General features: G+C 42.8%; 46 protein-coding genes (2 of these 46 cut by a window edge). 1 reads left to right on the top strand and 45 read right to left on the bottom strand.

What is annotated here, in order from left to right; genetic code table 11:
- The 26 genes from pgk to CVV21_07720 all read right to left on the bottom strand — a co-directional run.
- Window positions 1–971 carry the 5' portion of a phosphoglycerate kinase gene (gene pgk / locus CVV21_07845; protein ID PKL91488.1) on the bottom strand. The gene continues 253 nt to the left of window position 1, outside the view, so only the first 971 of its 1224 coding nucleotides appear in the window; the start codon lies at window positions 969–971; its stop codon lies off the left edge, out of view.
- Window positions 972–1055: 84 nt separating this feature from the next.
- On the bottom strand, window positions 1056–2072 hold the full coding sequence (gap, locus tag CVV21_07840; GenBank protein ID PKL91487.1) for a type I glyceraldehyde-3-phosphate dehydrogenase: 1017 nt from the start codon (window positions 2070–2072) through the stop codon (window positions 1056–1058).
- Window positions 2073–2265: 193 nt separating this feature from the next.
- Window positions 2266–3276 carry a hypothetical protein gene (locus CVV21_07835; GenBank protein ID PKL91486.1) on the bottom strand — a complete coding sequence of 337 codons (1011 nt, stop codon included), beginning with the start codon at window positions 3274–3276 and terminating at the stop codon, window positions 2266–2268.
- Window positions 3277–3366: 90 nt separating this feature from the next.
- A complete protein-coding gene (locus tag CVV21_07830; GenBank protein ID PKL91485.1) occupies window positions 3367–4149 on the bottom strand; it encodes a hypothetical protein in 783 nt (260 codons plus the stop codon).
- 135 nt (window positions 4150–4284) lie between these two features.
- Window positions 4285–4503: a DNA-binding protein gene (locus tag CVV21_07825; protein PKL91484.1), complete on the bottom strand. Its 219-nt coding sequence runs from the start codon at window positions 4501–4503 to the stop codon at window positions 4285–4287.
- Window positions 4503–4877 carry a hypothetical protein gene (locus tag CVV21_07820; protein PKL91483.1) on the bottom strand — a complete coding sequence of 125 codons (375 nt, stop codon included), beginning with the start codon at window positions 4875–4877 and terminating at the stop codon, window positions 4503–4505. Before CVV21_07820 ends, CVV21_07825 begins: the two co-directional genes overlap by 1 nt.
- A gap of 107 nt (window positions 4878–4984) precedes the next feature.
- Window positions 4985–6379, bottom strand: a complete 1395-nt coding sequence (locus tag CVV21_07815) for a hypothetical protein (GenBank protein PKL91482.1) — start codon at window positions 6377–6379, stop codon at window positions 4985–4987.
- The gene (locus CVV21_07810; GenBank protein PKL91481.1) at window positions 6376–7266 is read right to left on the bottom strand and encodes a hypothetical protein; all 891 of its coding nucleotides are present in this window, start codon (window positions 7264–7266) and stop codon (window positions 6376–6378) included. The genes CVV21_07815 and CVV21_07810 overlap by 4 nt, the downstream gene beginning before the upstream one ends.
- A 31-nt stretch (window positions 7267–7297) precedes the next feature.
- Entirely contained in the window at window positions 7298–8005 is a 708-nt protein-coding gene (locus tag CVV21_07805) for a pyridoxine 5'-phosphate synthase (GenBank protein PKL91480.1), read from the bottom strand.
- Complete coding sequence (locus tag CVV21_07800) at window positions 7986–8480, bottom strand: hypothetical protein (GenBank protein PKL91479.1); 495 nt, start codon at window positions 8478–8480, stop codon at window positions 7986–7988. Before CVV21_07800 ends, CVV21_07805 begins: the two co-directional genes overlap by 20 nt.
- 4 nt (window positions 8481–8484) lie before the next feature.
- The gene (locus CVV21_07795) at window positions 8485–9261 is read right to left on the bottom strand and encodes a TIGR00159 family protein (protein PKL91478.1); all 777 of its coding nucleotides are present in this window, start codon (window positions 9259–9261) and stop codon (window positions 8485–8487) included.
- A gap of 6 nt (window positions 9262–9267) precedes the next feature.
- Complete coding sequence (folP, locus tag CVV21_07790) at window positions 9268–10113, bottom strand: dihydropteroate synthase (protein PKL91477.1); 846 nt, start codon at window positions 10111–10113, stop codon at window positions 9268–9270.
- Between the two features lie 15 nt (window positions 10114–10128).
- Complete coding sequence (gene folE, locus CVV21_07785; protein PKL91476.1) at window positions 10129–10686, bottom strand: GTP cyclohydrolase I FolE; 558 nt, start codon at window positions 10684–10686, stop codon at window positions 10129–10131.
- Window positions 10679–12523, bottom strand: a complete 1845-nt coding sequence (locus CVV21_07780; protein PKL91538.1) for a cell division protein FtsH — start codon at window positions 12521–12523, stop codon at window positions 10679–10681. The genes folE and CVV21_07780 overlap by 8 nt, the downstream gene beginning before the upstream one ends.
- Window positions 12524–12786: 263 nt before the next feature.
- A complete protein-coding gene (nusB, locus tag CVV21_07775) occupies window positions 12787–13260 on the bottom strand; it encodes a transcription antitermination factor NusB (protein PKL91475.1) in 474 nt (157 codons plus the stop codon).
- Between the two features lie 37 nt (window positions 13261–13297).
- Window positions 13298–13759: a 6,7-dimethyl-8-ribityllumazine synthase gene (locus CVV21_07770; protein PKL91474.1), complete on the bottom strand. Its 462-nt coding sequence runs from the start codon at window positions 13757–13759 to the stop codon at window positions 13298–13300.
- Window positions 13760–15789: 2030 nt separating this feature from the next.
- Window positions 15790–16221, bottom strand: coding sequence for a hypothetical protein (locus CVV21_07765; GenBank protein PKL91473.1), 432 nt, complete (start codon window positions 16219–16221; stop codon window positions 15790–15792).
- A 16-nt stretch (window positions 16222–16237) separates the two neighbouring features.
- Entirely contained in the window at window positions 16238–17272 is a 1035-nt protein-coding gene (locus CVV21_07760) for a hypothetical protein (GenBank protein ID PKL91472.1), read from the bottom strand.
- 1 nt (window position 17273) lies between these two features.
- Window positions 17274–17531 (bottom strand): hypothetical protein, encoded by a 258-nt coding sequence (locus CVV21_07755; GenBank protein ID PKL91471.1) that lies wholly within the window; start codon window positions 17529–17531, stop codon window positions 17274–17276.
- 19 nt (window positions 17532–17550) lie between these two features.
- Complete coding sequence (locus CVV21_07750; protein PKL91470.1) at window positions 17551–20184, bottom strand: DNA mismatch repair protein MutS; 2634 nt, start codon at window positions 20182–20184, stop codon at window positions 17551–17553.
- 99 nt (window positions 20185–20283) lie between these two features.
- The gene (locus CVV21_07745) at window positions 20284–21186 is read right to left on the bottom strand and encodes a hypothetical protein (protein PKL91469.1); all 903 of its coding nucleotides are present in this window, start codon (window positions 21184–21186) and stop codon (window positions 20284–20286) included.
- Window positions 21176–22345: a hypothetical protein gene (locus tag CVV21_07740; GenBank protein ID PKL91468.1), complete on the bottom strand. Its 1170-nt coding sequence runs from the start codon at window positions 22343–22345 to the stop codon at window positions 21176–21178. Before CVV21_07740 ends, CVV21_07745 begins: the two co-directional genes overlap by 11 nt.
- Window positions 22346–22610: 265 nt before the next feature.
- Window positions 22611–23771, bottom strand: a complete 1161-nt coding sequence (locus CVV21_07735) for a hypothetical protein (GenBank protein PKL91467.1) — start codon at window positions 23769–23771, stop codon at window positions 22611–22613.
- A gap of 10 nt (window positions 23772–23781) precedes the next feature.
- On the bottom strand, window positions 23782–24825 hold the full coding sequence (locus tag CVV21_07730) for a hypothetical protein (GenBank protein ID PKL91466.1): 1044 nt from the start codon (window positions 24823–24825) through the stop codon (window positions 23782–23784).
- 16 nt (window positions 24826–24841) lie between these two features.
- A complete protein-coding gene (locus tag CVV21_07725) occupies window positions 24842–26317 on the bottom strand; it encodes a hypothetical protein (GenBank protein PKL91465.1) in 1476 nt (491 codons plus the stop codon).
- 197 nt (window positions 26318–26514) lie between these two features.
- Window positions 26515–27300 (bottom strand): isomerase, encoded by a 786-nt coding sequence (locus CVV21_07720; protein ID PKL91464.1) that lies wholly within the window; start codon window positions 27298–27300, stop codon window positions 26515–26517.
- A gap of 435 nt (window positions 27301–27735) precedes the next feature.
- Here CVV21_07720 and CVV21_07715 point away from each other — a divergent pair, with 435 nt between their 5' ends.
- Window positions 27736–29967: a hypothetical protein gene (locus tag CVV21_07715; protein PKL91463.1), complete on the top strand. Its 2232-nt coding sequence runs from the start codon at window positions 27736–27738 to the stop codon at window positions 29965–29967.
- Window positions 29968–29970: 3 nt separating this feature from the next.
- Here the strand turns inward: CVV21_07715 and CVV21_07710 are convergent, their stop codons facing one another.
- From CVV21_07710 to CVV21_07620, 19 genes are all read right to left on the bottom strand, one after another.
- Window positions 29971–31290 carry a hypothetical protein gene (locus CVV21_07710; protein PKL91462.1) on the bottom strand — a complete coding sequence of 440 codons (1320 nt, stop codon included), beginning with the start codon at window positions 31288–31290 and terminating at the stop codon, window positions 29971–29973.
- An 84-nt stretch (window positions 31291–31374) separates the two neighbouring features.
- Window positions 31375–33390, bottom strand: coding sequence for a hypothetical protein (locus tag CVV21_07705; protein ID PKL91461.1), 2016 nt, complete (start codon window positions 33388–33390; stop codon window positions 31375–31377).
- A 12-nt stretch (window positions 33391–33402) separates the two neighbouring features.
- The gene (gene recN / locus CVV21_07700) at window positions 33403–35148 is read right to left on the bottom strand and encodes a DNA repair protein RecN (GenBank protein ID PKL91460.1); all 1746 of its coding nucleotides are present in this window, start codon (window positions 35146–35148) and stop codon (window positions 33403–33405) included.
- Between the two features lie 15 nt (window positions 35149–35163).
- The gene (gene dxs / locus CVV21_07695; GenBank protein PKL91459.1) at window positions 35164–37056 is read right to left on the bottom strand and encodes a 1-deoxy-D-xylulose-5-phosphate synthase; all 1893 of its coding nucleotides are present in this window, start codon (window positions 37054–37056) and stop codon (window positions 35164–35166) included.
- A gap of 2 nt (window positions 37057–37058) precedes the next feature.
- Window positions 37059–37538, bottom strand: coding sequence for a hypothetical protein (locus CVV21_07690; protein PKL91458.1), 480 nt, complete (start codon window positions 37536–37538; stop codon window positions 37059–37061).
- Window positions 37539–37550: 12 nt separating this feature from the next.
- On the bottom strand, window positions 37551–38432 hold the full coding sequence (locus CVV21_07685; protein ID PKL91457.1) for a polyprenyl synthetase: 882 nt from the start codon (window positions 38430–38432) through the stop codon (window positions 37551–37553).
- Window positions 38433–38450: 18 nt separating this feature from the next.
- Window positions 38451–38774, bottom strand: coding sequence for an exodeoxyribonuclease VII small subunit (gene xseB, locus CVV21_07680; protein PKL91456.1), 324 nt, complete (start codon window positions 38772–38774; stop codon window positions 38451–38453).
- Window positions 38775–38801: 27 nt separating this feature from the next.
- On the bottom strand, window positions 38802–40022 hold the full coding sequence (gene xseA / locus CVV21_07675; protein ID PKL91455.1) for an exodeoxyribonuclease VII large subunit: 1221 nt from the start codon (window positions 40020–40022) through the stop codon (window positions 38802–38804).
- Window positions 40022–41005 (bottom strand): galactose-1-phosphate uridylyltransferase, encoded by a 984-nt coding sequence (galT, locus tag CVV21_07670; GenBank protein PKL91454.1) that lies wholly within the window; start codon window positions 41003–41005, stop codon window positions 40022–40024. The genes xseA and galT overlap by 1 nt, the downstream gene beginning before the upstream one ends.
- Complete coding sequence (gene yajC / locus CVV21_07665) at window positions 41005–41406, bottom strand: preprotein translocase subunit YajC (GenBank protein ID PKL91453.1); 402 nt, start codon at window positions 41404–41406, stop codon at window positions 41005–41007. The genes galT and yajC overlap by 1 nt, the downstream gene beginning before the upstream one ends.
- Before the next feature lie 27 nt (window positions 41407–41433).
- The gene (locus tag CVV21_07660) at window positions 41434–42540 is read right to left on the bottom strand and encodes a tRNA guanosine(34) transglycosylase Tgt (protein PKL91452.1); all 1107 of its coding nucleotides are present in this window, start codon (window positions 42538–42540) and stop codon (window positions 41434–41436) included.
- Complete coding sequence (locus tag CVV21_07655) at window positions 42527–43609, bottom strand: hypothetical protein (GenBank protein ID PKL91451.1); 1083 nt, start codon at window positions 43607–43609, stop codon at window positions 42527–42529. The genes CVV21_07660 and CVV21_07655 overlap by 14 nt, the downstream gene beginning before the upstream one ends.
- Before the next feature lie 297 nt (window positions 43610–43906).
- Entirely contained in the window at window positions 43907–44686 is a 780-nt protein-coding gene (locus CVV21_07650) for an IclR family transcriptional regulator (protein PKL91450.1), read from the bottom strand.
- 35 nt (window positions 44687–44721) lie between these two features.
- Window positions 44722–46665, bottom strand: a complete 1944-nt coding sequence (locus CVV21_07645) for a hypothetical protein (protein PKL91449.1) — start codon at window positions 46663–46665, stop codon at window positions 44722–44724.
- 440 nt (window positions 46666–47105) lie between these two features.
- On the bottom strand, window positions 47106–49571 hold the full coding sequence (locus CVV21_07640; GenBank protein PKL91448.1) for a hypothetical protein: 2466 nt from the start codon (window positions 49569–49571) through the stop codon (window positions 47106–47108).
- 21 nt (window positions 49572–49592) lie between these two features.
- On the bottom strand, window positions 49593–50537 hold the full coding sequence (gene sppA / locus CVV21_07635) for a signal peptide peptidase SppA (protein ID PKL91447.1): 945 nt from the start codon (window positions 50535–50537) through the stop codon (window positions 49593–49595).
- A 306-nt stretch (window positions 50538–50843) separates the two neighbouring features.
- Complete coding sequence (locus CVV21_07630; GenBank protein PKL91446.1) at window positions 50844–51275, bottom strand: hypothetical protein; 432 nt, start codon at window positions 51273–51275, stop codon at window positions 50844–50846.
- Window positions 51276–51489: 214 nt separating this feature from the next.
- Window positions 51490–53079, bottom strand: coding sequence for a murein biosynthesis integral membrane protein MurJ (mviN, locus tag CVV21_07625; GenBank protein PKL91445.1), 1590 nt, complete (start codon window positions 53077–53079; stop codon window positions 51490–51492).
- A gap of 627 nt (window positions 53080–53706) precedes the next feature.
- Window positions 53707–57671 carry the 3' portion of a hypothetical protein gene (locus CVV21_07620; GenBank protein ID PKL91444.1) on the bottom strand. Its footprint extends 886 nt past the window's final position, so 3965 of the gene's 4851 nt are visible here — the last part of the coding sequence; its start codon lies off the right edge, out of view; it ends in the stop codon at window positions 53707–53709.

Below are 57671 nucleotides of genomic sequence, written 5' to 3'. Positions count from 1 at the left end.
GATTTAGATATGATATTTCTGAATTTTTCTATTGTGTTCTTTCCGATGTCAACGCCTTCCCAGCCGTCGTCAATTGAGTCCCTTAATACTTCTTTGTACTCGGCTGTTTTCAACGCGGTCATAAAATCCTCGCCCGACTGCGGTGTCTTTGCCACAATGTGGTCAATGGGAAGATAGATAGCCACATTTTTATCCAGCGCGGTCTTCATTATTTCTTTTGCCGTGTTAACCTTATCTTTTTCGCATAAAGAATCGCCGATTTCACGCCCTTTAGCCCTTAAGAATGTATATGCCATTCCTCCGCCGATTATAAGCCCGTCCACTTTGCTTAAAAGGTTTTCAATTACCATTATTTTGTCGCTTACTTTGGCGCCGCCAAGTATTGCAATAAAGGGTTTTTTAGGGTTTTCAAGCATTTCGCCCAGGAATTTAAGTTCTTTTTCCATTAAAAATCCTGCTGCTGATTTTTTTACAAATTTAGTCATGCCCTCTGTGGAAGCGTGCGCCCTGTGTGCGGTTCCGAATGCGTCATTAACGTAAATGTCCGCGTTTTCCGCAAGCTGTTTTGAAAATTCAGCGTCGTTCTTTTCTTCCTGTTTGTAAAACCGCAGATTTTCAAGAAGTATTACATCCCCTTCTTTCATTGAATCCACGGCTGTTTTTACCTGCGGCCCGACGCAGTCATTTACAAATGTAACGTCTTTTCCTATGAGTTCAGCTAATTTTTTCGCGCAGACATCAAGCGAGAATTCAGGTTTCTTTTCGCCTTTTGGCCTGCCAAGGTGTGATGCAAGGATAAGTTTTCCGCCCTTTTCTATAATATATTTAATTGAAGGTATGGCGGCTTTTATTCTGTTGTCAGATGTGATCTTTCTGTCAGTATCAAGCGGGACGTTAAAGTCCACCCTCATGAAAACCCTTTTTCCTTTAAGATCCGTTTCGTTAAGGTCTGCCAGTGAAAGTTTTGCCATTAATCCTGCACCTCTTTTTCAGTTTAAAAGCCGGCAGTGAAACCTTTTGGGCTTCACTGCCGGCCTGTTTAATTTATATTGATATTACTTAAGGCCTTTTGCAACCATGTAATCTGCAAGGTCAATTACCCTGTTTGAATAACCCCATTCATTGTCGTACCATGAAAGGATTTTAACCATGTTGCCTACAACGTATGTGCAGTCTCCGTCTACTGTGGAAGAATGCGGATCGTTTAAGAAATCGTGTGATACAAGCGGAAGGTCTGTGTAAGCCAGAATTCCCTTCATGGAGCCTTCTGATGCTTCTTTTAACATCGCGTTTACTTCTTCTTTTGTAACGTCCCTTTTCATTTCAAAGGTCACGTCAACAACTGATACGTTAGGCGTGGGAACGCGCATTGCGTAGCCGTTAAGTTTGCCTTTAAGTTCCGGCATAACCAGCGCTATTGCTTTTGCAGCGCCTGTGGATGTGGGAATCATTGAAACTGCGGCTGCTCTTGCCCTTCTTAAGTCTTTATGGGGTGCGTCAAGAATCTTCTGGTCATTGGTGTAGCTGTGGATTGTGGTCATTAAGCCTTTTACGATTCCAATCTTGTCCTGAAGTACTTTTGTGAAAGGTGCAAGGCAGTTTGTCGTGCAGGAAGCGTTTGACACAACATTGTGTGCTTTTGCGTCATATTCATTTTCGTTAACACCCATTACTATTGTCTTGTCTTCGCCTTTTGCGGGAGCCGATATAATAACTTTTTTAGCGCCGCCGTTTGTGATGTGAACCTGTGCTTTTTCTTTGTCTGTGAAGAAGCCTGTTGATTCAATAACCAGGTCAATGCCAAGAGTGTTCCATTTGATTGCTGCCGGGTCTTTTTCTTTGAAAACTTTGATCTTTTTGCCGTTGATTACAAGGTCTTCTCCGTCTGCTTTGACGTCCCCTTCAAAAATTCCCTGAACTGAATCATACTTGAAAAGGTGAGCAAGTGTCTTTGCGTCTGTTAAGTCATTTACCGCAACAACTTCAAGCTGGGAGTTCTTCTTAAGCAAAAGCGCCTTAAGAACATTTCTACCGATACGTCCAAAACCGTTGATACCTACCTGTACAGCCATATCTGTGCCTCCTGGTAAAATAATTTGGTAATACTTTTTTTTAAAATTCAAAAAATATATTCACATAATACCCTTAATTTGTCAACACAATTATATGTGAAATTAATCACGTACATTTATGAATATCTTATATTTATCTGATACTTATGAGGTGATAACTTGGATATTGATGATAATTATGTATAATTCAAAATTATTGAAATTTTGTAAAAATTACTTTTTCTGCAGCTTTAAAGGCTTCATCCACAGTGATTAAATCCATACATTCCCTTGTTCCTTTAGGGCAATCGTTTTTAGCGCAGTTAATGCAGTCAAGGCGGTGCATAAGCGCGATATGTCCGTCTTTTTCTGAATAAGGGTGCCATTCTATGGGGTCTTCCGGGCCAAAAAACGTTACTGTGCCTATTCCAAGCGCTGCTGCCATGTGCCGTAATCCGGAGTCGTTTCCTACAAATGCCTGCAGCTGTTTTAAGAGAAAGGCAAGTTTAAGAAAGTCAAGGCCGCAATATAATTTCGCGTTTTCTCCTATTTTGTCAGTTATTTCCTCTGCAAGCGTTCTTTCGGATTCAGAGGCAAAGACGGCTATGTGTTTTCCGTTTAATGCTAATTTCTTTCCCAGTTCAATAAAGTTCTCTTTTTTCCACATCTTGGCAGGCCTTTTGGCGCCCACGCCAAGGCCTATTGTTTCATGTTCAATGGTTTCATCAATGTATTTAACGTCTTTTTCTTTTAATGCCAGTTTGGTATTTATGTCTTTTTTACCGGGTATTTTTATGTCAAGCGGGGTTAAGGTTTCCATATCCCTTAAGGTTATTGGTTTTGCTTTTTCTTCTATGCCAAGCGGAACAGATGTGAAATAGTCCCTGCCGCTGTGGTTGTGAACAAGCCTTAATTTTGCGCCTGACAGCCGCGTTATTAAGGCGCTGCGGAATGTAGCGTGAAGGTTTACTGCGATGTCAAAATGATATCTGCGCAGTTTAAAAATAAGTTTTATAAGGCTTAAAAAGGATTTCTTGTCATATGTGATAACTTCTGACACGTTGGGCAGCAGAAATCTGAAGTTTTCGTATTCTTTTTTAAGGACATAAACAATCTTTGGCGAATTGCAGTTATTATACAGTGCCTGAATAACAGGTGTTGACAGTACAATATCGCCTATGTCGCGAAGTTTGATTATAAGAATTTTATTTACATTTTTTAGCACGTTATACCCGCTTTTTGTTTAACTGCTTAAATAAAAAATACCATAGGTTATTACCCTATGGTATTTTTGAAAATATTATGTTCATGTGATTTAAGGCGTGTGAAGTTCTTCGTGTTCTGTTATAAGTTTTTTTATTTTATATTCTTTTTTCTCTGCCATTGCGTTGAATTGACGGACGTAAGAATTAAAAAGGTCCGTAAATTTTACAACTTTTTTCTGCGCGAAAAACATCTCTTTCTTATTTTTATTATATCTGTCCTGTGCTTCGTCAAGTCGCTGTATTTTTTCCGGGTTATCCTTTAAAATCTTTTCTACAATTTTCATGTTATTTTCGATTTCGTAATAATCTTCATGAAATTCTTCCACCTGAAGGCGGGCGTGCTGCAGTGTATATTCGGCTTTATCGGCATATTTTGCCCACTTGGTTTCCACTTTATCCCTTTCGTGAAGCGCGGCATACGTATGAACTGATGCTATAGATTTACCCATGTCAAGCAGAAGCCCGTCCATTTTTGTGCGAAGCTGCGCGTCATATCTTTTGGAATCAGTATTTATTCTCCACAGGTAAGTTTTGGCGTCTGTCAGGCACTGCCAGATATTAACATCTTTATTATGGAAAACAATTATCATAGTTGCCGTGGGAACAGGCGTGGTCACAAGGGTTGCATCATCAAAAAATACAGCTTCTGTGCCGGGGCCTTCGGCGGAACCGCCGATTTTTACTTCGCCGTTTGAAGTGTTTTTAGAACCGCTTTCAGCAAGCTTGGCGTTTTTTTCTTCTGTTTCTTTCTTTTTCTCTGCCGCGCCTGTGACGGGAGCCATAAAAAGGATTATTATAAAAGCAAATGACAGGACTGCCTTTAATGAACGCATTATTTCCTCCTAAGTGGTTATTATTTAATATGAAAACCATTCTAAATTAGCCAAATACAAAAGTCAAGAAATAAAAACAATTTGGCTTATATGCTTATAATTAGACGGGTAGACTTAAGATTTGGTTTACTGAAATTAAACCGGAATAAGTTCTTTATCCCTTTTTTCCGTGCGGGCAACCGGTTTGCGCTCTGTGCTTTCCATCCATTCGTCAATGATGGTTTTCATAAAACGCCAGCTGCCTGCTATTTTTACCCCGGGAATCCTGCCTTTACCGGCAAGCTTATAAATGGTTACGGGTTTAACTTTTAACATCAGTGCAAGGTCTTTTATGGTTAAAATTTCGCTGTTCATTACATAGCCTTCGCTTCGCGTTCGTTTATGAAATTTTCTAATGCTTTTGCATCATCGTCTTTAAGGGCTATAAAACTTAAGCCGGCTTCATATATTCCGTCTTTGTTGGCAAGCCTGCACCACTGCACTTCGCAAAATGCTTTAATTAATAAGGATTCGTTTTCAATTGGAAGTTCAACCCTGATTACATTACCCTCTCCGATTTTGTGGGGTAATATTACACAGACGCCGCCTTTTGAAATGTTTCTGGTTGATGCTTTTTCGTATTTAAACGACGTTAATGTATCTTCTCCGTCACCAAGTACTTTGTATCTTAATATTCCTTCTATGTCAGTGCGGGTTTCCATTCTTTTTTCAAGATAACTGGCGTTCATAAGCCCTCCTAAAATAATCTATATGTTAAGTTAAAGCAAGAATTATGCCAGTATAAAATACATCAATTGCTATGTTTTATTAGGGTTTTTTAGAAAAAATGTGCCTTTCAGGACATTTTTTTACGTTTTGTCCTTACGGGCACAATATCGGCTATCTGATATTTTTCAATTTTGTGCATAAGAATCTTTCTGGTTATGCCAAGGATTTTAGCGGCATGTGTCTGGTTTCCGCGGGTTTTGGATAGCGCGTTTATTATTGAACGTTTTTCAACCTCTGATAGCGGCATATTGGCCGGTATCATGTCATCTGCGGAATCACGCATGGTGTCATTATAAGAAGACATATTAAGGTCGGAAGGCCTGATATAATTGCCGGAAGAAATAACTGCCGCTTCTTCAAGGACGTTTTTTAATTCCCTGATATTGCCGGGCCATCTGTATTCAATCATAAGTTCCAGTGCGTCATCTGAAATGGATTTTTGTTCAAGGCTGTTTCTAAGGCATATTTCTTTTAAAAACTGTACTGCCAGAAGCGGGATATCGCTTTTTCTTTCCCTTAAGGGAGGAAGGTTGATTGTAATTACGTTAAGCCGGTAATAAAGGTCTTCCCTGAAATTGCCTTTATTAACCTCTTCTTTAAGGTCTGAATTTGTGGCGCTTATTATGCGCACATCAACATCTTTTAATTTATTGCTGCCAAGCGGTTCAACCTTGCGTTCTTCAAGTACGCGCAGCAGTTTTACCTGGGCTTTGTGGTTTATGTTCCCTATTTCGTCAAGAAACAGTGTGCCTTTATCAGCCGCTTCAAATTTTCCCGGTTTGGTATTATAGGCGCCTGTAAACGCGCCTTTCTGATATCCGAACAGTTCGGATTCCTGCAGGCCTTCGGGAATGGCGGCCATATTTATTGATATAAGCTTGTATTTTGCGCGCTTTGAAAGGTTGTGTATGGCTTTGGCTACCATTTCCTTGCCCGTCCCGCTTTCACCGGTTATAAACACGGTGGAATCAACCGCAGCAATGCTTGTTATTTTTCTGAAAATATCGCGCATTTTTTTTGATTTGCCTATCATGTTTTCAAAGGTGTTCTTTCCTTCAATCTGCCCTTTTAAAATAGCAAGCTCTTCTTTCATTTCAAGTTTTTCAAATATTTTCTGAAGGGTCATTTTAAGTTCATCAAAATTAAGCGGTTTCTGCAGGTAGTTTTCAATTCCAAGCTTCATCGCTTCCACCGCGGATTCTATATTGCCAAACGCGGTCATTATTATAACCACTACGTCCTTGTCAAGCTGGCGTATTTTTCTGTATAGTTCAAGCCCGTCCATTCCGGGCATTTTAAGGTCTACCAGTGCAACCTGCACGGTTTCGCGTTTTAAAAAAAGCGGCACTTTTTCCGGTTCGGCTTCTGTGTAAACTTCATATCCTGCTTCTTCAAGGATGGCTTTGATAACTTTTAAAGCTGAACGGTTATCATCAACGACAAGGACTTTTCTGGCGCTCATCTTTTTAAGCTCCTTTTTTCCACGGGGATAGAAATGGTAAAGACAGAACCTTTGTTCAGTTTGCTTTCAATTGACAGGTCGCCGCCGTGTTTTTTAACGATAGACCTGCTGATGGCAAGGCCGATACCCATACCCTCTTTTTTTGTGGTGTAAAAAGGGGTGGAAATGCGGGAAAGGTCTTTTTTGGATATGCCGCAGCCGTTGTCCGCCACTTTTATATACACATAATTTTCATCGTTTGACAGTCGTATTTCCACCCTTGGTGAAGACTTGCCTTTGGTGGCATCCTTGGCGTTGTTTAAGAGGTTCACCATTACCTGTTTCATCTGTTCCGCATCCATATACACACCGGGTAATTTTGGTTTTTCGGAAATAATTTTAATGCCATACGGGAAGTTATGTTTTGTAATCATAAGGATACCCGTGGCAAAGCTCTGAATATCATGTTTTTTCATATGGGGTTTTACGCCCCTTGAAAAACTTAAAAATTCATTAAGGTAACGTTCAAGCCTGTTTATTTCTTCAACAACAATTCCGGTGAATTCATAGATATCCTGGGTGCTTTTATATTTGTCGTGAAGGTACTGATTGGCGCCTTTTATGGAATTTAGGGGATTTTTTATTTCGTGGGCAACAGCCGCTATCATTGTTTCTTTAGAGTCTATGTCATTTAAAGGAGATTCAAGTACGATGGATTCCTCTCTTTTAGCAATTATGTAAGAGGCAAACAGTGAAAATGCAAAAAAAAGCACCGAAAGTATTAAAAAAGGAACCGCACTGATTTCATTTTTAAAGAATATCAGGTACCCGGAATAAAACGCCGCTAAAAACGAAAGTGCCGTGACAGCTGCATGCAGCTTTTTGATAGTGTTGTTTGAAATAGACATCTTTTTGTTTTTCCCTCCGTGCTAACCCCGGTTAAAGGAGTTTAAGCATGTCCTTTACCGCGCATTCAAGGCCTGTAAATACAGCCCTTGCTATTATGCTGTGCCCGGTGTTTAAATCTTCAATGCCTTTTATTGCCGCTATCTGTTTTGTGTTTGTATAGTTTAAGCCGTGTCCCGCGTTTACTTTAAGCCCGATTTTAAGGGCAAGTGTTACACCGTTTTTTATTTTCTGAAGTTCTTTTTTCTGATGATTCCCCGTTGTGTTTGAATACCTGCCTGTATGTAATTCCACATAATCCGCGCCTGCTTCTTTGGAAGCTTTTATCTGTTCCGGTTCCGCGTCTATAAAGAGGCTGACTGCGATATTTTTTGCTTTAAGCTTTGATATGGCTTTTTTTAACCTGACCATGTTTGTAATTACGTCAAGCCCGCCTTCGGTGGTAAGTTCCCGCCTTTTTTCCGGGACAAGTGTGGCTTCGTCGGGGCGGATTTTAACCGCAAAATCCACAATTTCATCCGCAAGTGACATTTCAAGGTTAAGTTTGGTTTTTACTGTTTTTCTTAAAAGTTTTACGTCATTGTCCTGTATGTGGCGGCGGTCTTCCCTTAAGTGTACTGTAATTCCGGATGCGCCGGCGCGTTCTGCTATTGCGGCGGCAGCTATAGGATCCGGTTCATTTTCGCCGCGCGCCTGCCTTAATGTGGCTATATGGTCAATATTAACGCACAGTTGAGCCATTTTTTATCACCTGTTTTTTGGATTTTGGAACGGGGGTCTTTTCCGCCGCTGCTTTTTCATCTTTTACTTCGGCGGGTTCCGGAGGCTGTTCTTTTGTAAAATCAATATAAATATACGCAGGAGAGATGTCACGGATAAAAATACCGCGGGGTAAAGATTTAAATCTGCTGCCCAGCACCTGATAGGAATTTTTACCTATAACGGCTTTTTTAAGGTCAATGATAATTTTAAGTGTCTTTTTGTCAATCTGATTAATAATTATTTTTCTTCCTTCAAGCTGTACTTTTACCGAAGACTGTACGTTGCCGGTGACTTTCATGGTCTCCGGATAGTTAATAAATTCAACGGGCACATCAATTGTGACAGTCATTTCCTGTTCGCGGACGACAAACAGCCACATGCCCACAGCCACAAACAGAGCCATTATCTTATACTGCCAGTTTTTCAGAATATAGTTTGCTATGAATTCTTTCATACGGTCACCTTATTTTCGGAGCATAAAGCGACAGGATTTCAAGAAGCGTGTCGCCGTCTATGTCCGGTGTTATTTTTCCGCCGATTGCCAGTGATATTGTGTGCCGTTCTTCGGACACTATGATGGTGATTGCGTCAGTTTCTTCGGATATGCCTATAGCCGCCCTGTGGCGCATGCCGTACATCTGTTCTATGTCTTCTTTTTGAGTAAGGGGAAGAATGCAGCCCGCCGCCGCAATACGGCCTTCGCGGATTATCACAGCGCCGTCGTGCAGGGGCGATTTGGTATTAAAGATGGCGATAAGAAGTTCTGATGTGGTTTCCGCGTCAAGTTTGGTGCCTGTGTCAATAAAGCTTTTAAGGTTAACTTCGCGTTCCAGCACTATAAGAGCGCCAATTTTCTTTTTGGCCAGAATTACGGAAGACTCCCTTATTTCCCTGTACAACTGGCCGTGTTCCTTGAAAATAAACTTAAACAGTTTATTCTGCCCAAGTTCCACAAGCACCCTTCTTAGTTCCGGCTGGAAAACGATTATAAAGGCAATTATCCATATCGTGCTTAAACCCGTAAGAATCCATGTCATGGTGTTAAGTTCAAGGATTCTTGCGATAACCACAAAAAAAAGAATAACCAGAAAACCTTTTAACATCTGTATGGCGCGGGTTTCGTATAAGAGCATAAAGACCTGATAAATTACAAAGGTGACAAGGAGGATATCAATAATATCGTTTACGCGTATGCCGGAAAAAGTATTCAGGATGTTTGTGAAAAATTTCTGCATTTAAATTTAACCCTCCTTCTTTGTTTTTATGAATTCATAAGCTGTTTTTACGCAGTCACGCATTTCAGGGACGTCGTGCACCCTTAAAATATCCGCCCCGAATATTACCGATACCGCGGCGGCTGCCGCGGAGCCAAAAATCCGCTTATCCGGCGGCTTGCCTGTTATATTGCCTATGAATGACTTTCTTGAAGCCCCTATTAACACCGGGAATCCAAGTTTTTTAAATTCAACTGTATTTTTTATAATTTCAATATTGTCCTGCTGCGTTTTGCCAAACCCGATTCCGGGGTCCAGGATAATGTTGTCTTTTTTTATTCCGGCTTTTATGGCCGCGGCAATACGTTCCCTGAAATATTCCAGGATGTCAGAAACCGCGCCTTTGTCCGAATAAGCGGTATCTTTCTGCATTTTATCCGGGGTGTTTTTGGTGTGCATTATTACATAAGGCACATCAAGCTTCCCTGCCGTCTGCATCATTGCGCTGTCAAAAGTGCCGCCTGAAATATCATTTATCATATCCGCGCCGGCTTTTATTGCCTCTGCCGCGGTTTTTGCTTTGTAAGTGTCCGCGGAAACGGGAGTGTTTTTGTTTAACTCCCGAAATGCGCTTATTACCGGTATCAGCCTTGATAATTCTTCCTGTTCTGTTACAGCAGCCGCGCCGGGCCTTGTGGATTCGGCGCCCATATCAATTATATCGGCGCCGTTTTCCGCCATGTAAACAGCGTGCATTACCGCCTTTTCTGTTGAATCAAAAGAACCGCCGTCCGAAAAAGAATCAGGGGTAATGTTCAAAATTCCCATAATACAGGGTTTTGAAAAATCAAATCTAATTCCCCTGACCATCATAAAGTTCCCGCCCTGCTATTTATTTATAAGGCTTAACGCTTCTTTCCTTGCGCTTTCATCATCCTTGAAAATTCCGCGGATAGCGGAAGTAACCATTACAGAACCCGGTTTTTTTACACCGCGCATTGTGGTGCAAAGGTGCTGGGCTTCCACGATTACTATGACGCCAAGCGGGTCCACTGCTTTCATTATGGTGTCAGCCACCTGTGAAGTAAGCCTTTCCTGCAGCTGCAGGCGTTTGGCGTACATTTCAACCATTCTGGCAAGTTTGCTTAACCCCAACAGCCTGTTTTTCTTGGGGATGTAACCTATGTGCGCCTTGCCTAAAAACGGCATCAGGTGGTGTTCGCAAACGGAATAAAACGGGATGTCTTTTAATATGATAAGTTCTTCGTGTTCGTCTTCCTGGAAAATTTTAATGAATTCTTCGGGCTTCTGGTTTATGCCCGCGAATATTTCTTCATACATATCCGCAACGCGTTCAGGTGTCTGCTTTAAGCCTTCGCGGTTTGTGTCTTCTCCGATGGCTTCAAGAATCATAGTAACCGCTTTTTTTATCTTTTCTTTATCCATTCTTTTTTGTCCTTTTTGTGCTTTTTGCTTTTATGCTGTTTTCGTCAAAAAGTTTTATGAATTCCTCGCTGTCCATTACTTCTTTTTCAAGGAGTGTCTCGGCGATTTTTATAAGCAGTTTTTTATTTGAAGTTAAAATAATCTTTGCTTCGTCATACGCGCCGGTGACTATGCTTTTAACCTCTGAATCAATTTTCTGCGCGGTCTCTTCAGAGTAATTCTTTTCTTTCATCAGGTCCTTGCCTATAAAAACTTCCTGATTTGATTTCCCGAAAGTAATGGGGCCCATAACTTTGCTCATGCCATACCTGGTAATCATGTCGTGCGCGGTGGCTGTGGCGCGTTCTATATCATTGCTTGCGCCGGTGGATATGTCATCAAAGATAAGCTCTTCTGCCACGCGGCCGCCCATCATTATCTTTATGGTGTTTATCATTTCATTTTTTGTGGCCAAAAACCGGTCTTCTGTCGGTAATTGAAGCGTATATCCAAGAGCGCCAAAACCGCGCGGTATAATGGATATTTTATGCACGGGATGGGTGTCAGGAAGGGCTTTTGCCACAATGGCATGGCCTGCTTCGTGATACGCGATGCGTTTCTTTTCTTCATCTTTAATTACCCTGCTTTTTCTCTGCGGGCCGGCCATAACGCGGTCAATGGATTCTTCGAGTTCATCCATGGTGACTTCTTTCTTATTTCTTCTTGCCGCAAGAAGCGCCGCTTCGTTTATAAGATTCGCAAGGTCAGCGCCGGAAAAACCGGGCGTCCTGCGCGCAATAACCATAAGGTCTATTTCGGATGCAAGCTTTACGTCTTTTGAATGAACTTTTAAAATTCCTTCCCTGCCGTTTAAATCCGGCCTGTCTACCACAACCTGCCTGTCAAACCTTCCGGGCCTCATAAGCGCCGGGTCTAAAACGTCGGGCCTGTTGGTGGCTGCTATAATAATGACGCCGTTATTTTTTTCAAAACCGTCCATTTCTACAAGCAGGGCGTTTAAGGTTTGCTCCCTTTCGTCGTGTCCGCCGCCTAATCCCGCGCCTCTGTAGCGTCCTACCGCGTCTATTTCATCAATGAATATTATGCACGGAGCGCTTTTCTTTCCCTGTTCAAAAAGGTCGCGCACGCGCGCCGCGCCTACGCCCACAAACATTTCAACAAAGTCAGAGCCGGAGATGGAGAAAAACGGAACCCCTGCTTCGCCTGCTACCGCGCGGGCAAGAAGTGTTTTGCCGGATCCCGGGGGCCCAAGTAAAAGTACGCCTTTGGGAATTTTTCCGCCAAGTTTCTGAAAGCGTTTAGGGTCTTTTAAGAAGTCAATTATCTCTTTAAGTTCCTCTTTTGCTTCGTCAACACCGGACACATCGGCAAAGGTTATTTTTCCGCCAACCACCGCAAGTTTGGCTTTGCTTTTGCCAAAAGACATTGCGCCGCCGGCGCCGCCCTGAGATTTGTTCATCATAAAAACCCAGAAAATTATTAAGATAAGAATAGGGCCAAAATATAAAAAGAAAGAGCCGAACATACGCCCAAAGGTGGAACCGGGAAGTTTGGATGTTATTTTTACTTTATTTTCGTGAAGAGTTTTATACATTAAGTCATCGTTTAAAGGGGCGGAGGATTCAAATTTTACGCTGTCTTTGGTGGCTCCTTTTACAAGGTTAATAGTATCCTGAACCTCTATTGTAACTTCGGTAATATTACCCGAAGATGCAAGAGAAAGCATTTCAGAGTAACTTATTTTTTTAACCGCCTGCTGTTTATTGGAAGAATAATAATTGGCGAAAATTACAACTATAAAGAAAATGAAAAGCCAGAATGAGAGAGATGAAGAAATGTTTCCAAGTTTTTTCAAAGTAAAACCTCCTTGTAAATTACAGGCAGATAGTAATGCCGTATGTCATTTATACTATATTTTATTAGGGTTGTAAAGGCAAATGTCCCGTAAGGGACAATGAGGAAAATATGCGGATTGTATGTTGCGTTCTTGGGTTTGTTTTAGCCGACCATCCAACCATCTAACCGTCCAAGCATCAGCCGTTCTTGGATTTGTTTTTACCGACCATCCAAGCGTCTAACCTTCCAAGCATCAGCCCTTAATTATCTATTCACTTTCTTCTTCAGCACAGGAAAGTTTTCAGCTTCGTTTTTGACAATGTTATCCAGGACACCATTTACAAAACCGCCGGATTTTTCATCCCCAAATTTTTTGGCAAGTTCAATCGCTTCGTTAATTGTGACTTTGTATGGAATGTCTTCTTTAAAGAGGAATTCCCCCGCGCCCATCCTTAAAATGCACCTGTCAATTGACAGAATACGGTCAAACTTCCAGTTTTTAAGGTATTTGGGGACTATGGTGTCTATTTCTTCCTGATGTTCGTCAATGACATTAATAAGGTCAATTGCAAATTCTTTTGATTTTTCAATGAAGTTTTCTTTAGGTTCGTCTTCGGTAAGTTTAAGAGCCGGGTAGTTTTCTATGAAGTCAATTATTTCAAGTTTTGTTTTTTTGGCGATGTCCATCTGGTAAAGGCCCTGCAATGTAATTATTCTTCCTGCGCGTCGTATTCCCATGTCGTATTGTCCTTTAAAGAGCGGATTTTTATTCCTGTTAAAGTTTGTCCATTAAATCCATCATTTCAAGTACCGCGGAAGCTGAATCCCAACCTTTGTTTCCGCTTTTTGCCCCTGCCCTGTCCTGTGCCTGTTCCATTGTGTCGGCTGTGATTACGCCGAAAGCCACCGGAATGCCGGAATTAATACTTGTGTTTGCGATGCCTTTGGAAACTTCTGATGCCACGTAGTCAAAATGAGGTGTTTCGCCCCTGATAACCGCGCCAAGCGCAATAAAACCGTTAAATTTTGCCTTCTTTACAAGCTGCGCCAGTACAACGGGAATTTCAAAAGCGCCCGGTGTCCAGAACACTTCTATCATATCTTCTGCCACGCCGTGCCTTGTAAGGCAGTCAACAGCGCCCTTTAACAGGTTATTGCTGATGGATTCATTGAAACGTGATATTACAATACCGACCTTTTTGCCTTTTCCTGTAAGTGAACCTTTTACTTCTTTCATGTTTACCTCCTGAATATTAAGTAATAAGTGATATATTATCATAAAATTTTCATATGTAAAGAAATAAAAGACGGATGAACAAATACTTATCCCATAAACGGTTATCCCATATCCCATAGATAAAGCAGAAAAACAACAGCGAAGAGACTTAGAGGGACTTTGCTTTGGTAGCCGTGCCTTTTAAGGTGCGTGGTTTTGATTTGATAATATGTTGTGGTTAGAGTGAGCCTGCGAAGCGGAAATCCCGGCAATGAAGCGAGCTTGCTATCGGAAACAGGCAGGATAGACGCGGGTATTCAGCCCGATAAATTTTGGTTTTGTAGGTGTTCCTAAATTATTAATTACAAAAATTAAAAGCGTTTGTTAATTGTTAACTACCGCGGGCTTAAAGACCCGCGTCTACCAGGGCAAAATATATAACATATAGAGACTTTTTTCGCTTAATGTTGTCTAATATAATTATGGGAAAATACATCGGGGTACTAGTTATCACAGCCGCACTTTTTTTAGCAGCAAATTGCGCAAGGCATCAATCCCCTGCGGCGATTACGGAAATTGAATTATATACAGGTTCTGTAACTATTACTCCGACGTTTACATTTACAATAATACCAATCTATACATATACGCATACTTATACATGTACAATAACTTACACAAGAACTCCGGCTAATACACCTACAATTACGCCTACTTTTACTTATACATATACGCATACTCATACAAACACAATTACTGATACAGGAACACCGACTATTACACGCACAATTACTCCCACTTTTACTTACACTTTCACGGCAACATCATCAAATACGCCTTTGCCTACACCTATGCCAACCGCAACAAATATAGGTGCGGTTGAAGGTGGCGCAAATATTTACGGAACGATGGGACATACGGATTCAAATTGTTACAGTTGTAATTTATCTTTAAACTGCATTTCAGTAGAACTTATCCCGTTAGGCTGGATATATTCATCGGAATGTCCGGGAGGGGCCAGCGGTACAAGTTATGGTTTCAGTAATGTTCCGATTGGGACATATATCGTTTTGGGCCATACGATAGTTGTTACTGACGGAGGAAATTATCAAGTTCCACATCATTGTGTAAACTATACAGGCTGTCCAAATTTTTAATTCAGTTTAAACAAACACACTATAAAGTTCACCTCTGCCAAACACTAAAACAAAAACGAGACGAAATGCATTGCGTCTCTTTGGTAAAAAAAACTTAAACAACGCAAGCGGCTACCAAACCGAAATTCAATATTATCAAAAACAAACCGCGGGCTGAAGATCCGCTTCAATAAAAGCGAATCACAAATTAATTATTAAAAAATTATAGAGACATTTTTCGTCTTTTGTTGTCTAATATAATTATGGGAAAATACATCGGGGTACTAGTTATCACAGCCGCACTTTTAATAGCCGTAAACTGCTCAAGGCATCAATCGCCTGCGGCAGTCACGAAATCTGGAGATTTCGATGTATATATAGACACTGCCACTGCCACCGTGACTGACACTAATACTCTAATGCCAACCTTTTCATATACACATACTTACACAAGAACAATAACTTATACACTAACGCCGACAAAAACACCTACAATTACTCCAACATTTACGCCTTCATTTACAGCCACATCAACAAACACTCCATTACCGACTCCTTTACCCACAGCGACAAATATAGGAGCGGTTGAAGGCGGATCAACGATTCACGGGACAATAGGACATACGGATTCAAATTGCACCGGATGTAATATGTCGGTGAACTGTGCATCAATAATACTTGAACCTTTGGGATGGGAATTTCGTACAGGATGCCCTGGTGGCGATCATACAGGTTATGTATTTTTTGACGTTCCGATAGGAACATATACGGTTTTGGGCAATACTATTGTTGTGACTGATGGTGGAGATTACACAGTACCACATCATTGTCTGAACTACGATGGGTGTCCCAATTTTTAATAAACATCAGCAAATCAATTCATAATACCAAAACAAACATAAATAACTTTAACCTTTACGGTAAGGCCAGAAATATTGCTCCGGCGGCGATTAAAGAGCCCCCTATTGCCGCTTTCCATGTAAGGGTTTCTTTTAAAAATATAAATGCCAGTACCATCGCGAAGACCACGCTAAGTTTGTCAATTGGCGCCACGCGTGACGCGGGGCCTATCTGAAGCGCGCGGTAATAACATAACCACGATGCACCTGTGGCAATCGCGGATAAGGCAAGAAAAATAAGTGTATGTGTAGAGATGGTGTTTAAAGGCTGCCACTCTTTTCTCCACGTGACTATAAGTGCAATGATGCCGATAATTATTACCGTGCGGATAAAGGTGGCAAGATTGGAATTAATTCCCGCCACTCCTACTTTTCCAAATATTGCCGTTAATCCCGCAAAAAATGCCGACGCAAAAGCAAGCAATAACCACGAATCCCAGATTTTCATAAAGCCTCCGTTTGTCTTAATCCACTGACTCTGATGTTAAACCGGATTTGATATTATCGTAGTAAACAATTCCCTCTGTTGTTATTGAATTTGACCTGTATAAACCAATTTTAATGTAATTGCCTGCGTTGTTAAAACAATTTCTTGCGGTGTATCTTGTAAGACCGGTACCGCTTTCAATTGCCGTGCCGTCAAGCCACGCTTCAACAAACCCTGTGTTTTCTGTGCTCCAAAACACCCTTGTTTTAATCCTGTGCCAGACTCCTTTGCTTAAAGGCACTGACGCAATATCCATTACACCGTTTATATCCCAGCTGTATACGCTGATTATCAGGTTACCGTTTTTATATTTGTAGGCAAGCGGGGGCGAATGAGCGGGATAATTACTCCATGTTTCTCCAAGCGCGGGGTCGGGCTGGTCGTGAAACTGCCCTATTACCTGCCAGTCATTACTTTCAGTATAAGAAGAATCAATTTTAATGTACCAGGAATAATAAATTTCGGTACCGGCCGGTGCTGTGCGCATTAACTGCAGTTCGCTTCTTGCGGTCTGCGACCCGTTGTTTGGCGATGTCCATAAATCGCCGCCCGCACCTATTTTGAATTTGCCGCAGTAGCTGCCTTCGTATGCGCCGGTGTCAGTATAAGAAAAGTTAACACCATCTGCCGTGTACTGCCCTTCCCACGGAGAGTATGTCTGGGAATTAAAATTAAGATTCAGCAGCGCCAATTCGCCGTAATCATAGGGCTGTGTATTGGGTTCGTTTATATTAACAGACGGGGATTTACATGAAACCATAAATAATATAAGAATCAACGCCAGTATATTTTTCATCAGATAATCCTTTACAGTATCGGTTTTGTTTCCCTGTATCTCTATTGCACCGTTTTTAACAGTTCCGCCGCAGCCGCAGGACTTTTTCAAATCACCTGCTATCTTTTCAAGGCGCGCGCTGCCATAAGTGTGCAGATTGATGATAACAGTTACTTCTTTGCCTCCGCGTTTTTCGACGCGTATTAAAGGTTTTGGAGATTTTGGATTAGCCGGCATGTCAGTTGTTGCGGTACATAATACGCAGTGATAATACCGTTGTGACGCATACAAGTGAAAAAGCGTTGGCCGCGATAAGCGGGGTGTCCTTAATGATGACGCCGTAGATAAGCCATAATGTGATACCTATAAAAGTCAGAATGTACTGCCACAACGCGACATCTTTCATCTTTTTTGTTCTGATACCTTTAACTATCTGTGGAATAAAACCTATTGACGTGAAAAAACCTGCGATTAATCCTAAAACTTTAATGTCCATTGATGCTCCCTGTTTTATGTTATCTGTATTTTTCTTTCATCTGTTTAATTTTTATAAGCGCGTCCAAAGGCGTCATATTGTCCGTTTCAAGCGCGCTTAATTCCGAAAGCACGGCTGATTCTTCTGCCGCGGCAAAAAGGTCCGGCTGAAGCGTTTCTTTTTTTGCGGGCGCGCCGCCAAGTTTTGTGTGGCCGTCTTTTGTGTAATTGGCGTCTTCAAGGCTTTTTAAAACTTTTTTCGCACTGCTTAAAAGTTCGCCCGGAAGCCCTGCCAGCTGCGCCACGTGAATGCCGTAGCTTTTATCCGTGCTGCCTTTTACTATTTTGCGCATAAAGACAATTTTACCGCCGTACTCTTTTACCTGAATATTATAATTCTGTACGCCTGCCAGAATGTCCTGTATCTCTGTAAGTTCATAATAGTGTGTGGCAAAAAGGGTTTTGGCTTTTATGTTATTGTGAATGTATTCCGTAACCGCCCACGCTATTGAAACGCCGTCAAAGGTGGAAGTTCCCCTGCCCACTTCATCAAGAACGATAAGTGATTTGGCTGTGGCGTTATTAAGAATGTTTGCGGTTTCTATCATTTCTACCATAAAGGTGGACTGGCCGCGCGCAAGGTAGTCGGCGGCGCCGATTCTTGTAAAAATTCTGTCTGTTATTCCTATCTTAGCGTATTTGGCGGGGACAAACGACCCTGCCTGAGCCATTATTACTATTACGCACACCTGCCTCATGAACGTTGATTTACCCGCCATGTTTGGGCCTGTTATTACCATTATCATATTATCGGAACAGTCAAGTGCGCAGTCATTGGGAATGAATTCATTTCTGCCCACGCTGTTTTCAACCACGGGGTGCCTGCCTTCTGTAATTATTATTTCATTGCCTGTGGTGATTTCCGGACGGGTAAAACCGTTATTAATGGCGGCTTCGGCAAATGAAATAAGGCAGTCAAGTTCGGCTATCTGCGAAGACAGCGCCTGAAGTTCTTTTATTGAAAGAGAAATCTGCTGCCTTATTCTGCAGAAGATTTCGTATTCAAGTGTTTTTATCCTGTCCTGCGCGCCTAATACCATGCTTTCGTATTCTTTAAGTTCCGGCGTGATAAACCTTTCCGCGTTTACAAGCGTCTGCTTTCTAATGTAATTGGCGGGGATATTTTTTAAATTAGCTTTGCTGATTTCTATATAATAACCAAATACGGATGTGTATCCCACTTTTAAGGAACCGATGCCGGAACTTTTGCGTTCGGTTTCCTGCAGGGCCGCTATCCACCCTTTGCCGTTTGTGCTTATGTCCTTAATTTTTGCCAGTTCCGGGTCATACGCGGGATTTATAACGCCGCCTTCTTTTATGGTTATCGGAGGTTCTTCGGTTATTGCGTCCGAGATGAGTTTAGCTGTCTTTTCAAGGGTGTCATTTGACAGATTAAACCGTTCAAGTTCTTTTGCGCCGGAGCCTTTAATAATTTTATGTATTTTTTCGGCATTAATAATACCGCGTTTTAAGGCGTTTAAATCGCGCCCGTTAACGGCAGATCCGCCAAGCTTGCCTGCTATGCGTTCTATATCGGATATTTCCGCAAGAAGGCTTTTTAAGTTTGTCCTTAACTGGCCGAATTCTATAAATAACGATACCATCGCGTGCCTTTGGGATATGGCATCTGTATTCATAAGGGGTTCTTTAAGCCACTTTTTTAATTCCCTTCCGCCCATTGCTGTTTCTGTATTATCCAGCACGGAATAAAGCGTGGTGTTTTTATCAGAGCGTACCCCGGAATCCATTATGTCAAGGTTCTTTAGCGTCACAGAATCAAGGTACATAAAATTGCCTGTCGTTCTTGTTTTAATAGAATTTATGTGTGAAAGTTCTGTTTTCTGCGTGTCGTGAATGTAAGTTAAAAGCGCGCCTGCGGCTCCGGTTAAGACATTGTTATCTTCTATTCCATATCCTTCAAGGTTGATTACGCCAAAGTGTTCTTTTATTTTATCGTATGATATATCGTGGTTAAAGTTCCAGTCAGGGTACGGGTTTATAAAACTGCGCTTTTCTGACTGCCGCAGGCGCGATACAAGGGCGCGTGAAATGTCCTTGTCTGACGTGCAGCTTTCCGGGATTAAAACTTCTGACGGCGCTATTCTTTCTGTTTCGTCTATCAACCGGTCAAAGCCTGAAGAAATTGAAATTTCCATTACGCAAAACTCCCCTGTGGATACATCTATGTAAGCCAGCCCGGCTGTGTCTTTGACAGGATAAATTGAAAGGATGTAATTGTTTGCCTTTTTTTCAAGCGCCGCGTCTTCCAGCACGGTGCCGGGGGTGATTATTTTTATTATTTCGCGTTTGACTATGCCCTTGGCTTCCTTTGGGTCTTCAACCTGTTCGCATATGGCCACTTTAAGGCCGTGGTTTATAAGTTTTAAAATGTAATTGTTGGCGGCGTGAAAAGGCACACCGCACATTGGCATCTTGTTTTTACGGTCTTCGCCCGACCCGCGTGATGTCAGCGTTATCTGCAGGATACGCGACGCGGTAACGGCGTCTTCGCCGAACATTTCATAAAAATCGCCCAGGCGGAAAAAAAGTATGGCGTCTTTGTTCCTGTTTTTAATCTCCAGGTACTGTTTCATCATGGGAGTAAGCTCGGACATATTTCTCCTGTTTTCTTTATAATAAAATATCACAGCCTTAATTTTCAAAAAAAAACGGCGGCCATGAAAAAAATGGCTGCCGTGCGGTTTAAAACGGAACTATTTTTTCTTCTTTAAAAGTTCTTCTATCTCTGCTATTTTTTTATCCGCGTAAACTTTCCAGACAGAAGCCGGGAAAAGGTCGCCAACGGACTGAAATACTTCTTTTGCAAGCGCGGGTTCCCCGCTTTCCATCTGCGCGCGGCCAAGGCCTATAAGGGCTTCTTCCGTAAAAAGGCTTGTCTGCTTAAGCAGTTTTTGAAAGGTCTCTTCCGCATTATCGTAATCTTTTTTCTCTATAAATGCCTGGCCTTTATGAAGTTCTGAAAGCCCGGCAAGAAAGGCGTTTTCTTTGCTTTTAATGGTTTTGGAATAAGTTTCCACCGCTTTATCATATTCTTTCCGCGCCGCGTAAATGTCGCCCGAATAAATGGCGGCCCAGCTGTGAATCCAGACGTCTTCGGGATAGTTATTAATTATTTCATTATAAACTTTAAGCGCCGCGTTGGGGTTGCCGGACTGCCTGTAAATTGAAGCCATGTTGAAATAAGCCAAAGAGCGCTGTTCACCGCGCGCGAAGCTGTTGTGATATTCTTTATAGAAAGCAAGGGCGCCGTTGTTATCCTTTAATATCGTCTTAATGCGCGCGCATGACAATAACGCGTCTTCCCCTGATTTTGTTTTTGGGTATTTTGAATAGATATCTTTGTATTCGTTACAGGCGGTATCAAGATCGCCTTTTTTTTCATAAGTTTTTGCGATGCCCGCCCTGGCTTTTAATTCCCAGTCAGCGCCCTGATATGTGGCGCGGATTGTGCGGTAAAGTTTTATGGCTTCTTCGTATTTTCCCGCGGAAGAAAGTTTTTCGGCTGTTACAAAAGGGTCTTCGGCCCAAATAAGCACCGCAGAAGATAAAATTACGGCGGTTAAAAGTAAAACAGTCTTAAAAAATTTAGTCCCCATAAACTTTTTGCTCTATTGCTCTGTGATTTTTAAGGGCTTCAATACGCTGTTCTGCCTGGTTAACATACCTTTCGTTGTTGTAATACTCGTAGAGAACGCGCGAATATGCTTCTTTGGCATTTTTTAAATCGCCTGAAAGTTTGTATGTGTCGCCTATGTGCATGGCCGCCATGGGCGCCCAGTCCGTATTTTTAAACTTATAATTGATAAGCTTGTATTCGTTTACCGCGTTTTTATACCTGTGTGTCTGCGATAAAAGCGCGGCAAGGTTAAAGCGCCCCTGAATTTCCGAAGAAGTATTTGGATAATACCTGATAATGTTTCTATAAATAGTTTCCGCCCTTTTAAACTTTCCCTGTTTCATGTAAACAAGAGCCATATTAAAATAAGCCCTTGATGACCTTGCGTTTGACATACCCTGTTTGCGGATTATATCCTTGTAAACTTCCATGGCATACTGCCATTTATCAAGTTTGGCATAGCATCCGCCAAGGCGGTATGCGGCTTCTACGGCAATTTCTTCTTTTGGTTTTTCGGCAAGCACTTTCTGGTACTGCTGTATTGCCTTGTCGTATTGTTTAGAAAACTCATAAGCATTTGCTATTGAATAGCGGATTGTAAACAAACCGCTTGCCGTGGGGTAATTTGTAATAATGCGGCCCCATATTTCCGCCGCGCCGTCGTAATCTTCCACGTCATAATATTTTTTGCCTTCCGCGTAAAGCAGCTCCACGTCTTTTTGAATCTGTTCTTTTGTCATTTCTTTATCTTTCATAACCGCTTCTTCGCTTTTAAACATCTGTTCGGACTGGGAAACCGCGGTTCCTGTCACTTCTTCGGCGGAATCAGCTGTGATACCTTCGCCTGCCTGCTCCTGGGAAACGCCTTCAGCGCTTTCTGTCATGGCGCCCTGAATATCGGGTGTTGTGGCATCAGGCCCTTCTTCGTTTAACATTTCATCCAAAGTGGCGTCATCATCAATACCCGTTGACTGGTCAACAGGCATAGAATCAGGGTCTTCCATTTCATCAAGAAGGTCTGAAGCGCTTACCCTGTTATTGTCAACCGCAAAAGGGTCGGGTTCCTGGGCAAATAAACCCGCCGATAAAAACGACACTATAGTTAATATAAATAATAATAACTTAGAGAATTTTTTCATGTGTTCTCCTTAAAACCGCTTGTTTTTAAAGCTGTTTTAACAGATTAACAGAACAAATTATATTTGTCAATAATTGAAGTAAAGCATGTTTGGAGGCTTAGAGGGTTGGATGCTTAGAGGCTTGGAAAGAGAGGTTAAACCCAATTATCATACTTTGTTTTTATTGCTACTTTAAACAAGTTTTGTCTGGTACGTTGGAATACAAGTCGTAATGAATCCAAGAATTTTTACCGTTTTTTTAACGTCTGATTTTATCTTTATAAAATTATGGGACGTTTTGAGCAACCCTGAAACCAAAGTCACTACTTTCGCCATATTGCGCCCACATTTCTCTGCGTGATATTGTTATGTATTGTGCGATATTAAAAAAAGATCCGCCTTTTGCTACACGTTGATATCCGGTTGTATAGCCTTTATAATCAAACTGAGGAGTTGTTGGATAGTCACCGCTTCTGTCCCATGTCCATTCCTTTGCATTTCCTGACATATCATAAATACCAAGTGCATTCGGCTGTTTCAGACCTACGGGATAAGCATATCCGAACTGAACACCATACCACGCAACCAAAGATGTAGCAGAAGAATTGACATAATCATCTGACGCGCCGCTGGCATAATTACCTGGTGTCCATGACGTACCATCTACATAACTTGCAGCGTACATCCATTCCCCTTCGGTAGGCAGACGGTACCCATTTGCCTGCCAATTCACATATGGGTAAACATCATATGTGCCATTCTTTGTAACATTAGTAAAAGTCGGGTCGTTGTAATAAACAGGTGTTAAACCTTCGTATTCGCTATACGCATTGCACCATACCACTGCATCGTTCCAATTAACAATAATTACAGGTTTTGTGTCAGAGGGTGTAGTAAAACAGTACCCGCCGTTTTCCGTCAGGTATCCCCGATTTGATGCCCAACTGTGAATTTCCCGGAATATTTTATAAGTCATCTCGTATTTTGCTATTTTGAAAGCTGATAATGAATGATTAAAACTATTCCCGGAACTGTCACAACACTGAGTAAAAGTACCTGAAGGCACGTTTATCATAGTGGTAAGTTCTGTCCGCGTAGGAACAAACACAGTAGCAGTCATTGTTGCAATGACAGCTGCTGTTTGAGCCGCTTCCAGAGCAACCTGTGTTCGTGTTTCTTTTACTATCTGAGTTGCGGTTCCGGCAATACAAGTCTGAGTCATCTTCACATCCTGTGTTGCCTTAGCAATAGCTGTTTGCTGTGCTTTCAGCGCATCTGCAACCTCGACAGTCATGGTTAGTCCGAATATTTGTGTAGGATTCATAGTAGGGGTATTTGTAGGGCCTGTATCGGGATTAGAAGGTATGTTTTTATTGCTGCATGATATCTGAACTACAAGAAAAGTAATAAGAAAAATATAAAATAGACAGTAACTTAATCTTTTCATTATCCCTCCCTTATTCCGAAGACCATACTTTGGAAGTTGCCCCAACACCGATTTCGTACCCGCCTATCATCCAAAGTTTGGAATTAAAATATATTATATTACCTCTTGTCATTTCTTGAAACTCGGCATTTTTTGTTGCCGCCTTCCAGTCCACGGCATTATCTGAATACCATACGCTCTTATCTGCGTTTGGCGAAATACACCATATACGTTCATCAATAACAGCCACTGATTTTATTGTACTTCCTGAAAACGGCAAAGTGTCAGTTATCATAACCCAGTCATAACCGTCAACTGTATAACATACGTCGGATAAATTTTTCGCATAATGAATACCTCCGATAATCCACAACTTCCCATTCATAACAAAAGAATCCGCATAAGCTCTTTGCTCAAAGAATAGCCCCCCATCCAAAGTGGTTTTATTCCAAATAATCCAATCATAAGAATTCCACACGTCATTGTACTGCCTTCCCCATGAACCATATCCGGAAAAAGCCCATATCTTGTCCTGATACACTTCATAACAGGAATACACTCTTCCCGGGTATCCGGTATCATCAGTAACCATTGTCCAGTCTACTCCATTTGACGATTTCCATATTTCAAGAGGATAGCCAAAGTTGTAGCTTCTTATCAGCCACATTTCATTGTTATATAACAGAAGCTCCCCGTCAAAAATCCAGTTAAAAGACGGAGACGATGTAGCCAATACCCAATCAATACCATTAATGGAATACCAAACACCGGAATTACTCTCCAACGGAATATACCACATCTTATTGTCATAAACCACTGCCGCACCTGATGATGAAGCGGGAAAACCCGGGTCTGCATTTTCAAGTTTCCATTTTGTAAAACGAGGAGTTTCTGACGGTGTCGGAGTTATTGTTCTGGTATGTGTGGGAGTGTTTGTATATATACCCGTAGCAGTAGGCTGTTTATCTGAAGGGCCCGAAGGATATATGACTTTGCCTTCGCGGCTGCAGGATAGAGTAAAAAGCATAATAACAAAAAATACTGCGGCTGTAATAAAGTGTTTTCTGTGTTTCACAATACTCTCCCGATATTTATCTAAGCAAAACAAATTTGCCCGTAATTTTGTTATTGTTGTTATTATCAAAAATAGCATAAATATAGACTCCCGGAGAAAGAACGGCTTTATCAATATCACGGGAAAAACGCAGTCCCAATACGCCGTCATGTTTAATGAACTCCTGATTATAAACTCGCTCGCCATTAATATTGTATATGATGATATTCCCTTCGTGTGGCAGCCTATAAAATGTAATTTCATCTACGCCCCGCTTTATATCTATTATGGATGGATAACAATATATGTCATTCGTAAAGTCATCGTTTATATTTTGTGCAACAAAAACAGGCGTAATGGTGATAGTCGGCGTTATTGTGGAAGTTGGTGTTATTGTTTGTGTTGCGGTATAAGTGCCGGTGATTGTTGCGGTTTTTGTAATAGACCATGTAGGTGTTATCGTTTCCGTGTAAACGGTGTATACAAGTTTATCAATCCACGCGCAGTCAGACCCGCCAGCAACACTGCTGTTTTTTACATAGTTCCATCCAAACATAAAATACGCTTCTGTGAATTTGTATTCAACTTTTGTCCAGGGAACTGAACCGCTTATCCTTGCAACTTCAGTATTGCCGGCATTGCATACAACATAATCATTTACCGGTTCTGAAGATACCGACCAGTAAAAACTTATTTCGCCGGGTTTGAATACCTCAAAATATAAATATTGGCTGCAATTATTACCTGCAGGCGTGCTTTTTAAAGCATCGCCATCATGATAGAAATAAGCGGTCTGTCCAATCCATCCCGGCAACGTACATCCTCCATGGCTGTAAGAACCAAGTTCGTAATAATCAAGGGCTTCCTGTATATTAACGGTTACGGGTGTGTTAATCGGAGTTACATACGATGTCATAGTAATAGTAGGCGTCGGAAAATATGTCCATGTGCCGGTTATTGTTTTTGTGACGCTAAAAGTAGGCGTTATAGTAATTGTAGGGGTTACTGTCGGAGTGATTGTCGCTGTAAGAAACACAAAAGAAAAGACATCAACCCAGCCGCAGTCTTGTCCCGATGTAATGTTGCCATCTTTAATATATTTCCAGGAAAGAACATGGTCTCCGGCGGGGATATCACTTCCCGAATTTATCCAAAATAATTCATTCCCTGAAATACTGTCAACCAGCACGTCATCAACATAATAGTTCAAGTGATCATATCCGTATTCACTTGATACCTTCCAGTAAAAGTTAGCTGTTCCCGGGCCGGATACAACAATTTCCATATCAGATGTCATGTTATGGCTGATTGCTCCGCTGCGCGCCGCATCAGCGCCCACGAAATAATCTGCATCCTGCCAAAACCAGTCGGCGTCCCCATTAACGACAAACACACCGGCATCATATTCAACTGCCTCTCCAAGAGTGGCTGCATAGGTAAACGATGTTAAAACTAAAATCGTTACCAATGATCCTAACAGCTTTCTGCGGAACGTTTTTGGTAAAATATTCACGTTTTAAATCCCATCCTCCATGATATCTTATCCTTAATCCTATGCGGGAGTTTTTGTCTTTTCAATAATAAGATAAAACATCCGATTGAAACTATATTATGTTTGATAAATATAATTTTACCGCTATTTATCTAATTCATCAATACATATTCGGCATCCTATTGTTTAGAGTAATTGAAGTGTGAATTCCGAATTGATTAAATTACAATTTCCCCTTCCATGAACTTTACGGCGTTTCCGGATATGTTAACCCTGCCGCCTTCAATTTCACACCACAGGGCCCCGCCCCGTTTTGAAAGCTGCCGCGCGGTAAGGGATGTTTTATTAAGCCTTTTTGCCCAGTATACCGCAAGCGTTGTGTGCGCGGAGCCTGTGACCGGGTCTTCGTTTATGCCGCACGCAGGGGCAAAGAAACGCGATACAAAATCGCATTTCCCCCCGGGCGCCGTAATAATAATGCCGCGGGTTTTTATGGCTGCCATTTTTATAAAGTCCGGTTTCATTTCCCTGATTTCCTTTTCTGTTTTAAACACAAGCATGTAATCTGAAACCCCTTTTATTGCTTCAACCGGCTTTGCTGAAAAACAGGAATTAAGCTCTTTTATCGGCTTTATTTCGCTTATGATATCAGCCGGAAAATTCATGACAAGTTTGCTGCCGTCCTTTTTAACCGTAAGTTCCCCGCTTCTGGAATCAAAAGTAATTAATTTACTTTTATTTCCCAGAATAAAAAACTCCGCATACGCAGACGCAAGTGTCGCGTGTCCGCACAGGTCAACTTCGGTCAGCGGCGTAAACCACCGCAAATGGAATTTGTCACCTTTTTTTATATAGAAAGCGGTCTCTGAAAGGTTATTCTCCGCGGCTATATTCTGCATAACGGAAGTTTTAAGCCATTCGCCCTTAAGCGGAACAACCGCCGCCGGATTGCCTTTAAATACAGTGTCCGTGAATGAATCTATCTGATAAAGTTTTAGTTTCATATTTGCTCCTGTTTTATTTTGATTATATGACTTGTTTATTTGGAGTGTCAATTCATTTTATTGTGTTTCAAAACAAAATGACTCCCCGCAAAAACAAATCAACAGTCCACGGCTGCTTCCGATAGTAAACTCGCTTCATTGCCGGGATTCTCGCTGCGCAGGTTCTCTTTAACTGATAATACCCAAAGGCGAGGCGCAACATGTTGCGCCTCTACATTAAATAATAAACCGCCGGCTGCCGTCTCCGCCATAGCAACATTATTGCTGCGATGGCCGGGAAAGACCCGCGTCTACCAAGACGATACAAGAACACGGACAGCGCGGGAGCGCTGTCCCTACGAAGACAAACCAGAACGCGGACAAAACTATGCTAAGAACTTATTTGAATTGACTAATATTTAAACAGTATTTATACTGTTATGAATTTTAAAGGATATGAAAACGGAGGAAAAAATGGCTAAAGACAAACACATTAAAGATAATAATGCGCCGGTTAAACCGGATGTTTATGGAAGTATTATATTCTGGCTTTTGATGGCGGCGGTTTTTCTTGTACCGCTTTTCTTTAATATAAAGTCATATGACCAGTTTGAAATGCCAAAGCTTACCCTGCTTAGGATATTTACGTCCTTAATGCTTGGCACCTGGCTGGTTAAAATATTCAGCGAAGGCCGTATCGAATACAAGCCAATGCCTTTGGACATCCCGATGCTTTTATGGGCTTTGATGAACATAATAACCACCTTTACCAGCTTTTCCCCGAATTTAAGTTTCCGCGGCGAATATGAAAATTTTGCGGGTTCCCTTTCCAACCTTAACTATGTGGCGCTTTATTTTATCGCGACGCAGTTTATTAAAACAAAAAAACAGGTAAATTACGCGGCTTTAACCATCGCGCTATCAGGGCTGTTTATCACCGTTTATTCCCTGATGCAGTTTGCGGGGTTTGATTTCATAAAGTGGAGTGATGCTTCCGTGATTAAAGGCCGGTATTTTGCCAGTATGGGAAACCCGAATTTTCTGGGAGCTTTTATCATTATGGTAATTCCTCTTTCTGTCGCGTTTTTCATTCAGGCGGCAAAGGCGGGTAAAAAAGGTTATATGGCCCTTCTTGGGCTGCTGTTTGTAGGCGAATATATCGCGTTATTCGGCACCCAGAGCCGCGGGCCGTTTCTGGGATTTGTATTTTCAATGGCGGTTTTTTTAATATATGGAATTAAAGTATTCCTGAAAAACAGCAGTCAGAACAGCGGCGGGCTTTTAAAAGCGATAGTTTCACATAAAATATGGATTGCAGCGGTATCGGCGGTGCTTGTAATAGCCGTGATATTAAGTTTAACAGCAGGCAAAGACGCCACAAACAGAATTGTATCTTCAATCGCGGATATTCCCGGCAGTTTACAGCAATCCCGCCTTCATATCTGGATTCCCGCGGTAAAAATGATTAAGGATAAGCCGATATTTGGTTTTGGGGTTGATACTTTTAAAGCTGTTTTTCCCGCTTATGAAGGGTCTGACTTCGCGCAGATTGACGGCGCAAACGTATCATCAAGGACCGCGCATAACGAACCTTTAAATATCGCCGCCACAATGGGGCTTATAAGCCTTGGTATTTACTTGATGATGATATGGCTCTATCTGCTTTCCTGGTACAGGTCTTTTAAAAGAATTGAAGAGTATAATTACAGAATACTTTCACTTGGTTTTTTTGCGGCGTCTGTCGGATACCTTGTTCAGAATATGTTCAGCTTTGGCGTAGCCGCCATCAATACCACTTTCTACCTGATAATGGCAATACACGCTTTGGATTACGCGTCGGTAAAAAGGCTGCCGGCTTCCGTAATAAAACTTTATGACCGGGAAAAAGCGGGGCTGTTTGCTCCGGCGCTTATGTGCGGCGCCGCGGTGCTGTCAGTATTTTTATGTTTTAAGGCATATAACGTTTACAGCGCGGATGTTAATTACAATATGGGCAAACTTTACGGTTCCCTTCACAACAGGTGGGATCTTGCGGTTAAACAGCACGAACTGTCCGTTGAAAAATGCCCGGGCGAGGTTAAATACCACGTTTATCTTGGGCTGGCTTACGAGCGCTTAGCCATGATGTATCAGGATAAAGAGTCCAAAGTAAAACTGCTGTTAATGGCGGAAAAGGCGTACAAGAAAGGGTCTGAATTAAATTCCATGAACGCGTATTACTGGGGAAATTCAGGAAGGGTCCATACCCTTCTTGGCGAAATACAGGACCCGAAATATTTTACGCTTGCGGAAGAAGATTATATTCAGGCGGTGAAACGCGCCCCTGTCACCGCCCTGTTTTATAACAACCTGCTTGACCTTTACCTTAAAACAGGCCGGGGCGACAAAATAATGCCTATGCTTGAAAAAATAGAGATGTACGACAAACAGCTTGCCGCAACGGCTAATTTTACACTGGGAAATATATTATTCGGAAACCGTGATTATACCAACGCCCTTTATCATTACAAGCGGTCATTTGAATTCAAGCCGGATTTTTATGAATGCCTTTATAACATAGGGGTAACGGCGGCGACTCTGGGGCAAAAACAGGAAGCCATAGCGGCGCTTAACGAACTGCTTTTAAAGAAGCCCGATTTTAAGCAGCGGGAAGACGCGGAAAAAATACTTAAAGACCTTAAAAGATAAGTTTTAAATCTGTTTTCCGTATTTTATTTTTTTATCCGGGCTTTTTATTTTGCCAAGGTACTTTTTAGCTTTGGTTGTATTTCCTATTTTCAGGTAAACCTCGCCCAGCCCTACTGAAGCTTCTTTGTGCCCGGGTTGATTTTTAAGCGCGCTTAAAAAGTGTTTTTCGGCATATTTAAATTCGTCCTGCATAAAAGCAGTCCAGGCAAGGCCCACATAAGAATCGGGATCTTTGGGATCAAGTTCCGCGGCCTTCTTAAAACTTTTTTCCGCCTCTATGAATTTTTTGTTTTTATATTGTACCCAGCCAAGCCCCACATAAACATCATCATATTCAGGGTGAATTTCAAGCGCTTTTAAAAATGATTTCTCGGCGTCTTTTAACCTGTCAAGCTCCGAACAGGCCCACCCAAGCCCTATGTGTGTGTCCGCGTACTGCGGGTTTAATTCCGCCGCTTTTCTAAAGTAACCTTCCGCGTCAAGCAGGTTAGCCCTGCTTACAGCCCGTTTCTGATAATCTGACCAGCCAAGCCCTATAAAAGCATCAGGATCTTTGGGGTTTATTTCCGCGGCTTTTAAAAATTCTTTTTTTGCGTCGCTATAGCGTTCAAGTTTATAATAAACCCAGCCCAGACCTATGTAATTGTCCGGCTGATTGGGGCTTATTTCCGCGGATTTAAGGAAATGTTTCTCTGCGGATTTAAAATCATTCATAAAATAACATATCCACGCCTTGCCGGAGCGCGCGTCAGAATAATTCGGGTTGATAAGTATCGCGGATTTGTGTTCAGAGGCGGCTTTTTTCAGGTTTCCCATAGTGACATAAACTCCGCCAAGCCCCACGTGCGCTTCCGCGCATTTTTTTATGGCTGAAATTGCTTTTTTATACTCTTTTTCTGACTCTTTAAGTTTGTCCGCGGAAAAATACAGCCTGCCAAGCATCAAAGATACATATGGGTAATCGGCGGAAGCTGTTTTTATTGTGGCTTCTGCCTCTTCTATATCTCCCCTGTTATACTGAATATCGGCGATGCAGAAGAGAAAAAGGTTTTTATCTTTTGTTAAGTGAAGCCCGTCTTTAAAGCATTCTTCGGCTTTTGAAAAATCACCGGATGAAGCAAGCAGCTTGCCTTTTAATAAATAAGCATCGCCGTCTTCTGTTTCGGTTTCAAGCGCTTTTTTTGCGGCTTCCATCGCGGCCGCGCATTTTTTATCATCATCAGAAAAACTTATAAAACAGGACGGCGCCGCACATGATGTTTTTTTTCTGATTTCACTGTCAAGTTTAAGGAATTCTTTTACCGTCACGGTTGTTTCCTCCATGATTAAATTATTTAAAACATATTAACAAAGTGAAGGGTAATTGTAAATTGTAAACCGCAGGTTATTATTCAGGCTGTACAAGGCTTATTGCCGGGCATCTATCATCCCGCCGGATTTTAATACTGATATTTTTGAAGCAATCTCCGCTCTGCGTTGAGCGCTGCTTTGATACCTGTATTCGTATTCCAGCCATTTAATCATTTGCGGTACTGCCGGCGGCACAGCTTTACTGTAGATAAAGACCATAAGCCGCAGTGCCTGAAAGTCATAAGGGTCCATAAGTACCGCTTTTTCCAGATAACTTAACGCTGCGGGAAGATCCCTGGCGTCATAAAAATAAACAGAAGCGATAAGTTTTATGATAACGGCCGCGTCGGGGGCGGTTTTTTCCGCTTCGGTTAAGTACATACGGGCTTTTTCGCCGTCATTATCCCGCATGGCATATTGGGCAAGCCGGCAGAAATACCTTGCTATGGTTTCCCTGTAAAAATAATCAAGTTTATGTCCGGCAAAGTAATCCCTTAAAGTTATAAGTTTCATAACGGTACTGTCTCCGGGGATGCTTTTGCCCGTTAAAGTAATATTACCCACGATGCCGTATTTGGCGGTGTATAAATCGTGTTCCGGATACGCCATAAGGTCAAAATTAAAAACTTTTCCGGGATTATCAAGCACAATTTTTGTTTCTATATCTTTCTGCATTTGCGCCGTAAATGTCCGCCTTGGGATATGGCTGTAAATGGAATGGTCAAGCACGTTGCCGTTGGTGTCGTATGCTTTAATGTCCCTGTATTTGTTTTTTACATAGTGCAGGTACTGGATATTAAAAGAAGGCTGATCAGTTTTTGAAAATATAATATCACCGGGTTTTAACGTTTTCATTATGTTTTCCGCGTGGTCATAAGCAAAGAATTTTCGTGAATGATTGTTTGCGGGGAAATTTATAAGCAGCTGTATTACAGGGATAATAAGCACAAGCGACAGCGAAAAAACGGGGTTAATGCCCTGTTTTTCTTTTAAGAGATTTACGGCGTAATAAAGCCCCGCGCCGCCAAAGATAATAAGTATTATGTCGTTTAACAGATAGAAGGGCCTGTTGACATAAATGAATACGGGCGAAAAAGTATTGTCGGTAAAATAAATCAGGGCGCAGTAGTTTACAAAGATAAAACCGGCGGATAAGAAAAACAGTTTTTTATTGCTTTTAAAAACCGCAATAAATCCCATTATGAAGAGGACTATAAAGGCGTTGTACTGGGTGAAAAGCTGCTGTATGTATAGGGTCGTTTTTAATACGGCGGAATTTAATGATAAAGGGACAGATACGGCGTTTAAGTATGCCGTTCTTTGTATGTGGTTTATAATATCCGTAAACGTGTTTATTTCAAACCACACAACGGATGAATGTGGAGAATGCCTGATAAACAGATACACATACGGGGCGGCGGCCGCGGTTAACAAAAGCGCAAAAGCCCCAACAAGGCTGATTGGTTTAAGTTTTCCCCTGCCGGCAAAAAGCGCAGCGGTTAATACGGCAATTACAAGGACAAGCGTGGTCTGGTGAAAAACAGGCAATATACCGCAGGTAAAAGCAAGCAAATAAAACCATTTTATTTTATTTGTTGATAAGTATCTGATAAGCGAGTATATCGCAAGCACATAACCGAAATGCGCCATTGTGTAAATTCCGCCCTTGATATTAAGGCTTAGTTCCCAAAAAATGGCGGATAAAACATAAATAAGCGCTGTAATTACCGCCGTGAAATTTGAAATAATGCCGGTTTCTTTTAAGGCCTGTTTTCCCCGGAACAGCCCCGCGTATGATATAAATTCTTTGACGGAAAGATAAAGCAGTATAAAAACAATCACAGCAAAAAAGCCTGACATCAGGTTCATTCTAAACGCGATATCGCCCGCCGGAAGATACGAGAACAGTTTTTCCGTAAGTGTAAATAAAGGATAACCCGGCGGATGCCCTATTCCAAGGTTATAAGCCGCTGCTGCCAGTTCCCCGCTGTCACCAAAATATATCGTAGGCGGCGCGGTCAGTATAAAAAGAAATAATAGAATAAGGGAGATAACAGAGAGAATTACAGACATGGCATGCCTGAGCTATACGGCTTCATTTATTAAATCGCGCGCGGCGTTAAGGGAAGCGCCTGTCACTGTTTCGCCGCTTAAAAGTTTCGCCACTTCTGTCACTTTTTCTTCGGGCGAAAGCCGGTTAATAGCCGTGTGTGTTTTTCCTGACTGTGTACCTTTTGTCACGGAATAATGGACGTCTGAAAAAGCCGCTATCTGCGGCAGGTGTGTAATGCAGATAAGCTGTTTGTTTTTTGAAATTTCCTTTAACTTCTTCCCTGTAGCCTGCGCCACTTTGCCGCTTATGCCTGTGTCTATTTCGTCAAAGACCAGGACAGGAATTGTATCGGCGCCGGACAGTATATTTTTAATTGAAAGCATTATCCTGGAAACTTCGCCGCCGGACGCCACTTTCACAAGCGGTTTTACCTCTTCGCCGGCGTTTAAAGATATCATGAATTCCACCTGGTTAATTCCGTCAGCTGACAGCCTGACTTTTTTGCCGCCCAGGTCAACAGAAATACGGCTGTTTTCGGCTTCGGGTTCGGTTACCCTTACTTCAAAAGACGCTTTAGAAATTCCAAGCCCTTTTAATTCTTCCTCTATTTTTTTGCCAAGTTCCACGGATTTTTTATGGCGCAGTTCTGACAGCGCTATGCATTTCGCGGACAGGTCTTTTAAAACATTTTTTCTTTCCGCTTCACGTAATGATATTGTATCTGAATTTAGTTCTATCTTTTTCTTTTCTTCTTCCAGCTGCTTTGCGTAGGACATCAGCGAAGACACGCTGTCTTTTTTATATTTTTTCATCAGGGTCTCAATAAGTTCAATGCGTTCCTCTGTTTCCGCAAGCGCGTCCCTGTCAAATTCTATGGTGTCCACGTATTCAAGGAAAAAACTTTTTGCTTCTTCAGCTTTAATAAGGGCATCGTCCACCATTGCCATTATTTCCCGCGCGGCTTTTTTATCAATTTCGCCCACCTCTTCAATGTGGGTTTTTGCTTTATCCAGAAGTTCTATTGCGCCGTCTCCTTCTAAATCCGCTGACGCAGGCGACAAAGCTTTAATTATGGAATTTACGGATGTTTTTAATGATTCGGAATGCGCCATTTTTTCGCGCCGAGCGTTTAAATTTTCCAGTTCTTCATCGGATACCAGCGCCGCGTTTGTAAGTTCTGTAATCCTGTAATTTAAAATATCCAGTTTTTCCTGTTTTTCCGATTCAAGCGTGTTTAATTTTTTTATTTCACTCTCAATTTCAATAAGCCGCGCGTATAATTCCGACACTTTCATTACCTGCGGGGCGGATGCCGCATAGGCGTCAAGTAATCCTATATGAACCTCGCTTTTTAAAAGCGACTGATGTTCGTGCTGTCCGTGAATGTCTATAAGCATAACGCCGATATCCTGCAGCAGCGACAGCGAAGCCGCGTTGTTATTTATGAATATCCTGCCTTTGGAACTGCGGTTTAACTCCCTTTTAATCACAAGGGTATCCTGCGAGGCCTCTATTCCCGCGTTATCAAGCTTTGCGTTAAGCAGGTTTTTTAAAACGGTATTTTTTGACAGGTCAAATACGGCTTCAATTACAGCTTTGTCTTCGCCTGTGCGGATGTTTTCCACGTATCCGCGTTCCCCTAACGCTATGTCAAGCGCGCCGATTATAATGGATTTTCCCGCGCCGGTTTCGCCGGTTAAAATATTCAGGCCGGGGTGAAATTCCACCCGAACCTCTTTTAACAGCGCGTAATTCTGTATTTTAATTTCCGAAAGCATAAGTTTAACCCCGTTTTATCTGCTTTTAAAAAGCATCTTATTGATTTCTTTTAAAATGCCCGCACTGTCAAGGCCGCAGTCGTGTTTAATGGCGCTCATTTTTCCCTGGCCCGCAAAAGAATCCTTTATGGCAATTATATGCGATTCAAATTTATTCAGCCCCGCCTGATGAAGCCCTGATATTAACGCCTGGCCAAAACCGCCTTCTATACCGCCTTCTTCCACAGTTATAAGTCTTTTTGTTTTTGAAACAGACGCAAGAACTGTTGAGATGTCAATCGGTTTGGCAAAACGCGCGTCAATTATCTCTATTGAAACCCTTCTGTTTTTTTCTGCCTGCGCCGCGGCTTTAATTACTTCCGGAAGCGGATGCCCAAGGCATACAACGGTAAGCGAAACGCCCTTTTTAATGGTTCTTGACCTGCCTATTTTAACGGGTTTATTGCCGTTGCCGTCAAATGTCCAGGAATCGCCGCGCGGGAACCTTATGCTTACGGGGCCTTCGTTATAGGCGGCGGCAGTTTCAAGCATTTTTTCAAGTTCCGCGGCATCTGAAGGCGCCATTACCACCATACCGGGCACCGAACGCATAAATGCTATGTCAAACGCGCCGTGATGTGTGGGGCCGTCTTCGCCGACAATGCCGGCGCGGTCAAGCGCGAATATCACGGGAAGTTTCTGCATTGCCGTGTCGTGAATTATCTGGTCGTAAGCCCGCTGCATAAAGGTGGAATAAACGGCAACAACCGGTTTAAAACCCTCTGCCGCAAGCCCTGCCGCAAAAGTTACGGCGTGTTCTTCGGCTATGCCCACGTCAAAAAAACGCGAAGGAAATTTCTCTTTAAATTTTATTAAGTTGGTGCCTTCTATCATTGCCGCCACGATGGCTATTATTTTTTTGTTTTTAGAAGCAAGCCTGACAAGTTTTTCAGAGAATACTTTGGAATAAGCCGTGCCGCATATTTTGGGCTTTAAAGGTTCGCCTGTTTCCCTGTCAAAACCGCCGATTCCGTGAAACAGCGTGGGATTTTTTTCTGCCGGTTCATACCCTTTGCCTTTTTTAGTGATAACGTGAAGCAGTTTTGGCCCCTTTATCATTTTCATATTGTTAATGGCGAAACAAAGAAGTTCTATATCATGCCCGTCTATGGGGCCATAACACATAAAACCAAGGTCTTCAAAGATAATACCGCGCGAAAAAATGGATTTAACCCCTTCTTCAAGGTGCTTGATTACATGGGAAGCAGGGACGCCTATTTTGGGTATTTTTTCTATTACGTTTTTCGCGGACGCGCGCAGGTCGTTGTAGAATTTTCCGGAAATAATCCTGTTTAAATGTGTGGACAGTGCGCCCACCGTGGGAGAAATTGACATTTCATTGTCTATAACCACTATAAGCATGTCTGTTTTTTCAGAGCCTATGTGGTTCATTGCTTCAAGCGCCATTCCGTTTGCAAGCGAAGCGTCGCCTATTACGGCGGTTACAAAGTTGTTTTTATTGTTTACGTCGCGGGCTGTGGCAAAACCCATAGCCGCGGAGATGGATGTGGATGTGTGCCCCGCGCCAAAAGCGTCGTATCTGCTTTCATCCCGTTTTAAAAAACCGGAAATTCCGCCGTACTGCCTTAAAGTTTTAAAGGCGTGCTTTCTGCCTGTAAGTATTTTATAACCGTATGACTGATGGCCCACGTCCCAGATTATTTTATCGTTGGGGGTGTCAAAACATTTTAAAAGCGCTATGGTAACATCCACCGCGCCAAGCGACGAAGCAAGATGCCCGCCGGTCCGCGAAACAACATCGGTCATATAGGAACGCACTTCGGCGGCAAGCGTGTTTAATTCCGCCGCGTCAAGTTTTTTTATGTCTGACGGTAAATTTACCCTGTTTAAAACGGTGTATTTTTTCATGATTACCAGTTATAAATAATGATGGAAAGGAAAAGCCCTATAAGAATTCCGGCAATAGCTTCAAGGGGCGTATGGCCAAGCAGTTCTTTTAACCGGTTCGGCGAAAACTTCTGGTGCCCGAATTCATCCATCATTTTGTTAAGCACTTCCGCCTGCTTGCCCGCAGCCCTTCTTACGCCCATTGCGTCGCTTATAACCACGATACAGTAGCACAGCGCCACCATAAAGACCGCCGAATCATAACCCGAATCCATTCCAACCGCGTTTGTAACCGCGATAACGGTGGCTGTGTGCGATGAAGGCATTCCGCCGGTCCCCACCAGCAGGTGAAAATTTATTTTGTGGTGCAGTATCAGGTTAAGCGCGAACTTAATAAACTGCGCAGCAAACCACGAAATAAAAGTGGTATAAAATATTTTGTGGGTAATTATAACAATTAATACATCCCAAAAGTCCTTTAATCCGTCAACAAATGAACTCATTTATAATCTCCTTTAGTGTGTTCTGTTTACAAACAATTCCGCAAGCGCGGATAAGCCTTTTGTACCGGTACCTATTTTACCTAAAATCTGCCTTGCTTCAAAGAGTAATTTAAAAGCTTTTTTGCGTGATTCATCAAGGCCGAATACTGCGGGCCAGGTCAGTTTTCCGGCGCCGCTGTCTTTTCTTAACTTCTTGCCCATCTTTTTTTCATCGCCGGTCTCGTCAAGTATGTCATCGGCTATCTGGAACGCAAGGCCTATTTTTTCGCCGAAAGCGCGGAAAAGTTTTTCTTTTTTAGTGTCAGCGCCCGCAAGTATCGCGCCTGCCGTAACTGCCGCGGTTATTAACGACCCTGTTTTATGGCCGTGAATATATAACAGCGCCTTTTTTGTGTGTTTTTTGCCTTCGTTTTCTATGTCCGCCATTTGTCCGCCAACCATGCCTTCTGCGCCCGCGCCTTTGGCAATTTCTAAAGCCGCACGAAGTGCTGTTTTGGATGTCTTTTTATTTTCTGAAGCGCTTAACGCGGTTTCGAATGCCTTTGTTAAAAGCGCATCGCCGGCAAGAATTGCCGTAGCTTCGTCAAATTTTTTATGGCAGGTGGGTTTGCCCCTGCGCAAGTCATCATTATCCATTGCCGGCAGGTCGTCGTGAATAAGCGAATAGGTATGAATCATTTCCAGCGCGCATGCCGCAGGAAGCGCGTCTTTGTATGAAAGGCCGCAAGCTTTGGCCGCCATAAGGCATAAAACAGGCCTTAGTCTTTTTCCGCCGGCAAAGATGCTGTACTGCATGGCTTTATAAATGCGCGCGGGGTGGCCTTTTTGCGGCAATAAATAACCTTTAAGCGCGCCGTCAGTCATCTGTATAAGTTCATTTAATAGTTTTTTCATATTATCCTCTGCTGATGTTTAAAACGGAAGCTTTCCGTCGTTGTTGTCATTGTCATCATCATCGTCGTTATCTTCGGGGCCGTTTTCATCTTCGTCGTCATCGCCGTCTTCAAAATTTTCTGTTTCCAGCCCTTTTACAGTTTTCTTTTTCACAATTTCAATTTTCATCTTGGCTTCTTTAAGTGATTTTTCACATTTTTCCGCAAGCGCCATTCCTTTTTCATACTGTGCTATGGCGTCATCAAGTGACAGCTCCCCTGATTCAAGGCTGTCCACTATCTGTTCTATTTCGTTTAAGAAAATTTCAAATCCCGCTTTTGCTTCCTGCGCTTTTTTTGCCATTATTACCTCCCGGTTTTATTAACCGTTTTATTTGTTCTTTTTTATGGTGTCTACAGTGGCTGCTATTTGCCCGCTGAATACTTTAATGTCAAGATTATCGCCCGCTTTTAAGCGCGACGCGTCAGTCACCACTTTTCCCGTGGATGTTTCATAGACTACAGAATAGCCTTTTTTTAAAACTGCCAGCGGGTTTAACAGCTGCATTTTCTCTTTTAAAAGGTTAAGTTTTGATTCCGTGCCCTCAACGCTGTAAGACAACGCTTTTTTTAACCGTATTTGAAGTTCATCCAGCTGCCGTGAAGAGTCTTCATAAATTTTAAACGGCATTTTAAAGCCGTATCTCTGCATAAGTTTGGTTAACCGCTCCTGCCCTAAGTCCACAATGGATTCCAGCGAAGAACTAATTCTGTCCCTGATTACCGTAAGCCTGCGGACAATGTCCGCGGTGTCCGGGACAAGCATCTCTGCGGCGCCCGAAGGCGTAGGAGCGCGCATGTCAGCCACAAAATCCGCTATGGTAAAGTCTATTTCGTGGCCTACGGCGGAAATTACCGGTGTTTTGGAATCATATATGGCGTGTGCCAGGTTTTCGTCGTTAAAAGCCCATAAATCTTCCATAGAGCCGCCGCCGCGTGTCAAAAGGATAACGTCAAAACTGCCGTCTTCGTTGATATCGTTAATGGCTTTAATTATCTGCGCGGGAGCTTCGTTGCCCTGCATTAAAGATGGGCACACAAGAACATAAAGCGATGTGTATCTTTTTTTAAGAATCTTAATGACATCCCTGATGGCGGCGCCCGTAGGGCTTGTCACTATCGCGATGCGCGCAGGCGGATAAGGTATTTGGCGTTTATGTTCTTCTTTAAATAAAGCTTTATCGCTAAGTTTTTTCTTTAATTTCTCGAATTCTACAAGTAACGCACCAACTCCTGTTACCTGAATTTCAGAAGCAATAAGCTGGTATTCGGAACGCTTGCCGTAAGCTGACACCCTTCCAAAAACCATTATTTCTTTGCCGTCTTCAATCCCTAATTTATTGCATTTGGACGCACCCCTGAAATACGCCACCTTAATCTGGTTGTCGTTATCCTTTAAGGTGAAGTAAACATGGCCTGAAGAAGGGGTTGAATAATTTGATATTTCGCCTTTAATCCATACATTATTAAGCCCGCCCTCAAGTAACTCTTTAACAATCACAGAGGCTTCTGATACCGTAAGTATCCTGTCTTCGGATTTGGCGGAAGGCATTAAAGCCCCCTTAAGTATTCCGCGGACTCTTCCGGCAGTGTGGGATTAATGTAAAAACCGCTTCCCCATTCAAACCCGGCAATACTTTTAACCCTTGGCAGAATTTCTATGTGCCAGTGGAAGAAAGGAATTTCCGGTGATTTTGCCGGAGCGGTGTGTATCATGTAGTTGTAAGGCGGGTGATTTAGGGCCTTGTTGACCCTTGAAATGGAATCTTTTAACAGGGCGCCCAGTTCCGCCGACATGGCGTCGTTTATGGTGTAGAAATGGCTTGTGTGATGTTTTGGCATTATCCAGACTTCAAAAGGCGTCCTTGAAGCAAACGGGACAAAGCTTACAAAGTTTTCGCTCTCTTTTATAAGCCTTAAGCGCGAGGAAAGCTCCGCTTCCAGCGTATCACAGAAAGGGCAGCGGGTTTTGAATTTATAATACTGCTCTGCTTCTGTCATCTCGTCTGAAATTGTCTTTGGAATTACAGGCATTGCCATTAACTGGGAATGCGGATGCACAAGGTTTGCCCCAGCGCGAGAGCCCTTGTTTTTAAAGATAAGGATGTATTCAAGGCGGTCATCCTTTAAAAGGTCTAACATTCTTGCCCTGTAAACCTTGATAATTTCCGCGGCTTGCTCCTGCGAAATGTTATCAAAGCCGCCATTGTGAAGCGGGGTTTCTATTATTACCTCGTTAGCCCCTGTGCCGGCAATGATATCATATATGGTGTCGCCTTTTTTCTTAAGCTGTGTCTCTATCTGAAGGTAAGGATTGTTATTAGGAACCACCCGTATGGCCCATTCGCCCTTGGCAGAATCCACTTTGTATATTTCTTTGCCGGCTTTATCTTCATTGCCCGGACAAAAAGGACAGTTTTCGTCCTTTTCAGGAAGGTCTGCAGGCAATGCCCTGCCGGTTGTGGGGATGAAAGTCTTGTCATCCAGTGTGATTATCCACCGATTGCTTAGCGGATCCTTACGGAATTCCGACATTATTTTTTAGGTTCTTCTGCCTGTACAGGCGAAGCATCTTCTTTTTCTATTTTTCTGGAAACATAAGCCCTAAGTACGTTTATCGTGGTGTTTTCTCCGCACTTTATGGCAAGAACGTCGTCTTTTTCAAGTATCTTGCCTATGGTTCCCACTATGCCTGCGTTGGTAACAACCTTATCGCCGACCTTAAGTGAAGCCATCATTTCTTTAAGTTTCTTCTGTTCCTTGCGCTGCGGCATGATGAACATAAAATAGAAAACCACAAAAATAAGAACCAAAGGTAAAAAAGATGCAATCATTGACGGCTGGCCCGGTGCTGCCGCTCCTGCTGCCGGTACTGCTGATTCTGCTGCGAAAAGTAAAGTTGTAAACATAATAATAGAACCTCCATTTTTTTGCATTTCCCGGGTGTTACCCGTACGGAATTGCTATGATCTCAGCTTGTAAACGCTGAAAAATTCCTCTTTTGCTTTTTCGTACCTGTCTTCAAATATTGATTTTCTAATAATATCCATCAATCTTATCATGAAATAAATGTTGTGTAAAGTGGTGAGCCTCATGCCCAGAAGTTCATGTGTATTGAATAAATGCCTGATGTAAGCACGGGTGTAATTTTTGCAGGCGTAACAGCCGCAGCCGGGGTCCATGGGACGGAAATCTTCTTTGTATTCGCCGTTGCGCACGGATATCTGCCCTTCTTTGGTATAAACGGCGCCGTTTCTTGCAATTCGTGTGGGAAAGACGCAGTCAAACATATCCACGCCCTTTTCAACCGCGTACCAGATATCTTCCGGTGTCCCGACACCCATTAAATATCTTGGTTTGTTTTCCGGCATAAAAGGCGCGCACCAGTCAACGCCCTGATTAATAAGGTCTTTGCCTTCGCCGACGGAAACGCCGCCTATGGAGTAGCCCGGAAAGTCCATTTTAAAAAGCTCTTCCATGGATTTCTCGCGCAGATCTTTATGCACGCCGCCCTGAATAATCCCGAATAAAAAACTGGTATCGCTTTTATGATACTCCCTTGCCCTTTTAGCCCACGCCAAAGTAAGGTCAAGCGAATCTTCTATATATTTACGTTCCGCGGGATACGGCGGGCATTCATCAAGCACCATCATGATGTCGCTGCCCAAGTCGGTCTGAATATCTATTACCGTTTCCGGCGTTAAGAAATGTTCCGCGCCGTCTATGTGCGATTTAAACTTTACGCCTTCCGGGGTTATTTTTCTGAACTGCGAAAGCGAGAAAACCTGAAATCCGCCGCTGTCCGTAAGAATGGGCCTTTTCCAGTTCATAAATTTATGCAGGCCGCCGGCTTTTTTCATTATGTCCATTCCGGGGCGCAGAAAAAGATGGTACGTGTTTCCCAGAATTACGTCAACGCCCATGTCGTACATGTCTTCCGGGGTCATTAATTTAACGGTTGCCTGAGTGCCTACCGGCATAAAGACAGGTGTCTTTATCGTGCCGTGAATGGTGTTTATTTCACACGCGCGGGCAAGTTTATATTTGTGCAGTACCTTAAAGAATTCCATTCTGTAACGCCTTTAAAGTGTTCCCGTCAAGACGGTTTTTGTCGTAGTTAGGGTTGTCTTTATAAAGTTCTGTGTGGTCTATCACTCCAAAGTCCATATTTTTATAGCTCCAGTAAGAGTAGGATATGCGGTGTTTTTTAAGTATGGTGATAAAGTCATTCAGCCAGTTTTTTCTTGTATCCGGGTCAGCAAGAACAACTACGCCGAATTCGCCGCAGTATACAGGGACATTATATTTCTTCTGAAAATCAAAAACCGGCTGCATGGCTTTTTCAAGCTCTTCAATGTTCCAGTCCCTGTCCTGCCCGCGAAGAAGTTCCGCGAACTTATTGTCCATTTCTTCCGTCTTTTTCATAGCGTCGCCTATACCGTCAGGCCTGCCCGGATATTTTACGGCTTTCTTATAAATATCGTAAATTACAAAAGAGACCCACGGAGCAAACTGATGTGTGATAAGTATGGGTTCGTAAAAATGAAAGCTGTAGATTATGTTGTCATCGTCAAACTTTTTAAGGCTGTCAAACTGCCTGCACGTGCCCCATAAGTTGGATTCCACTATTATGGAGTGGTGCTTGTCGTTGTTTCTGATTACAGCGATGGCATCATCACAAATGGAGTTCCACTGCGAAGCTTCCGGCGCCACAGGTTCGTTCATAAGTTCCAAAAGCATATTTGGGCGCTGCGCGTAGCGTTTTGAAAACATGTCCCATATATGAAGAAAACGCTTGTTGCTTTCGGATGACTTATCCCAGATGTTGTTAGATTCCCTTTCTTTAAACGCAAAGGAGTGTCCGGGCGCTTTGTGCAGGTCCAGAATAACGTCAAGCCCGTGTTTTTCCGCGTCAGAAATTACCGTATCAATCCTTTTTAACCTTGATTCATCGTATTTGAACGGCGCTGTTTCAAAAAAGAAATTATCAACCGGCAGGCGCACGGAGTTAAAGCCCCAGTTTTTTATCTGCGCAAGGTCTTTATCCGTAATAAAACTGTCAAGGTGTGAATCAACAAAGATATCGTCCTTTACCTGTGAAAAAAAACCGCCAAGATTAACCCCGCTTAAATGTTTCATAATGTCTCCTTTTATCGTTAAAATGAAGTGTTAAAAAAAAGTTGTAACAAGTAACAACTTACAAGTTACAAGTTACAGCTTACAAGTTACAGCTGATAACCAACTTCAACTGCCGCGGGCTAAAGACCCGCGTCTACCAAATCTAAGCCATTCAACTGCCGCACCCTAAAGGGTGCGCCTACCAAACCCAAACCTGTGCCGTATCACCTGTAACTTGTCACCTGTCACCTGTAACTTGTCACCTGTCACCTGTAACCTGTAACCTGTTACTTGTAACCTGTTACTTGTAACCTGTTCTTATTTATTAAACCCCATGCTCTGGGAAATTTTCTGCGAAGCAACCTTTACACGCTCGCCAAGGTCTTTGATTCTTGCTTCGTCTGTCCTTAACGCAGGCGCAGTGATTGCAACGCATGCAATTACCCTGCCTCTGAAGTTTCTTACAGCTGCAGCCACAGAGATTAAATCGGGCGAATATTCCTGATTGTCCACGGAATAACCAATGTCGCGGCTTTGTTTTATGGCTTCCTTTAATTTGGCTTCGTTATCTATCGTGTAAGGCGTCATAGGTTCAAATTTGATAAGTTTAATAACTTCGTTTATTCTCTCGTCCGGAAGGCTGGCAAGCCATGTTTTTCCGCAGGCAGAAGCGTGCAGCGGCATGCGTTCGCCGACGTTGGACTTTACCCCTACGCGTTCAAGGGTTTCAAGGACGTCAACGTAAAGGACTTTATACTGGTCAACAATGGCAAGGCCTATCGTCTCGCCGGTTTCCCTCCACAGCTGCCTTAAATAAGGCATGGCGTGCTGACGGATATCAAGCTTTGAAAGCACGGCGTTTCCAAGTTCAAATAAACGCATTCCAAGGCGGTATTTGGAAGTCTCTGTGTCCTGTTCCACGTATTTGCGCAGCATCAACGTGGTTAAAAGCCTGTGAACAGTGCTTTTGTGAAGTTTAAGTTCTTTGGAAAGAGTTGTTACTCCCACGCCTGTTTTGTGCGCGCTTAAAGTCTCTATAATATCCAGCGTCCTTTCTACCGACTGTACTGTTGTGTCATACGACTGTTTTCTTCTCAATTTACTGCCTCCCCTTAAATTTAAAAATATTTTTTTTATTCATAAACAATCCCTGAAATTCTTATTGTAACCCTTCTGTTATCACGCCTGCCTTCAGGAGTGTTATTATCAGCAACCGGCCTGCTTTCGCCATAACCCACCACCCTGAAAATATTCCTGTCCATTTCAAAAAGTTCCACAAAGAAATTAACAACCGCCTGCGCCCTGGCTTTTGAAAGTTCCATATTGTCCGCGTAAACACCGCGCTTCATCTGCAGGTTATCTGTATGGCCTTCCACTGTTATTTTGGGGTTCTGATAGCCCTTTATCTGGTCGGCAATCTTTTTGATATCGCTGTAAACCGCTATCTTTACGTCCGCTTTGCCAAGGTCAAAAAGCGTGTCAGCGGAAAGGTTAATAACCACTTCTCTGAAAAGTATTTTTACCTGTTTAGCCCTGCTTTTGCCCCAGTTGCCAACGCTGTCAGAGGCAAACAGCGCGTACGAATATGTTTTGCCTGTATCCACCTGGTTTATGCCAAGGTCGTCTTTGCCGTCCCATGTTACCATCATAGGGTCGCCTGTTCCCGTATAAGTTCTGAAAGGCAGGTTATCAGGGCCGTAGATGACAAGTTTCCACTGCCCAATGCCGTTTTTGTCAAAAGCGGACAGGTTAAAATTAACCGGTACAAGCAGGGTATCAAGCCTGCCCGGCTTTACAAGTTTGGGGCTGCCGTCAACAGTAATAGAAGGCGGTGTTAAGTCCACTTCTACCCTTGCCGGCGCGGAGGATGATTTAATTCCCTTGCCATAATCAACATCAAGCTGAATAAAGTAATCGCCTTCTGCGGCAGGCATGCCAAGAGAATCCATTCCGTTCCAGAACAGTTTTTTGCGGAGATTTATTTTTACTGTCCTGACCGCTATTCCCATTGCGTCTGTAATTTTTATTGACGCGGCCCTTGCTTTGGACGGCGACATGACATCGGGTAATAACCTTACGTAATCCACAACTTTGTCCCCGTTTGGCGAGAACACAGCAGGATAAGTTTTTAATTTAACTTCCGGAGAGCCGAAGCTGTAAGTTAATGTGGCCCTGTGCGTATAACCAAGCCCGTCTATAGTATAAGGAACAAAAGCGTAATCAATTGCCGCTCCGCCGAATTCTATGCCGCCGCCAAAAGAAAGGCGCGGCACTGTGCCGCCTTTGTATCCGGCCCTTAAATTTAAGGCTTCAAACAGAGTGATATTTGCGCCGATGGAGTAATTTATATTGTTGTCAGAGTAATATTCAACGCCGCCTTCTATGTCAAAGTATTGGCTTTCAAAGCCTATTCCGGCAAGGATGTTCATAGGCTGAAGGTAAGTTTCTTTTACAAAAGAAGTGCCGGGGCCAAGGTTCTTAAATGATACGCCCGCGGACAGCCCTTCTAAAAATTCCATGTCATAGATAAGTCCAAAATCAGCCATAAATGATAACGCGGAACCTTTGTCGTCATTGGGGTCAATGGCGTAATTTAATATTTTAAGGGCTGCGCCTATGTAAAAGTCGCGTGAAAATTCTTTGCTGTACGCCAGAGTTCCGTAAAAACTATAAGGGCTGAATTCGTATTCTGTGGAATATCCTGTTATGGAAGCGGGGTCAACTTCTGTTTTAAACATTGTGTCGGCAAAGTGCATCCAATTAATTGAAAAACCAAAAGTGCCCGCAGGTGAAGGAAAAGAAAGGTTAAGGTTTTCAAACGCGATGTCCTGAAACCATATAATATGAGTGAACGATATTCCTGAAAGCATGCTTTTTGACAATCCCGCCGGATTATATTGAATGGAATTCACATCATCCGCCAGCGCAACATAAGTTTCACCCATTGCGGCGGCCTTTGCGGGTGCCATAATCTTCAGAAAGTTGTTAGAAGTAGTCCCGATTTGTGCTATATCTGAAAATGCTGTTCCGCTTAGCAGGAAAAATACCGCTAATGTCAGTATAGTCTTTTTAAACAATGTGTTTCTCCTGTTTTGTTTGGTGGAACTACTATGCCATTATCACTATTTTGTCAGATTAGCAATTTGTTGTCAATAGGATTTTGAAAGTAGATGCAATATGGATGCTTGGAAGATTGGATGGTTAGATGCTTGGGAAAAACGAAGAACGGCAGCTCGGTCAAACATAAGAGCGTTGATAGTCGCGGGTCTTTATCCCGCTAGATTTTGTAGTTTGTTGTTTAATGTAGAGACGCAATACATTGCGTCTCGCTGTTAAAAATCAAAAACGAGACGTATCATGATACGTCTCTACGTTATAAATACAAGAGATCTGCATATACCAATACATATATAAACAATACTAAAAACAGACAAAAAAAAGAGGCGCATTTCTGCGCCTCTTTTTTTATTTAAAACCAGACGCAACATGTTGCGTCTCTACTTTAAAAACTAAATTTTTACTGTACCCTTGCCGCCCACAGCTTATAACTTGAAATGCCGGGCATGGATGGCATTATGAAATTGTTCCAGCCTACGTACGCAATTACATCGCCGTCGTCTGTCCAGACGGGGTTTTTGCCGAAGAATTCATAGGGAAGCAATTCCCATAATTCCCCGTCTATCGCGTGAACTATCCTTATTGTTGTTACGTCATCATGAAAGTAAAATTTGTGGTATGTCTCTTCAAAGGCAAGGCGTTTGCTCTGATGGTCCCATGTCATGTTGCTTATCTTCCCCTTTTGGGTGTAATAAATACGTAAAGGATTGGTGGCTTCTTTATCAACCACCCACATTTCCTGTAACGTGGTCTTATCCGCAGGGCCTTTTTTAACGATAAACGCAAGCCTTTCAGATGACGGGCCCCATTCAAGTTCTGTTACGGCATTTTTTGTTGTAAACAGGTTAAGCTCGTTTCCGCCGGTTCCGTCAAGGCGCCATATTTCGCCGCTTTCCTTGTGATTTACGCCGACCGCAATTGCCTTGCCGTCATATGACCATTTTGGCTGTGAAAAGCCCGCACAGCTTCTCTTGAAAATTTCCTTATTGTTTTTGCCGTCTTTATTAATTGTCCAGATTCTCCATATCTCGCCGCTTTCCGTGAAATTAAGGATAACCTTTTTCTTTTCAGAAGTCAGCCAGAAAGGCGAATCCGGAAGCGTTTCTTTTGAAAGGTTCTTGCCGTTGGTTGAATCCGCATTCATAATAACAAATTTATTATTCTTGATGTAAATAACCTTATTCTGCTGTGAATTCCACAACGGGAAAAGGGCTTTGTCTTTTGCCCTGTTTACGTTTAATTCCCTTGCGTCTGAACCGTTTTCGTTTTTCACTTCAAGGAAAGTATAGCTGTCAATCTTGCTTACATATAATATCTTGGAACCGTCAGGAGACCAAAGGGGCATAAATTTATTGAACCCTTTTGTAAGCTGTGACATTTCCTGTTTTTCGGTGTTTGTTGTCCAAAGGTTATTATCGCCGCCATCTTGTGCAGCTGCAGCCACAACAAAACTTTTTGCGTCCGGCGACCATGCGGTTTTATGCGTGATGGCGTTTGAAGGCATATCAATTACCTTGTCAAAACTTGTTACAAGGGTCTTGGGTAATCCGGGCGGAGCGGAAGGCTCTTTGGAACGGAGCTGTTTTTCGTATTTTATCTTTGCTTCCTGGTCTTCAAATGTTTCTATGTCTCCCGTGTATAAGGGTTTAACTTTTTTCTTTCCAAACCAGTTAAATATGTTTTTCTTTTTTTCTTCTTTCATCTTTATCGCGTTGTACGTGTAATCGCCGTATTTTTCGCGGAGATTATCGGGCAGTTCCATTAATGTAAGGTTAAACGAAGCGGCCCAGATATTTCTGGCGCCATTTTCAGTTGCAGCGCCGGAGAATATAAGCAGGTTTCCGTTTTTATTCCAGACAGGCGCATCCAGATAACGCGGTATTGCGGTTTCCTGAGTGGTCTTTATTTCGGTAATTCCCCTTGTAAGGCCATGAATAATGTTAACCGTGTTTTCGCCTTTCTTGGGGTTAAAAACCGTATAAGCAAGAGCCCAGCTGTCATTTGACCACGCAAGGTTCTGCGGGGCGTTATTATAAGCCGGTGTTATTTCAGTGTAACTTAAAACTTCCTGTTTGGCATAATTAAAAATTCCCGCGGCGTAAACAAGTACAAGGCCGCTTAAAAGCAGCGTTATTGCCGCCATTGACAGCCTGAAACCAAGCCTTCCGTCATCTTTTAACGGGTCTTTGTTAACCGCGTATAAAACAAGCGCTATAGCCAATGCGGCAGCCACAATTGCAGGCACAACAAAGTGCCAGTAAAAAGCAAGTATCATTCCCGCTGAAAGCACTGTTGCTATAAACATAAGGATGTCAGATAAAATTTTCTTGGGGTTGTGAATCATGTAGGCAATAAATTCAACGCAGAAAATTATAAAGCACGCGGCAAGTACCGCCATTATTACGTCCATATTTATTTTCTGCGATAACGGTTTAAACAGCTGTACTATGTAAAATATTGCCAGAGCGGATGCAAGGCCTAATAACACCAGCCTTAATACCGAACCCAGCTTTGAAGCGTTTTCTTTTTTTATTCTGGGATAAAGTTTTGTGCCTATTAAAGCCGCCAGCACAAATAAAAGTCCGCCGGCTACCGCGGGCAGCGACATTAACTTTTCGCCTGATAATCCCAGAAATAACAGGAATGCGCCGCCGATTAAAAGCGCCACCTGAAGCGCGCGCGTCCACATTATTGAACTTTGTTCCTCTTCGGCTTTCTGCGCCGCAATTTCTTCCGGCGTTGGGCCTGCGGGAACTTCGGGTTCCGCGGGAGCTGCCGCCTTTTCTTCTTTACCCTTTTTTGCCTTTTCCGCGTCTTCAAGCGGATTAGGTGTCATATCTTTCGGTCCTTTATTTGCGTCTGCCATCATGAACCTCCGTGTATATGCTTATCTTAATGAGTATTTTCCATTTAATGGAATTTTTGATTTAAAACCAAGCCCGGCAAGCGATGATTCCAGCAGGCCGTAAAAAGTTGGTTTGTACCTTTCTTTTACGACAAAAGGCCTTCCTGTTATACCGGCCATTTTTGCCGCGTCTTCAATTGCGTCGTCAATAGTGCCTATGGAATCCACAAGCCCAAGTTTAAACGCCTGATTACCCGTAAAAAGCCTGCCGTCCGCTATATTGGAAAGCATGTAAGCTTTTACCAGCCGTTTTTTTACTTTATCATTTTTTGCCTTGATACCCGCGCCTGCGGCAATTGCTTCATAGCGCACTTCCACTATATCATCCACAAACTGGCTTAACGCGTCTTTAAGGACGGACATCATAAGGTCTTTTTCTTCTTTGGTTGCGGCGCGCGCAAAAGAGCCGATATCTTTATATTTTCCCGTCTTTAAAGTAACGTAATCAACGCCTATTTTATCCAAAAGGCCGCGCGCTGTCATGTACATCATAATAACGCCTATGCTGCCGGTTAATGTGCCTGAATTTGCCACAACCCTGTCAGCCGCGGCAGCAATGTAATAAGCGCCGGAAGCTGCCACGTCGCCCATTGAAACAACCACGGGCTTGCCGCTTAAACTGATTCTTCTTACAAGGCTGTAAACTTCCTGCGAAGCGGCCATTGCGCCGCCGCCGCTGTTTATGCGAAGGACGATCGCTTTAACATTTTTCATATTGCTGAAATTGTGCAGCTGTTTTAGAACGTAAGTGGTATCCCCAATTTCCCCGTATATGTCTATTAAAGCGATTTTGCCTTTATTTATTGGGTTAATTGACGCTTTAGTCTGTTTTTTATTCGTGTTTTCCGTTTTATCAGCGTCTTTCACGGAAAATAAATATAATACAAATAATAAAATCACAAATAATACAACAGTCCTTTTCCGCATTATAAAAATCCCTTTCCATAGACAGAATTAAGCCCGAATACCCCATATTTTAATAATTTTTTGGGTATTAGTCAACCTATTTAACACCTAAACAGGATAAAAAGTATTATGTTGTTTTTTATTTTGTATTAAATTCCGGTAGCCGCGTCCTTTTCCTGCCGTCGCGGAAATGTCATTTGCTATGGAGGAGTCGGCAGGGCGCGTGGTTTTCGAGTAGTTGTTTCGTCCTGGTAGACGCGGGTCTTCAGCCCGCGGTAGTTGAATTTAAATCATCAAGGCATTAACTAGGATCTAACAGTGTTTTTTTTAATAATGAATTGTGTCACTTTTATCTTTAACCCAAAATTTTAAGAATATTTTTTCAAGAGAAAATAAAATAGCAGCTAAAACAGTTGTTAATATAAGTATGTTAATCATTATTAAAAATCCGACCGGTAGTTTGAACAATAGTATTACTCCCATATAATGTTGAATGATTACTAAATTCATTAACGACGTAACAGAAATAATAACTTGATGAAATAAAAATCTAAACATATTGTCTTTGTCAATATTCGAGAAATACGTAACATCAGCATAGACAATCATCAGGACGCACATCAACTGGCCAAGTAGAAAGTATGAACGAATCGCCGAGTTTGAATCATATCCCCCTTTAACAAGATAAAAAAACACGACACTAAACACAGAACAAAACACAAAAGAAATGAAAACAATTAAAGAATTTTTATTATTCATAAACTCCACCTATTTTTGGCGAAAAATTAAACAACTACCCTTATCAAATCATTGTAAAAACGCTGACAGCGTAGGAGCGATTTCTGATATAAACAGAATCAAATCTACTGCCGCGGGCTAAAGACCCGTGTCTACCAAGAATTTAAATTCACACATAAAAGCGAGACGCAACATGTTGCGTCTCTACATTAGAAAAAGAAAACAAGTACACAAACTACTTTTTCTTGTTAAACCTGTTAACAATCCCCTGCATTATTCTTTCCGCGTAATCAAGGCCGGAGAGTTTTGCCATTATTCCATATGAGATAACTCCCACCGTTATTGCGGCAAGGACTATAAAGCCGTTAATAGTGCGGGAGAAATCTGCGGCGTTAAAGTTGGCATTTAACAGATAGTAAGTTAAATACGACAATCCCGCCATAATCAGCGAAATTACCGTGACCTTTGCACAATATGCCAGGAATTCTTTTGTCTTTAAGCCGTTGATGAACTTAGACAGGTAAAAATATAGCGCTATGAACTGAATCAACGCGGCAAGTGATGTGGCAAGCGCCAAACCAAGGTAATTCATGGAAAACATAAGCGAAACGCATAGAAGAATGTTTATTATCATGGAAGAGACGGAAATTTTTACCGCTGTTCCTGCTTTGTTTATGGCGTAGAAAACCTGGGTTAGAATCTTTACCCCTGTGTGCGCGAATATGGCTGTGCAGTAAACCGCGGAAACGCCTGCTGTTTTTATGGCGTCGTCGTATTGAAAACGGCCGTAGTTAAAAAGAAGCAGGTTTATCGGCACACTTAACGCTATTAAACCCGCGGATGCGGGCAGGACGACAAAAAATGCCTGCTTAAGTGATGAATGTATGGTGTCGCGGAGAGAATCAAAATCCCCTCTTGACGCGTACTGTGATATAAACGGGAAAGAAACAGTTGCCACGGCAACACCAAATACCCCAAGCGGCAGCTGCATAAGGCGGTTGCCGTAATAAAGATATGTGACTGCGCCTTCTACAAGCAGTGATGCAAGGATTGTATTTACCAGAAGGTTAATCTGCGTGACCGACTGCGCCAGTGTGGCGGGTATCATTAGCTTGCCTATTCTGCGCAAACCTTCATCTTTTAAATTAATAAACGGTTTCCATGCAAGCCCTTCTTTTACAGAAGGTATCCACTGGATTAATATTTCAAGAAATGACCCAAATAGCGCGCCAAATACCCAGCCGTAGACCTGCGTTTCCGGGGTGTCGCCAAGGCGCGGGCAGATAAATACTCCGGATAAAATCATGGAGATATTAAGGACAACCGGCGCAAATGCAGGAATGGAGAATTTTTTAAGCGAGTTTAATATTCCAAGAAACAAAGCTGCAATGCTTACAAAAAGTATAAAAGGAAAAAGCCACCGCGTAAGCGATACTGTCAGCTGAAATTTCTGCGGGTCATTGATAAAGCCGGGCGCCATTATGGTTACAATAAACGGCGCGAATACAATTCCCGCGAAGGTTATAAGGACTAATAAAAGTGATAACGCGTTTAAGACATTAACAGCAAGAAGCCAGGTTTCCCTTCTGTCCTTTTTCTCAAGGTAATCTGTAAATACGGGGATGAAAGCGGATGACAAGGCGCCTTCTGCCAGAAGGCTGCGGAGCATGTTGGGTATGCGGAATGCCACAAAGAACGCATCAGAGACCCAGCCAACGCCTAAAATAGCCGCTGAAATGGCGTCGCGCACATAGCCAAGCACCCTGCTTAGCATGGTAATTAAACTGACTATAGCGGCTGATTTTGCAATTTGTTTTGATGACATGATGAAAATTATATAATAATTATTGAGATAAAGATATTGTTTTTTAAAGGCGGAGGCTTAGAGGCTTGGATGGTTGGAGGCTTGGCATAAAAACACGATGGCCGGAGGGACGGAAGGTTTGGCATGGATCTGGTAGGCGTACCCTTTAGGGTGCGGGTTTTATATTTTAAAGTAGAGACGCAACATGTTGCGTCTCTACTTTAAAAAACATATTTGCTAAAAATAAAAGCGGCGGATTTTCATCCGCCGCTTTTACCTCACCATCTCTGCCTAAAACACCGCCCCTACATCTATAACAATTATACTTAATAAAGATGAAAAAACAGTGATTATAGTCACAAATGGCATTATAAATATTAAGCATAAGCGGGTTAAGCAATTAAGCTATAGCGAAGAAATTACCGGGATTTACACATTAACTGCCGCGGGATAAAGACCCGCGTCTACCACATCTGAAACATTTTTATATACAATCCGTTATTTGCTTTGGTTTGGTAGCCGCACCCTTTAGGGTGCGGTGTTTAGATTGAAATAAAACAAGACCAACTGCCGCACCCTGAAGGGTGCGCCTACCAAACCTTATTTTTTTTTAGCCTAGCTGCTTAGCCGCCTAGCTGCCAAGCTGCGTCACTTCTTAAGAACTATTATCTTCCCTACCGGGCCGCGGGCTTCTTTGCCGTCGTTGTCAATAAGCAGAATTAAATAGTAATAAGCGCCGTTGGCGAGGCCTTTAAAATGTTTATCCGGTATCGGGATTACGTGATTGCCCGCTGTATAAGAATTTTTATACGCGATTTCATCCACCAGCCTTAACGACGACGAATACATTCTGAAATGAACCTCTTTGTAATTTCTTGTGGCGTAATACTTCACAAAAATATACGGGTTGTCGCCGGGGTTTACCGGGTTCGGGTAAGCAAGCTGGTCTTTCACCTTAAATTCCGCTTCTGTTGCCACGGGTGTGGGCGTGAATGTGTTTGTGGGAACACTTACTGTTGCCGTGTAAGTGTTGGTGTTTGTAGGCGTCTGTGACGGAGTCTGTGTGTAAGTGTCTGAAGGTATTAAAGTGTTTGTGTGTGAAAAAGTCGCTGTGTTTGTATAAGTGTGCGTGGCTGTATAAGTGTATGTATCAGTGATTGTATGCGTGTATGTTGAAGTGGACGCGGGCGGGACGGTGTTTGTGTATGTCGCAGTCTCTGCCGCTGTTTCCGTGGGAGTCTCTGTAAATATTTCTGTCGCAGTTTCTGTAAAGGTTTCTGTGGGCGTATCAGTAAACGTAAATGTAGGCCCGCCTGTTGTAACTGTTTCTGTTGCGGTATATGTTTCTGTGTACGTCTGCGTAAATGTCGCCGTCTGTGTGTCTGTGTAAGTATAAGTGGCTGTAAAAGTCTCTGTAGGGGTATTGCAGGTATCCGGGCAGTAGTTTACCTTGAATGCCCAATTGCCCGCGCTTTGCCCCATTGGCCACGGCAGAAATCCTGGAAAATTTCCGTAAGTCATTTCATAATACATTTCATCGCCGCTGCTGCCTATATCCCTTGAAACCATAAGTCCGGGCGACATTTGAATTGCTATCCAATAGATTCCTGAATTCAAATGAGCTGACGGCAGCGGTATTAAGTTATCCCCTGTTGTTACCGCAGTTTCTTCTGTCTGCACCTGCAGTATGTAAGGGACATTTGTCCCCGTGGAATTGTCATTTGAATAAACCGCAAGGCGGACATATCCCGAACCCGATTCCACGTGCAGGTCAATTCCGCTTAATGTGCCGTTATATCCCATATAATAAACGTTTGCGGAAACATAACCGGATATATTTACCGTTGCCGCTGTCGGAGTATACTGTAAACCAAAATCATCTTCACACATGCACGGCAGAACAGGCGTTGGCGTTTCCGTGGGTGTGTCACATGAACCCGGGCACGCGTTAATTACAAGCGCGTAACTGCCGTTGCCGGGCGATACACCGGCTGTCGGGAATGTTGCCGGCATTGCGGAAGCTTCACTGAAATATCCGGTGTAAAGCTCCGCGTTCTGCATTCCCGCCATTGCGCTTACCAGTATTCCGCTTTCTGTATTTATAACTATCCAATAAACACCCGCGGTTAAAGGCGTATCAACAACGTCCACGATATTCCAGCCCGCAGCCGAAGGCGTGTCTGTTGAAGATACAATAAGATTCAAAGGCGCTGACCCGTCATTTGTGTAAAGCGCCATCTTTATATATCCGCCGGCGCTTGAGACAAGGTGGACACCCATGCTTTCCATTATTGTGTTTTCGGAAACATATATAGGAATGGCGGTCAGCGAATTATATATACTTGCCCCTACCATTGCGGTTGTATTGGTGTTGCCGTAAACCACACCGCACGCGCAAGGCATAGGCGTAAAAGTCTGTGTGGCTGTAGGTGTGTCCGTAAATGTGGGCCCGCCCGGGGTTACCGTGTCCGTGAATGTGTAAGTCTGCGTGGGGGTTTCTGTTTCTGTGTTTGTATAAGTTGACGTGTTGGTGAATGTGTCTGTGGGGGTATCCGCCGAAGTCTGTGTTTCTGTATTGGTATATGTGGCTGTTGAGGTATCAGTAGGCGTTGATGTAAAAGTATTGGTTGATATCAGGTTTGTGTCTGTTGCTGTGGCAGTAAAAGTTTCGGTATACGTCTGCGTAAAAGTATTTGTCGCGGGCACTTCTGTTTCCGTTTGCGTGTATGTATTTGTAGCCGTGTAAGTTGATGTGTAAGTACTTGTTTGTGTCGCGGTGTTTGTAAACGTGGATGTTGAAACCGCGGCCGCCCCTTCAAAGCGGACATTGTCAACTATTACGGAGTAGTCTGTATCGGCGTTGTTAATAAACGCAAGGTAATAAATGGCAGTATGTGTATTGGAAAGTACGTCCGCTATAGGAATTCTGACAGTCTTCCATGTTGTGTCTATCGCGCCGCCTTCTTCAAGATAGTTTGCGACAGTTATAAACGCGTAAGTCCAGTCAAGATAAAGCAGATACTGTGAAACAGTACCTGTTAAAGCTTTTATGTTAAATACAATATCCGTATTCCCGTCCATCTGCTGGTTTGCGCCGGGGATGTCCCACTGCGCCTGCCCCCAATAAGCCGGGGATGTATAAGCGGCTATCATTCCATTTCCTGTAACTCCGCCTGCGCCTTCGGTTAAAGAACCGGCAGTATTTGTATTAATAGCGCCGTCAGCAAGCATGTATCCCGGTGTATCGCCGTCATATATAAGTTTGTACGCGTTTGTAGGCGTTGCGGTTGCCGTATCTGTGGGCGTCTGTGTGAATGTGAATGTGGGGCCGCCCGGTGTTACTGTGTAAGTGCTTGTCGGTGTGTCGGTTGGGGTGCCTGCAGGATCGCCGTAAAGCGCGCCGCGGCCTTCTGCTGAAACATAACACCTGCCGTAAATTCGCGGATCGCCTGTTATCTGATGTACGTAGCCGTACTGATTGGCAATTGTATTTATTCTTTCCCACGTTGCGCCCGTGTCAATTGACCGGTAGAAACCAAGGGCCCCGCCTACAATCCCCTGCATATAAATTGCCGGATACGTGTAGCCCGATGCCGCCATTCCAAAACCAATTCTGTAAGCCGCTGTAACGCTGTTTACTTTTACCGCTGTGGCGCCTGAATCAGTTGACCTGTAAAGTCCGCCTGCGGCTGTTGTTATCCATAAGTGCCCTTCATTGCCCGGCGCTGCCGCGCAGACGCCGTCAGCCGGGGCCCAGCTTGGAACCATTGGCAGCCCTGATGCTGCAGCGGCAAATGTTGCGCCGCCATTTGTGGAACGCCACATTGTGCCGGTAACACCGTCATATAAATAAAACTTACTTGAATTTATTCTGTCAGCCACCGGGCTAAAATTCGCCGGCGGGCTTCCCGCTGATGTTGTCCACGAAGAGCCGTTATTAGTAGAGTATGAAACTGCAGCACCTGCAGGCGACCAGACTATGTTAGTGCCGTTTGCGGAAATTGCAATCGCCTTGCTGCCGCCGCCTGAAGTACCGGAAGGATAAGAAGAAAAATCTATCCACGTTGTGCCGCCGTCAGTTGAATAAGCGCCGAACGGAGATGAATTATACCCTTTTACAATTTTAAGCGGTACGCTTTCCGCGAATGCTATTGATAATGTGGTGCCTTTATTCGGGCTGTACCTTCCCTGCGGCGGAGAAACATCCAAATCGTTGTGCCTGAAACCGTCTATATCGCCCATTGCGGTCAGCAGATTAGCGCCGGAAGGCGGGCTTATAATCTGCAGTGGAACCGTTTCTTCAAGGTCCCTGTTATTAAATTCCCATTTCACAGGCGCGCTCTGCAGGTTAGAAGTCATCCATAATCCGTATCCGGTATTCCAGATTGCTTTGTTGGAGTTAAACGGGTCTATCTGAACATCTGTTACCCAGTGCGGGCTGCTTGAAGCAGAATATGGCGCGTATGTCCTGTCCCATGTGGCTGTCGCATTTTTTTCTGTCCAGCTTGTGCCGCCGTTTGTGGAGTAATAAATAGCGTCCATTGGCGTCCATCGAAACAGCGTGGAAACAATTATGTTGTCAGTGTTCTGTGGGTCAACCGATATACCGGAAT

The organism is Candidatus Goldiibacteriota bacterium HGW-Goldbacteria-1 (genome assembly GCA_002839855.1).
Classification (GTDB): Bacteria; Oederibacteriota; PGYV01; order PGYV01; family PGYV01; genus PGYV01.
Note: the sequence above shows the minus strand (reverse complement) of the source record. Positions and strands in the feature narration are given on the sequence as shown.

Bases quoted from the DNA above. Each gene is read 5' to 3' on its own strand.
- gap (PKL91487.1), bottom strand. From the start codon at position 2,072: ATGGCTGTACAGGTAGGTATCAACGGTTTTGGACGTATCGGTAGAAAT.
- CVV21_07830 (PKL91485.1), bottom strand. From the start codon at position 4,149: ATGCGTTCATTAAAGGCAGTCCTGTCATTTGCTTTTATAATAATCCTT.
- CVV21_07825 (PKL91484.1), bottom strand. From the start codon at position 4,503: ATGAACAGCGAAATTTTAACCATAAAAGACCTTGCACTGATGTTAAAA.
- CVV21_07820 (PKL91483.1), bottom strand. From the start codon at position 4,877: ATGAACGCCAGTTATCTTGAAAAAAGAATGGAAACCCGCACTGACATA.
- CVV21_07815 (PKL91482.1), bottom strand. From the start codon at position 6,379: ATGAGCGCCAGAAAAGTCCTTGTCGTTGATGATAACCGTTCAGCTTTA.
- CVV21_07810 (PKL91481.1), bottom strand. From the start codon at position 7,266: ATGTCTATTTCAAACAACACTATCAAAAAGCTGCATGCAGCTGTCACG.
- CVV21_07805 (PKL91480.1), bottom strand. From the start codon at position 8,005: ATGGCTCAACTGTGCGTTAATATTGACCATATAGCCACATTAAGGCAG.
- CVV21_07800 (PKL91479.1), bottom strand. From the start codon at position 8,480: ATGAAAGAATTCATAGCAAACTATATTCTGAAAAACTGGCAGTATAAG.
- CVV21_07795 (PKL91478.1), bottom strand. From the start codon at position 9,261: ATGCAGAAATTTTTCACAAACATCCTGAATACTTTTTCCGGCATACGC.
- folP (PKL91477.1), bottom strand. From the start codon at position 10,113: ATGATGGTCAGGGGAATTAGATTTGATTTTTCAAAACCCTGTATTATG.
- folE (PKL91476.1), bottom strand. From the start codon at position 10,686: ATGGATAAAGAAAAGATAAAAAAAGCGGTTACTATGATTCTTGAAGCC.
- nusB (PKL91475.1), bottom strand. From the start codon at position 13,260: ATGGGAATACGACGCGCAGGAAGAATAATTACATTGCAGGGCCTTTAC.
- CVV21_07770 (PKL91474.1), bottom strand. From the start codon at position 13,759: ATGAAAGAAGTAAAAGGTTCACTTACAGGAAAAGGCAAAAAGGTCGGT.
- CVV21_07765 (PKL91473.1), bottom strand. From the start codon at position 16,221: ATGAAAATCTGGGATTCGTGGTTATTGCTTGCTTTTGCGTCGGCATTT.
- CVV21_07760 (PKL91472.1), bottom strand. From the start codon at position 17,272: ATGCCGGCTAATCCAAAATCTCCAAAACCTTTAATACGCGTCGAAAAA.
- CVV21_07755 (PKL91471.1), bottom strand. From the start codon at position 17,531: ATGGACATTAAAGTTTTAGGATTAATCGCAGGTTTTTTCACGTCAATA.
- CVV21_07750 (PKL91470.1), bottom strand. From the start codon at position 20,184: ATGTCCGAGCTTACTCCCATGATGAAACAGTACCTGGAGATTAAAAAC.
- CVV21_07745 (PKL91469.1), bottom strand. From the start codon at position 21,186: ATGGGGACTAAATTTTTTAAGACTGTTTTACTTTTAACCGCCGTAATT.
- CVV21_07740 (PKL91468.1), bottom strand. From the start codon at position 22,345: ATGAAAAAATTCTCTAAGTTATTATTATTTATATTAACTATAGTGTCG.
- CVV21_07735 (PKL91467.1), bottom strand. From the start codon at position 23,771: ATGAAAAGATTAAGTTACTGTCTATTTTATATTTTTCTTATTACTTTT.
- CVV21_07720 (PKL91464.1), bottom strand. From the start codon at position 27,300: ATGAAACTAAAACTTTATCAGATAGATTCATTCACGGACACTGTATTT.
- CVV21_07715 (PKL91463.1), top strand. From the start codon at position 27,736: ATGAAAACGGAGGAAAAAATGGCTAAAGACAAACACATTAAAGATAAT.
- CVV21_07710 (PKL91462.1), bottom strand. From the start codon at position 31,290: ATGGAGGAAACAACCGTGACGGTAAAAGAATTCCTTAAACTTGACAGT.
- CVV21_07705 (PKL91461.1), bottom strand. From the start codon at position 33,390: ATGTCTGTAATTCTCTCTGTTATCTCCCTTATTCTATTATTTCTTTTT.
- recN (PKL91460.1), bottom strand. From the start codon at position 35,148: ATGCTTTCGGAAATTAAAATACAGAATTACGCGCTGTTAAAAGAGGTT.
- dxs (PKL91459.1), bottom strand. From the start codon at position 37,056: ATGAAAAAATACACCGTTTTAAACAGGGTAAATTTACCGTCAGACATA.
- CVV21_07690 (PKL91458.1), bottom strand. From the start codon at position 37,538: ATGAGTTCATTTGTTGACGGATTAAAGGACTTTTGGGATGTATTAATT.
- CVV21_07685 (PKL91457.1), bottom strand. From the start codon at position 38,432: ATGAAAAAACTATTAAATGAACTTATACAGATGACTGACGGCGCGCTT.
- xseB (PKL91456.1), bottom strand. From the start codon at position 38,774: ATGGCAAAAAAAGCGCAGGAAGCAAAAGCGGGATTTGAAATTTTCTTA.
- xseA (PKL91455.1), bottom strand. From the start codon at position 40,022: ATGCCTTCCGCCAAATCCGAAGACAGGATACTTACGGTATCAGAAGCC.
- galT (PKL91454.1), bottom strand. From the start codon at position 41,005: ATGTCGGAATTCCGTAAGGATCCGCTAAGCAATCGGTGGATAATCACA.
- yajC (PKL91453.1), bottom strand. From the start codon at position 41,406: ATGCAAAAAAATGGAGGTTCTATTATTATGTTTACAACTTTACTTTTC.
- CVV21_07660 (PKL91452.1), bottom strand. From the start codon at position 42,540: ATGGAATTCTTTAAGGTACTGCACAAATATAAACTTGCCCGCGCGTGT.
- CVV21_07655 (PKL91451.1), bottom strand. From the start codon at position 43,609: ATGAAACATTTAAGCGGGGTTAATCTTGGCGGTTTTTTTTCACAGGTA.
- CVV21_07640 (PKL91448.1), bottom strand. From the start codon at position 49,571: ATGGCAGACGCAAATAAAGGACCGAAAGATATGACACCTAATCCGCTT.
- sppA (PKL91447.1), bottom strand. From the start codon at position 50,537: ATGCGGAAAAGGACTGTTGTATTATTTGTGATTTTATTATTTGTATTA.
- CVV21_07630 (PKL91446.1), bottom strand. From the start codon at position 51,275: ATGAATAATAAAAATTCTTTAATTGTTTTCATTTCTTTTGTGTTTTGT.
- mviN (PKL91445.1), bottom strand. From the start codon at position 53,079: ATGTCATCAAAACAAATTGCAAAATCAGCCGCTATAGTCAGTTTAATT.